Source organism: Anabaena sp. AL09 (assembly GCF_001672255.1).
Classification (GTDB): Bacteria; Cyanobacteriota; Cyanobacteriia; order Cyanobacteriales; family Nostocaceae; genus Dolichospermum; species Dolichospermum lemmermannii.
Map to the genome: position 1 here is coordinate 57672 of NZ_LJOQ01000100.1, position 57554 is coordinate 115225.

At 37.1% G+C, this 57554-nt stretch carries 65 protein-coding genes and 2 pseudogenes (2 of these 67 cut by a window edge); 26 read left to right on the plus strand and 41 right to left on the minus strand.

The genetic code is table 11. The annotated features are described in order from the left end of the window. Both AN490_RS20450 and AN490_RS20455 read left to right on the plus strand, forming a co-directional pair. A protein-coding gene (locus tag AN490_RS20450) for a DUF3696 domain-containing protein (RefSeq protein WP_300006668.1) crosses the window boundary here: on the plus strand, positions 1-896 show its 3' portion. It extends 304 nt beyond the left edge of the window; only the last 896 of its 1200 coding nucleotides appear in the window; the start codon falls outside the window, past its left edge; the stop codon is at positions 894-896. Between the two features lie 4 nt (positions 897-900). Beyond that, positions 901-1854 (plus strand): hypothetical protein, encoded by a 954-nt coding sequence (locus AN490_RS20455; protein WP_300006669.1) that lies wholly within the window; start codon positions 901-903, stop codon positions 1852-1854. A gap of 177 nt (positions 1855-2031) precedes the next feature. Here the strand turns inward: AN490_RS20455 and AN490_RS20460 are convergent, their stop codons facing one another. Then, entirely contained in the window at positions 2032-3117 is a 1086-nt protein-coding gene (locus AN490_RS20460; RefSeq protein ID WP_300006670.1) for a RuBisCO accumulation factor 1, read from the minus strand. Positions 3118-3319: 202 nt separating this feature from the next. On the opposite strand from AN490_RS20460, the gene ubiE reads away from it, so the two are divergent. Both ubiE and AN490_RS20470 read left to right on the plus strand, forming a co-directional pair. Beyond that, complete coding sequence (gene ubiE / locus AN490_RS20465; RefSeq protein WP_148760165.1) at positions 3320-4009, plus strand: bifunctional demethylmenaquinone methyltransferase/2-methoxy-6-polyprenyl-1,4-benzoquinol methylase UbiE; 690 nt, start codon at positions 3320-3322, stop codon at positions 4007-4009. 54 nt (positions 4010-4063) lie between these two features. Then, a complete protein-coding gene (locus AN490_RS20470; protein ID WP_300006709.1) occupies positions 4064-5302 on the plus strand; it encodes a DUF445 family protein in 1239 nt (412 codons plus the stop codon). Here the strand turns inward: AN490_RS20470 and AN490_RS20475 are convergent. From AN490_RS20475 to AN490_RS20485, 3 genes are all read right to left on the minus strand, one after another. Then, positions 5295-5441 carry a hypothetical protein gene (locus AN490_RS20475; RefSeq protein ID WP_300006671.1) on the minus strand — a complete coding sequence of 49 codons (147 nt, stop codon included), beginning with the start codon at positions 5439-5441 and terminating at the stop codon, positions 5295-5297. The genes AN490_RS20470 and AN490_RS20475 overlap by 8 nt on opposite strands. A 112-nt stretch (positions 5442-5553) precedes the next feature. Beyond that, on the minus strand, positions 5554-7266 hold the full coding sequence (locus tag AN490_RS20480) for a diflavin flavoprotein (RefSeq protein WP_300006710.1): 1713 nt from the start codon (positions 7264-7266) through the stop codon (positions 5554-5556). A gap of 266 nt (positions 7267-7532) precedes the next feature. Then, a complete protein-coding gene (locus tag AN490_RS20485; protein ID WP_300006672.1) occupies positions 7533-9251 on the minus strand; it encodes a diflavin flavoprotein in 1719 nt (572 codons plus the stop codon). Positions 9252-9659: 408 nt separating this feature from the next. Here AN490_RS20485 and AN490_RS20490 point away from each other — a divergent pair, with 408 nt between their 5' ends. From AN490_RS20490 to AN490_RS20515, 6 genes are all read left to right on the plus strand, one after another. Beyond that, complete coding sequence (locus tag AN490_RS20490; RefSeq protein ID WP_300006673.1) at positions 9660-10301, plus strand: hypothetical protein; 642 nt, start codon at positions 9660-9662, stop codon at positions 10299-10301. Between the two features lie 11 nt (positions 10302-10312). Then, entirely contained in the window at positions 10313-11095 is a 783-nt protein-coding gene (locus AN490_RS20495) for a pentapeptide repeat-containing protein (RefSeq protein WP_300006674.1), read from the plus strand. A gap of 13 nt (positions 11096-11108) precedes the next feature. Further along, positions 11109-12458: an AAA family ATPase gene (locus AN490_RS20500; RefSeq protein WP_300006675.1), complete on the plus strand. Its 1350-nt coding sequence runs from the start codon at positions 11109-11111 to the stop codon at positions 12456-12458. Then, a complete protein-coding gene (locus AN490_RS20505) occupies positions 12455-13195 on the plus strand; it encodes a retron system putative HNH endonuclease (RefSeq protein ID WP_300006676.1) in 741 nt (246 codons plus the stop codon). Before AN490_RS20500 ends, AN490_RS20505 begins: the two co-directional genes overlap by 4 nt. Positions 13196-13484: 289 nt before the next feature. Continuing rightward, positions 13485-14003, plus strand: coding sequence for a hypothetical protein (locus tag AN490_RS20510; RefSeq protein ID WP_300006677.1), 519 nt, complete (start codon positions 13485-13487; stop codon positions 14001-14003). 129 nt (positions 14004-14132) lie between these two features. After that, a complete protein-coding gene (locus AN490_RS20515) occupies positions 14133-14756 on the plus strand; it encodes a 4Fe-4S single cluster domain-containing protein (protein ID WP_015080167.1) in 624 nt (207 codons plus the stop codon). A 46-nt stretch (positions 14757-14802) separates the two neighbouring features. On the opposite strand, the gene modB is transcribed toward AN490_RS20515, so the two are convergent. The 9 genes from modB to def form a co-directional block, all read right to left on the minus strand. After that, positions 14803-16599, minus strand: coding sequence for a molybdate ABC transporter permease subunit (gene modB / locus AN490_RS20520; RefSeq protein ID WP_300006678.1), 1797 nt, complete (start codon positions 16597-16599; stop codon positions 14803-14805). Between the two features lie 249 nt (positions 16600-16848). After that, positions 16849-17643: a molybdate ABC transporter substrate-binding protein gene (gene modA / locus AN490_RS20525; RefSeq protein ID WP_148766727.1), complete on the minus strand. Its 795-nt coding sequence runs from the start codon at positions 17641-17643 to the stop codon at positions 16849-16851. Positions 17644-17924: 281 nt separating this feature from the next. Next, positions 17925-18758 (minus strand): M56 family metallopeptidase, encoded by an 834-nt coding sequence (locus AN490_RS20530; RefSeq protein WP_300006679.1) that lies wholly within the window; start codon positions 18756-18758, stop codon positions 17925-17927. Positions 18759-18797: 39 nt separating this feature from the next. Continuing rightward, entirely contained in the window at positions 18798-19217 is a 420-nt protein-coding gene (locus tag AN490_RS20535; RefSeq protein ID WP_015080163.1) for a BlaI/MecI/CopY family transcriptional regulator, read from the minus strand. A 51-nt stretch (positions 19218-19268) separates the two neighbouring features. Next, the gene (locus tag AN490_RS20540; RefSeq protein WP_300006680.1) at positions 19269-20075 is read right to left on the minus strand and encodes a PD-(D/E)XK nuclease family protein; all 807 of its coding nucleotides are present in this window, start codon (positions 20073-20075) and stop codon (positions 19269-19271) included. A gap of 9 nt (positions 20076-20084) precedes the next feature. After that, positions 20085-20384 (minus strand): type II toxin-antitoxin system RelE/ParE family toxin, encoded by a 300-nt coding sequence (locus AN490_RS20545; RefSeq protein WP_148759951.1) that lies wholly within the window; start codon positions 20382-20384, stop codon positions 20085-20087. After that, positions 20384-20650 carry a type II toxin-antitoxin system ParD family antitoxin gene (locus AN490_RS20550; protein ID WP_148759954.1) on the minus strand — a complete coding sequence of 89 codons (267 nt, stop codon included), beginning with the start codon at positions 20648-20650 and terminating at the stop codon, positions 20384-20386. Before AN490_RS20550 ends, AN490_RS20545 begins: the two co-directional genes overlap by 1 nt. Positions 20651-20759: 109 nt before the next feature. Further along, entirely contained in the window at positions 20760-20963 is a 204-nt protein-coding gene (locus AN490_RS20555) for a hypothetical protein (RefSeq protein ID WP_015080159.1), read from the minus strand. 12 nt (positions 20964-20975) lie between these two features. Further along, on the minus strand, positions 20976-21539 hold the full coding sequence (def, locus tag AN490_RS20560; protein ID WP_148759956.1) for a peptide deformylase: 564 nt from the start codon (positions 21537-21539) through the stop codon (positions 20976-20978). A 102-nt stretch (positions 21540-21641) separates the two neighbouring features. Here def and AN490_RS20565 point away from each other — a divergent pair, with 102 nt between their 5' ends. Both AN490_RS20565 and AN490_RS20570 read left to right on the plus strand, forming a co-directional pair. Beyond that, complete coding sequence (locus tag AN490_RS20565) at positions 21642-22304, plus strand: methyltransferase type 11 (RefSeq protein WP_148759958.1); 663 nt, start codon at positions 21642-21644, stop codon at positions 22302-22304. 12 nt (positions 22305-22316) lie between these two features. Next, positions 22317-22433, plus strand: a pseudogene (locus AN490_RS20570) (ABC transporter permease); the annotation flags it as partial. Positions 22434-22448: 15 nt separating this feature from the next. On the opposite strand, the gene aat reads toward AN490_RS20570, so the two are convergent. Beyond that, positions 22449-23024, minus strand: a complete 576-nt coding sequence (gene aat, locus AN490_RS20575) for a leucyl/phenylalanyl-tRNA--protein transferase (RefSeq protein WP_015080155.1) — start codon at positions 23022-23024, stop codon at positions 22449-22451. 58 nt (positions 23025-23082) lie between these two features. Between aat and AN490_RS20580 the strand changes: the two genes are divergently transcribed. Beyond that, positions 23083-23412: a hypothetical protein gene (locus AN490_RS20580; protein WP_015080154.1), complete on the plus strand. Its 330-nt coding sequence runs from the start codon at positions 23083-23085 to the stop codon at positions 23410-23412. 134 nt (positions 23413-23546) lie between these two features. On the opposite strand, the gene rpsN is transcribed toward AN490_RS20580, so the two are convergent. From rpsN to serS, 16 genes are all read right to left on the minus strand, one after another. Beyond that, positions 23547-23849, minus strand: coding sequence for a 30S ribosomal protein S14 (gene rpsN, locus AN490_RS20585; RefSeq protein ID WP_015080153.1), 303 nt, complete (start codon positions 23847-23849; stop codon positions 23547-23549). A 103-nt stretch (positions 23850-23952) separates the two neighbouring features. Then, positions 23953-24627 carry an endonuclease III gene (gene nth, locus AN490_RS20590; protein WP_300006681.1) on the minus strand — a complete coding sequence of 225 codons (675 nt, stop codon included), beginning with the start codon at positions 24625-24627 and terminating at the stop codon, positions 23953-23955. A gap of 75 nt (positions 24628-24702) precedes the next feature. Then, complete coding sequence (rseP, locus tag AN490_RS20595) at positions 24703-25797, minus strand: RIP metalloprotease RseP (RefSeq protein ID WP_300006682.1); 1095 nt, start codon at positions 25795-25797, stop codon at positions 24703-24705. A 79-nt stretch (positions 25798-25876) separates the two neighbouring features. Then, positions 25877-26014, minus strand: coding sequence for a hypothetical protein (locus tag AN490_RS20600; protein WP_271820717.1), 138 nt, complete (start codon positions 26012-26014; stop codon positions 25877-25879). Then, positions 26002-26154 (minus strand): hypothetical protein, encoded by a 153-nt coding sequence (locus AN490_RS20605; RefSeq protein ID WP_300006683.1) that lies wholly within the window; start codon positions 26152-26154, stop codon positions 26002-26004. The genes AN490_RS20600 and AN490_RS20605 overlap by 13 nt, the downstream gene beginning before the upstream one ends. Next, the gene (locus tag AN490_RS20610) at positions 26147-26410 is read right to left on the minus strand and encodes a Txe/YoeB family addiction module toxin (RefSeq protein ID WP_271820718.1); all 264 of its coding nucleotides are present in this window, start codon (positions 26408-26410) and stop codon (positions 26147-26149) included. Before AN490_RS20610 ends, AN490_RS20605 begins: the two co-directional genes overlap by 8 nt. Next, entirely contained in the window at positions 26407-26643 is a 237-nt protein-coding gene (locus AN490_RS20615) for a type II toxin-antitoxin system Phd/YefM family antitoxin (protein ID WP_015080148.1), read from the minus strand. Before AN490_RS20615 ends, AN490_RS20610 begins: the two co-directional genes overlap by 4 nt. 287 nt (positions 26644-26930) lie before the next feature. Further along, positions 26931-27098 carry a hypothetical protein gene (locus AN490_RS20620; RefSeq protein ID WP_168466228.1) on the minus strand — a complete coding sequence of 56 codons (168 nt, stop codon included), beginning with the start codon at positions 27096-27098 and terminating at the stop codon, positions 26931-26933. A gap of 3 nt (positions 27099-27101) precedes the next feature. Further along, positions 27102-27575, minus strand: a complete 474-nt coding sequence (locus AN490_RS20625; protein WP_148759972.1) for a type II toxin-antitoxin system VapC family toxin — start codon at positions 27573-27575, stop codon at positions 27102-27104. A gap of 421 nt (positions 27576-27996) precedes the next feature. Next, the gene (locus AN490_RS20630) at positions 27997-28398 is read right to left on the minus strand and encodes a type II toxin-antitoxin system VapC family toxin (RefSeq protein ID WP_300006684.1); all 402 of its coding nucleotides are present in this window, start codon (positions 28396-28398) and stop codon (positions 27997-27999) included. Beyond that, on the minus strand, positions 28399-28626 hold the full coding sequence (vapB, locus tag AN490_RS20635) for an antitoxin (protein ID WP_300006685.1): 228 nt from the start codon (positions 28624-28626) through the stop codon (positions 28399-28401). Positions 28627-28919: 293 nt separating this feature from the next. Further along, positions 28920-29141 carry a type II toxin-antitoxin system HicB family antitoxin gene (locus AN490_RS20640; RefSeq protein ID WP_148759970.1) on the minus strand — a complete coding sequence of 74 codons (222 nt, stop codon included), beginning with the start codon at positions 29139-29141 and terminating at the stop codon, positions 28920-28922. A gap of 2 nt (positions 29142-29143) precedes the next feature. After that, positions 29144-29371, minus strand: coding sequence for a type II toxin-antitoxin system HicA family toxin (locus tag AN490_RS20645; protein WP_148759976.1), 228 nt, complete (start codon positions 29369-29371; stop codon positions 29144-29146). Positions 29372-29711: 340 nt separating this feature from the next. Continuing rightward, positions 29712-30983 (minus strand): cyclic GMP-AMP synthase DncV-like nucleotidyltransferase, encoded by a 1272-nt coding sequence (locus AN490_RS20650; protein WP_300006711.1) that lies wholly within the window; start codon positions 30981-30983, stop codon positions 29712-29714. A gap of 4 nt (positions 30984-30987) precedes the next feature. Then, complete coding sequence (locus tag AN490_RS20655; RefSeq protein WP_300006686.1) at positions 30988-32010, minus strand: CBASS cGAMP-activated phospholipase; 1023 nt, start codon at positions 32008-32010, stop codon at positions 30988-30990. Positions 32011-32222: 212 nt separating this feature from the next. Further along, positions 32223-33503 (minus strand): serine--tRNA ligase, encoded by a 1281-nt coding sequence (serS, locus tag AN490_RS20660; protein ID WP_300006687.1) that lies wholly within the window; start codon positions 33501-33503, stop codon positions 32223-32225. Between the two features lie 219 nt (positions 33504-33722). On the opposite strand from serS, the gene AN490_RS20665 reads away from it, so the two are divergent. Beyond that, on the plus strand, positions 33723-34307 hold the full coding sequence (locus AN490_RS20665) for a Uma2 family endonuclease (protein WP_300006688.1): 585 nt from the start codon (positions 33723-33725) through the stop codon (positions 34305-34307). A 20-nt stretch (positions 34308-34327) separates the two neighbouring features. Here the strand turns inward: AN490_RS20665 and AN490_RS20670 are convergent, their stop codons facing one another. Further along, positions 34328-34900, minus strand: a complete 573-nt coding sequence (locus AN490_RS20670) for a DUF3611 family protein (protein WP_300006689.1) — start codon at positions 34898-34900, stop codon at positions 34328-34330. 122 nt (positions 34901-35022) lie between these two features. Here AN490_RS20670 and AN490_RS20675 point away from each other — a divergent pair, with 122 nt between their 5' ends. Continuing rightward, the gene (locus AN490_RS20675; RefSeq protein WP_300006690.1) at positions 35023-35556 is read left to right on the plus strand and encodes a cofactor assembly of complex C subunit B; all 534 of its coding nucleotides are present in this window, start codon (positions 35023-35025) and stop codon (positions 35554-35556) included. A gap of 460 nt (positions 35557-36016) precedes the next feature. Here the strand turns inward: AN490_RS20675 and AN490_RS20680 are convergent, their stop codons facing one another. Next, on the minus strand, positions 36017-36352 hold the full coding sequence (locus AN490_RS20680) for a DUF3155 domain-containing protein (protein ID WP_300006691.1): 336 nt from the start codon (positions 36350-36352) through the stop codon (positions 36017-36019). A 360-nt stretch (positions 36353-36712) separates the two neighbouring features. On the opposite strand from AN490_RS20680, the gene AN490_RS20685 reads away from it, so the two are divergent. Further along, complete coding sequence (locus AN490_RS20685; protein WP_300006692.1) at positions 36713-38068, plus strand: HAMP domain-containing sensor histidine kinase; 1356 nt, start codon at positions 36713-36715, stop codon at positions 38066-38068. A 292-nt stretch (positions 38069-38360) separates the two neighbouring features. Here the strand turns inward: AN490_RS20685 and AN490_RS20690 are convergent, their stop codons facing one another. From AN490_RS20690 to AN490_RS20700, 3 genes and pseudogenes are all read right to left on the minus strand, one after another. Next, the gene (locus AN490_RS20690) at positions 38361-39044 is read right to left on the minus strand and encodes a conjugal transfer protein TrbI (protein ID WP_300006693.1); all 684 of its coding nucleotides are present in this window, start codon (positions 39042-39044) and stop codon (positions 38361-38363) included. 94 nt (positions 39045-39138) lie between these two features. Next, entirely contained in the window at positions 39139-39303 is a 165-nt protein-coding gene (locus AN490_RS20695; RefSeq protein WP_300006694.1) for a PIN domain-containing protein, read from the minus strand. Position 39304: 1 nt separating this feature from the next. Further along, positions 39305-39534, minus strand: a pseudogene (locus tag AN490_RS20700) (type II toxin-antitoxin system Phd/YefM family antitoxin). A gap of 240 nt (positions 39535-39774) precedes the next feature. On the opposite strand from AN490_RS20700, the gene AN490_RS20705 reads away from it, so the two are divergent. The 6 genes from AN490_RS20705 to AN490_RS20730 all read left to right on the plus strand — a co-directional run bounded on the left by AN490_RS20705 (position 39775) and on the right by AN490_RS20730 (position 49136). Then, a complete protein-coding gene (locus tag AN490_RS20705; protein WP_300006695.1) occupies positions 39775-40917 on the plus strand; it encodes a hypothetical protein in 1143 nt (380 codons plus the stop codon). A 10-nt stretch (positions 40918-40927) separates the two neighbouring features. Then, the gene (locus AN490_RS20710; RefSeq protein WP_300006696.1) at positions 40928-44062 is read left to right on the plus strand and encodes a DUF87 domain-containing protein; all 3135 of its coding nucleotides are present in this window, start codon (positions 40928-40930) and stop codon (positions 44060-44062) included. Positions 44063-44179: 117 nt separating this feature from the next. After that, entirely contained in the window at positions 44180-44557 is a 378-nt protein-coding gene (locus AN490_RS20715) for a hypothetical protein (RefSeq protein WP_300006697.1), read from the plus strand. A 15-nt stretch (positions 44558-44572) separates the two neighbouring features. Then, positions 44573-45127, plus strand: a complete 555-nt coding sequence (locus tag AN490_RS20720; RefSeq protein ID WP_015080131.1) for a hypothetical protein — start codon at positions 44573-44575, stop codon at positions 45125-45127. Between the two features lie 245 nt (positions 45128-45372). Then, complete coding sequence (sbcC, locus tag AN490_RS20725) at positions 45373-48399, plus strand: exonuclease subunit SbcC (RefSeq protein WP_300006698.1); 3027 nt, start codon at positions 45373-45375, stop codon at positions 48397-48399. 56 nt (positions 48400-48455) lie between these two features. Next, positions 48456-49136: an HAD family hydrolase gene (locus tag AN490_RS20730; protein ID WP_300006699.1), complete on the plus strand. Its 681-nt coding sequence runs from the start codon at positions 48456-48458 to the stop codon at positions 49134-49136. 41 nt (positions 49137-49177) lie between these two features. Here the strand turns inward: AN490_RS20730 and AN490_RS20735 are convergent, their stop codons facing one another. Then, positions 49178-49801: a CPP1-like family protein gene (locus AN490_RS20735; protein WP_300006700.1), complete on the minus strand. Its 624-nt coding sequence runs from the start codon at positions 49799-49801 to the stop codon at positions 49178-49180. 438 nt (positions 49802-50239) lie between these two features. Here AN490_RS20735 and AN490_RS20740 point away from each other — a divergent pair, with 438 nt between their 5' ends. Continuing rightward, entirely contained in the window at positions 50240-50938 is a 699-nt protein-coding gene (locus AN490_RS20740; RefSeq protein ID WP_015080127.1) for a response regulator transcription factor, read from the plus strand. A 142-nt stretch (positions 50939-51080) separates the two neighbouring features. Here the strand turns inward: AN490_RS20740 and AN490_RS20745 are convergent, their stop codons facing one another. Continuing rightward, entirely contained in the window at positions 51081-51275 is a 195-nt protein-coding gene (locus tag AN490_RS20745; RefSeq protein WP_300006701.1) for a DUF2811 domain-containing protein, read from the minus strand. A gap of 663 nt (positions 51276-51938) precedes the next feature. On the opposite strand from AN490_RS20745, the gene AN490_RS20750 reads away from it, so the two are divergent. Next, positions 51939-52661 carry a TerC family protein gene (locus tag AN490_RS20750; protein ID WP_148760005.1) on the plus strand — a complete coding sequence of 241 codons (723 nt, stop codon included), beginning with the start codon at positions 51939-51941 and terminating at the stop codon, positions 52659-52661. A 76-nt stretch (positions 52662-52737) separates the two neighbouring features. On the opposite strand, the gene ndk is transcribed toward AN490_RS20750, so the two are convergent. Continuing rightward, positions 52738-53187 (minus strand): nucleoside-diphosphate kinase, encoded by a 450-nt coding sequence (gene ndk / locus AN490_RS20755; protein ID WP_015080124.1) that lies wholly within the window; start codon positions 53185-53187, stop codon positions 52738-52740. 283 nt (positions 53188-53470) lie between these two features. Here ndk and speA point away from each other — a divergent pair, with 283 nt between their 5' ends. Further along, on the plus strand, positions 53471-55483 hold the full coding sequence (gene speA / locus AN490_RS20760) for a biosynthetic arginine decarboxylase (RefSeq protein ID WP_300006712.1): 2013 nt from the start codon (positions 53471-53473) through the stop codon (positions 55481-55483). Between the two features lie 31 nt (positions 55484-55514). Here speA and AN490_RS20765 read toward each other — a convergent pair whose 3' ends face one another. Next, a complete protein-coding gene (locus AN490_RS20765; protein ID WP_300006702.1) occupies positions 55515-55643 on the minus strand; it encodes a hypothetical protein in 129 nt (42 codons plus the stop codon). Positions 55644-55679: 36 nt separating this feature from the next. Next, entirely contained in the window at positions 55680-56849 is a 1170-nt protein-coding gene (locus tag AN490_RS20770) for an NDP-sugar synthase (protein WP_300006703.1), read from the minus strand. 21 nt (positions 56850-56870) lie between these two features. On the opposite strand from AN490_RS20770, the gene AN490_RS20775 reads away from it, so the two are divergent. Beyond that, a complete protein-coding gene (locus tag AN490_RS20775; RefSeq protein ID WP_300006704.1) occupies positions 56871-57005 on the plus strand; it encodes a hypothetical protein in 135 nt (44 codons plus the stop codon). A 40-nt stretch (positions 57006-57045) separates the two neighbouring features. Here the strand turns inward: AN490_RS20775 and AN490_RS20780 are convergent, their stop codons facing one another. Continuing rightward, a protein-coding gene (locus AN490_RS20780) for a ScpA family protein (RefSeq protein WP_300006705.1) crosses the window boundary here: on the minus strand, positions 57046-57554 show its 3' portion. It continues 283 nt past the right edge of the window; 509 of the gene's 792 nt are visible here — the last part of the coding sequence; its start codon lies off the right edge, out of view; the stop codon is at positions 57046-57048.

The window sequence follows — 57554 nt, forward strand, 5'->3', positions numbered from 1 at the left end:
TTAGGTATGACGAACAAGCAGATGTTATACGCACTGATATTGCACCAATAACTCAAGAACTACGTGAATTTAGCCTTTTTGGAGATTGCTTTCACTATCTGCAAGCAGAACGACTGGGACCTCGTAATGTCTTTGAAATGTCAGATTATTTAGTACGTCAACATTTTCAAATTGGTACTAGAGGTGAATATGCAGAACATTTTTTGCACATTTTTGGTAACTGGAGAATAAATACCGTTGGACTTGATCAGAAAGCTTCACATAAAGTGTCTAAAGCCTTTGAACTTCCAAAAAAAGGTGAACACAGCAAATTAAGCCATCCAAAATCAGACTCAGAATTGTTGAAAAATCAAGTTGAAGCATGGATGGGAGAAATTAGCCCTGGTACAAAAATTCATCTCACCCCAATTCCAGGTGTTGATTTAATGAGCTTGCAATACTCATTTGATATGGGAAAAGATGTTAGTAGTAGATATCGTAATACTAATGTAGGATTTGGAATCACCTACACTTTACCAATAATTGTAGCTGTACTTGCATCTCCTCCTGGTACACTAATTTTAGTTGAAAACCCAGAAGCACATCTTCATCCTAGAGGACAAGCAAAAATGGGAGAATTATTAGCATTAGCAGCTAGTTGTGGTGTTCAAGTTGTGATAGAAACTCATAGCGATCATGTTTTAAATGGTATTCGTCTTGCTGTTCATGGAGGTAAAATTAAACCAGACGATGTACAGTTACATTATTTTCAACGTCAGGAAAAACAAGGACAAGGTTTTACAGAAGTAGTTTCGCCGCGTATTAATCGCAGTGGTAGAATTGATAAGTGGCCAGATGGTTTCTTTGATGAATGGGATAAAAGTTTAGAGGTTTTATTAGAGCCAGTAGAAGAGTAAAAATATGGAATTAGAAATCGTTTTTAATGAACTCTGCTTACAAACTTCTTCTACTGATATTAATACAGCAAGACAACTAATGACAGATTTCATAAATACTATACTTGCTATTAAAACTCCAAGTAGTTGTAAAAAGAAACTTCGTACCCAAAGCAATTTTAATAATTTACAGCTTGCACCAAATTATCTATTAGTTCAATGGCGTAATGATCAAGATGTAGATATAGATGCTCGAAGATTAATTAGAAGTTTACAAGATAAAAATGATCCTCCTCTACCAGATATTGCCGATCCAGAAATTCAGGTAACTTATCAAGGACAGAATACGATTGGAATTTATTATGCTTACGTTAACAATTCTCTATCCATAAGTTTACAATCTGAGCCACAGTGGGACACTAGTATTTTGGAGGTAGAGGTAACAAGAATAAATGAAGATGAAGAAGATCCTTTGATTATTACTAATGATATTGTAAAACACGCCAGTTGCATCACTCATGGGAGAGAACATACTGATTGGTTAGAAGAAGGCTTCAAAATAAATATAGAGAACGGTAATGAAATTTGGAATAGAAGAGAAGAATTATTTTCTAATCTAGAATTTTGTGATTGTGTTGAGAAAGATTTAAAAGATATTCGCTCAGGACAAAATGAATTAGCAGGAGTATGTAAAACCTTAAATGAACTTCAAAAATGTTGTCAAAATTGGACAAGTGAATCATTTAGCGTAGAAGGTTATTCTCTTGATGAATCTGGAGAAAGTAAATCAACCCGTAAGAACAATAAATATAGACAAGAAAGAACATTTATGTGTCCTGATGGAGAGGAACGTTTCTTTGAACGTCATATTAAGTTAAGATCCTGTAACTGGCGGATTCATTTCTTTCCATTGCAGCCAGGAAAAGTTATTATTGGCTATGTAGGTCGTCATCTTCCTACAGTAAATTATCGAACATAATTATTTTCTGGTTGCACATCTCCATGAATCAAGTTATTGTCACGTACAACCTTATATACTAAGAATATCTTAACTACTTGATTGTACGGGTAGGGGTTTAGCACTGCTAAACCCTGACATATCTACGCAAAACTGTTAAATTAATTTCTTCTTTCTGACTCGGTGACTTCTATTGCATTACTCGTCAATCTGCCAAGCATCTTTGGTATATTCTTCATCAAGAACTTTCTTAGGACGAACCAAAACAATCATTTTTCCTAACAAGGGAATTGCTGGTGCAGTTTCAAACCATTGAAAGTCAATACTATCGCCGTTTTCAAACACAAAGTAATTGGAAATATCCCATTCTCTTTGAGCGCGATCTATAACGATCATAATTGGTTCAACTTTGTTTTGATGGGGGTTGGGGAAAATATCGCTTTTACCAATGACAACTACAGGATCTTCAGCATTTAGTAGCACTTTCCAGCCGGGTAAGGCTACCCAAGCTTGTTCTCCGGCAAATTTAACAATGCGAAAGGGTTGAATTTCCGTAATAAATGGTACGGCTTTTAATTCCTGTGGAGTTAATGGCAATTCACCTACTACTGGTAAAATCCGGGGTAAGTCTTCATCAATTTCTAGCCGATAAAATGGCAAAATAGGCGGAGCTAGTTTGGGAGCAACGCTAAAATCCATTAACAGTTGTTCTAGTTGTTTTCTAGCTGTTTCGGAGTGAACAAAGCGTAAACCTTTGGCAATTAAGCGCGATCGCTCTGATAAATCAGATTTTTGTCTAGCGTATTTCCAGGATTGATAAGCGATCGCATCTCCTGGATGTTTACTGAAACCTTCTGGTAAACTAGGAAACCAAGAATAGTCTTTCACTGCTTTGGCTATATCCCTGACTAAATCTGCATCAAGCTTGTATTGATAGGTTAAGTCGGCAGTGGTAGCACGGTCTTCTTGAGTTAGTCCACGTAACTCATATAACACATCACTACTTTTGTACTGGTAATATGCTAATGTTTCTGGTGATGAGCCGCATTTTTCCAGAGAATTGTAAACCTGAGAGCCAACAATCACCTGATTTTGTTGAATCTGTTCAAATCCTGTGGCTTCAAAGATGTCTTGGGGATTGTAACCGTTTTTTTGCAGGTAAGCGATCGCTTGTCCCCATTCCACCCAAGTCCCCTGTTTTTGTCTCAGCTTAACTAATAATTCTGTGGCTGTCTGTGCTGTATCCTGTGCAGGATTTTGAAGATTGGGCTGTGTTTCGGTCATAATTAAAAAGTGCGTCTTTAAAGTTAATACTGTCTGATGAGTGCGAAGAAATATAAAGTTGGGAAACTATATTCTTCTATTATGTGTGTTTTAATTATGAAAATAGTCAGAAAAAATAAGTGAGATATATAAACCAAGTTCGCTGTCAACGCCTAACCCCTGAAAGTGCCAAAAAACTTAATGTTCCCTACTCCCTCAACAAATGAGTAACGAAGTCCGCGCTATATTTAATCGTATTGCTCCTGTTTATGACCAACTTAACGATCAATTAAGCTGGGGACAACACCGCCTTTGGAAAGAAATGACAGTCAAATGGAGCGCAGCTAAACCTGGTGATACTGGCTTAGATTTGTGCTGCGGTAGTGGTGATTTAAGTTTTCGGTTAGCACGTCATGTAGGGGTAACAGGCCAAGTTTACGGAGTTGATTTTTCTGCCAACTTACTGAATACTGCTCAAGAGCGCTGCAAAAATTACTATCCCCTACCTCCTATTAATTGGGTAGAAGCAGATGTATTAAATTTACCTTTTGATGATAATTATTTTGATGCAGCCACTATGGGTTATGGATTAAGAAATGTTAAAGATATTCCTAGTAGCCTCCAAGAAATATATCGTGTTCTCAAACCAGGAGCTAAAGCCGCAATTTTAGACTTTCATCGTCCCCACAATCAACAGTTCCGCGCAGTGCAACAATGGTATTTAGATAATCTTGTAGTTCCCATGGCGACTAATCTCGGCTTAAAAGACGAATATGCCTATATTAGCCCCAGTTTAGACCGCTTTCCTACTGGGAAAGAGCAAATAGAATTAGCGCATCAAGTTGGTTTTCTGGATGTCACACACTATCCCATTGCTAACGGTATGATGGGAGTATTAGTAGTAATTAGGTAATTGGTAATTGCCCATTATCTATTACCCACTACCCATTACCTAATCCAAAAGCCTGTGGATTTGTCTCGAATTTTATTGTATATCTCACCCCCAATCCTGGGTGGATTAATTGGCTATTATACCAACGACATAGCCATAAAGATGTTATTTCGTCCCTATAAAGCAGTTTATGTTTTGGGGAAAAAAGTCCCGTTTACGCCAGGTTTAATTCCTAGTAATCAGGAACGGTTAGGACAAAATATTGCTAATGCGATTATGAAATCGCTACTGACTCCAGAGGAAATGCAAAATCTGGCGCGAAGACTCCTGCAACCTGAACGACTACAAGGCGGAATTTTCTGGTTATTACGTCTGGTAGTTGATCAAGTTAAAGGTGATAAAAACCCTCGTAGCACTAAGATTTTGGCGGGAGTTTTACGTGATTTATTGGGTGAATCTTTACCACGTCTTTTGAAGGTTTTAGCGCGACAGGAAACATTTTTAGAGACGCAAATTAACCAAATATTTGATAAGGTATTATTAGAGTTTCAACTTAGTGAAGAACAATCTGTCCGGTTAGCTGATTGGTTATTAGAGATAGTTTTACCTCCCGATAGATTACGACAAGTTATTATTGATTTTTTAACAGATCGGACAATTCAAACCATTGATGAGAGTTTTCGAGAAAAAACCAGTGGTACTTATTGGGTAGTGGCAAATCTGTTTGGGTTGAAGAATACTTTGACTCGGTTACGGACATTTTGTTTAGATGAAAAGGAAGCAACTAATAAAAGATTGCAAGAATTAATTAAAGATTTAAAAATGCGCGATCGCATTAAGGAATTATTACAGAATTTATCTTTGCAAAATCTTCCTGTTGGTACAGTCCGTCAACTGCGAAAAACGATTAGAGATAGTGTGCGTGAATATCTCCAAAATAGTGGTAGTGACTTGCTCAAAGAATTAACAGAATCGGCTGATTGGGAAAGAATTTCTGTTGTCTTGTTAAATCGGTTAAGTAGTTCAGCCGTTGTCAACACTTCTTTAGAAGTTGTGGCACGGGATTTAGCATTAATTTTAGAAAAGTATCTAGAAAAAGATTTAGAAATTATTGTGGCTCAAGCAATTCCTATTTTATCTATAGATCAAGTAATTGTGGAACGAGTAAAAGCCACCTCACCTGCTGAACTGGAAGATGCTATTGAGGGAATTGTCAGAAATGAATTACAAGCAATTGTGACTTTAGGTGGTGTTTTAGGTTTTTTTGTCGGTTTGTTGCAAGTAGGATTTCTATTTTTGAGTCAATCTATGTAATTGAGAATTGGGACTTCCTACTAACAACTGACAACTGTACGGGCGAAGCATTTGGAGAACTATTTTTGGCAATGACCAATAATTTATCTTCCAAATGCTTCGCCCCTACTAACAACTGACAACTGTACGGGCGAAGCATTTGGAGAACTATTTTTGGCAATGACCGATAACAAATTTTAAAATCTCAAAGACTACAAAAAACCGCCTTGGTAATTTTTCCAGGCGGCTCTATAATTTATGGCAATTACTAATTAATAGTATGAGCCTGTTTTCCGGTGGTTAATAGCAGTCATAGCATCAGGCTTGAGTAATTTACCGTTGTCTACGGTTGCGTATATTACCCAATGATCACCGCATTCTAGCCGCTGCTGCACTAAACATTCTAGATATGCACAAGCCTCTGTTAAGATGGTACAGCCATTATCCGCTTCGGCTTTGGGGAAGTTAGCAAATCTATCTTCTCCAGGTTGGAAACTCTTGCGAAAATGCTTCATGTATTCCAGATGAACACCTTCAGGGAGGATATTCAGGACAAATTTACCACCAGGATATAATAGAGATTCAACGGCTCGATCTTTAGCGATCGCTACCGTAATTCCCGGCGGGTTAAAAGTAGCTTGAGATACCCAAGCACCCATCATCCCTGTAGAAAATTCTCCCTGCTTGGCTGCAATGACACAGACAGAACCAATAATCCGGCCTACAGCTTGTTCTGTGGGGGTTGCAGCTTGTTGGGGAACACGAACTTTCTTGGCTTTTCGCAAACTTTGAGCAAAGTCTGTACCGACTTCTTCGCAATATTTGAGAGTAACTTCATCAGGTTTAAACTTGACTTTTAGGGTATCAAAACCAAAACGATAACCAGCGTCTCGGAGTTTGCATTCTACCAAGTCTAAAGCTTCACCACTCCAACCGTAAGAACCAAAGACTCCCGCAGGTTTGGTATTATCACCTGTAGAGAGGACAATCCCTAAAGCGGTATGAATAGGAGTAGGTGCGTGTCCACCTATGGTGGGAGTCCCAATGATAAAACCATCTGCTTGTTCCAATGCAGTGCGGATTTCCTCAGGAGAAGCAAATTCGCAGTTCACAGATTTAACTGCAACGCCACCTTTGGTTAATCCTAAAGCCATTGCTTGTGCTAAGGTGGCAGTGTTACCATAGGCAGAGGCATAGAGAAGTGCTACAGATATTTCTCTATCTTTTTGAGCGCGACTCCACTCACTGTATGATTTTGTTAATTCGATTAAACTGGTGCGTACCAAGGGTCCATGACCGACAGCATACATTCTGACTTGGAAATCGGAAATTTTCTCCAAAGTTGACTCAACATGAGTTGCATGAGGAGCCATGAGGCAATTAAAGTAATAACGTTGGTCTTCTTTGAAAGTTTCCCAATGATCATCAAATACTTCTTCACCGCAGATATGTGCGCCAAATAGCTTATCTGTAAAGAGAATTTGGGTTTGTTGGTCATAAGTACAAAGTGCTTCTGGCCAACGAGGACTAGGAGTAGGTAAGAATTTCAAAACATGACCTTTACCTAAATCTAGGGTTTCTTTCCCCCGCATGACTAAAACTTTGATATCTTGGTCGGTGAAAGCAGCACGTAAATTATTCGCAGCGGGAAGAGAACAAACAAAGGTAATTTGTGGTGCAAATTGTAAAATTGCTTTTAAAGTTGGAATCCGGTTGGGGTTAAAATGTCCCAAAATCACATAATCCAACTTTTGCACATTGATTGTTTTCTGTAATGCTTCCAAATAAATTTCTGTAAAGCCTTCTGCTGGAGGATCTGTGATAGCAGTTTTATCGGATTCTATTAAATAGCTATTAGAAGTAGTTCCCCGTTCTAGAGCATACTCAATTTCAAATCTTAACCGCGATTTACTCCGCGCTCTCATCACCTTTGTGTTAGTAGCAATCGGTAGGATTTGTACGTCTCTTGGTCTGGAATCGCTCATGGATGCTTGTTGGGTCGAAAAAACTTGAGAAACCCAATTTTTAGCGGATTCAACAACGTTAGAGAATGAATCTGGAAGTGTCATAATAATTATGAAAGATGGTTAGTTAATAATTAGGGAATAGGTAATGGGTAATAGGTAATGGGTAATAGGTAATAGGGAACAGGGAACAGGGAACAGGGAACAGGTAGAGAAGGGAGTAATTACCAATCACCAATCACCAATCACCAATCACCAATCACCAATTACCAATTACCAATTACCAATTAATAGTAGTTACCTACTTTGCGATGACGGACTGCGGTAATTCCATCGGGTTTGGAAACTTTTCCATCTTCAACTGTGCAGTATAAAATCCAGTGATCACTACATTCCATACTATTAACAACTTCACATTCCATGTATGCGAGTGCGTCGGTAAGAATGGGTGAACCGTTTTTAGCAGTTTGGGTTTTTACTTCTGCAAATCTATCAGCGCCGGGATTTAAACGTTTGAGAAAATGCTTTTTCAGGTCTTGATAATTGCCTTCTTCAAGAACGTTAAGAACAAAGCGATCGCCTACTTGTAATAAATTATCTAAAGCGCGATCTTTAGCTACAGCAATGGTAAAACCCAAAGGCTGTAAACTGGCTTGTGTTACCCAAGATGCGATCATTGCGCCGCTAATATCGCCTTTTTTGGCAGTGACAATATACAAACCATTACTAATTCTTCCCAACGCTTTTTCCATGTTCACGTCGAGAGATTTGATTTGTTTAATATTGCGTTCCCGCACTAACAATTGTCCTAAACCATTTCCGGCTTCTGCAAATTGTTTATAGGTAGCATCAGTGGGGGTTTCCTTAATGCGAATAGCTGGGAAAGCTTCCTTAATACCTAAATCAATAAATTTGCGTCTGAGAGTATCAATGGGTTCATCATCTCCACCATAGGACTCGAATAAACCCACAACTTGTTTGTTTTTAGCAACTGCTAATAATGAACTAATTGCGGCTTGCGCTTTGATTGCACTGGTAGAAGGCATACCTACAATTAAACCAGATGCTCTCCCAGCTAATTCTTGAATTTCTTGACTTTCTGCGGTGTTTAAATCCAATACTTCGACACCAACACCAGCCTTTTGTAAACCATCACCAATTGCGTGTCCTATGCGATCGCTATGTCCATAACCAGAGACATAAAACAAACCTACAGTAGTTTCTGTTTTCGCTTGTTTTTGACTCCAATTGTAATAATATTCTCTAAGAATATCCAGGTTATGATGTAGTAATGGTCCGTGTCCATTGGCGATAATTTTAATTTCCCCAAGTTCACCCATTCTCTTCATTGCATTTAGCAAAGAACGAGCATTAGGACCCATTAAACAATCGTAATAAAAGCGAAAATCAGCTTCAATTGCTTCTAAATTTTCGTCGAAAGTGCGATCATCACAGTAGTGCATTCCGAAGGCATCACAAGTGTAGAGAACCTGGGTTTTGCGATCAAAGCTAAAAATAGTATCTGGCCAGTGTAAATTTGGCGCGCTGACAAATTCCATTTCATGATCTTTGCCAATTTTTATGCGATCGCCACTTTTGACAATTCGCTTAGAAAAAGGCTCATGTACCAAACCTTCTAAAAATTGCAAAGCTACTTTAGAAGCTAAAACAGTGGCTCTGGGAGCTAACTGTAAAATATCTTCTACCAAACCACTATGATCAGGTTCAGTATGGCTAACAATTATATAATCAATAGTTTTAGGATTAACTAAACCCTTGAGAGTCTGTAAATAAAGATCACGAAACTTCTGGTGAGAAGTATCAATTAAAACGGTTTGTTCACCTCTAATCAAATATGAATTATAGGTTGTACCATTTTGTAAACCAAATTCAATATCAAAACGATCCCGATCCCAGTCAAGAGAACGAATCGCAGTGGTATTAGGGGCAATTTCTACAGTTTGTATAGTTAATCGGTTCTGAATGTTCTCTGAGATGGCTACCATTATTTCACAAGAGCAAATAAACAATCATTTCTTCTGCCCCCATTCTCGCTATTATCTTTTTTTAAAGCTGTAATGAAAAGTATATTTCGGAAAATTAAAGTTGTAAGCATAGATACAGTTTTTAGGCATATTTCCTAACTCATAAAATACACCGAACAATTAAAAATTAAGAATTAAAAAAGCTTAGGACTTAGACTTTTGATTCACCTTGGATTATAGCTTTATTTCTTTTAGGATGTTCTAGAAAGAGCAATAGACAAAAGTTATACCCATCACCCATTACCAATTACCAATTAGCAAATCAGTCCACTTTAACGGTAAACTCATATATTGCAGATCCCCGACTTCTTTGAGAAGTCGGGGGTCTAAATCTAAAATGTTTACCCTCATAACTGGAGAATTAAGACTTTGGGTATAGAATTACGCAGCTTCGTATTTCTAGACAATCTGCAACCTCAACACGCCGCATACATGGGAACAGTAGCCCAGGGTTTCTTACCATTACCGGGGGATACATCCCTATGGATTGAAATTTCCCCTGGTATCGAAATCAACAAGATTACGGACGTAGCCCTAAAATCCGCTTCTGTTCGTCCTGGAGTGCAAGTAGTAGAACGTTTATATGGACTTTTAGAAGTGCATTCTGGTTCTCAAGGGGAAACGCGAGCCGCTGGAGAGGCGATTTTGGCGTTTCTGGGCGTGAAAAAAGAGGAATGTCTCAAACCTCGTGTAGTTTCTAGTCAGATTATCCGTAATATTGACGCTTATCAAACCCAACTAATTAACCGTACCCGTCGGGGACAACTGCTACTAGCAGGACAAACTCTCTATGTGTTGGAAGTTGAACCAGCAGCTTATGCTGCACTAGCGGCTAATGAAGCAGAAAAAGCCGCGCAAATTAATATTCTGGAAGTTCAAGCTGTTGGTAGTTTTGGCAGACTTTATTTAGGTGGCTCAGAACAGGATATTTTAGCAGGAGCAGCGGGCGCTTTATCAGCAATTGAAAATTCACCTGGAAGAGAAAATCCTCAAGGTAAGCGGAACGAGTAAAGGAGCAAAAAATGGCAAATCAACAACATCTTAATTTATTACGATCAGGTGCAGTTACTTGGATAGAATGGAGAAATAAAAATTCCCAAATTGAAATTGATCTTAGCTCTGCAAATCTATTAGGAGAAAACCTCCGAGGGGCAAATCTCCAAGGAGTAAATTTGAATAAAGTCAATTTAGCTCACGCTTTATTAGTGCGAACTAATTTTAGTTATGCTAATCTCAGTAATGCTATTTTTTATCAAGCCAAATTAATTGCAGCTAATTTGAGTAAAGCTAACTTGAGTATTGCTAATTTAAGTGGAGCAATCTTAACTCATGCTGATTTAAGTTATGGAAATTTTATTGGTGCTGATTTGAGTGGCGCAAATCTAGAAAATGCTATGATTAATGATGCAAATTTAATTGGTACAGATTTGCAAAATGCTAATTTAAAAAATGCCGATTTATCCGCATCTCAACTTATTCGCAGTAATCTAAGTTTTGCAACTTTAATTGCAGCTAATTTAATTACCGCTAATTTGAGTGAAGCGAATTTATATGAAGCAGAATTAATGACTGCTCAACTTTATCAAGCCAATTTACATAAAGCGAATTTAAGTAAAGCTCATTTAGGAAACGCATTTTTATCTAAAGCTAATTTGACAGAAGCAAATTTAACGGAAGCTGATTTAAGTTTTGCAAATTTAAAAGGTGCAAATTTAGCCGGGGCAAATTTACAAGGTGCGAATCTTAGGGGGGCAAATCTTCAGGGAGCAAATTTGAAAGGGACGATTTTAGAAAAGATTAATTAGGGAAAATAAACCAATGCACATTCAAAAAGTCATTATCAAAAACTTCCGCTGCTTCGAGCATTTGGAAGTTAATTTAGATCCCGATATCAATATTTTTGTTGGCAATAATGGATCAGGAAAGAGTGCATTATTGGATGCTATTGCTGCGGCAATGTACCCGTATGTGGCTGAAATTCAAAAAATTGTAAATAAAGAACAAGAAGTATCTCCAGTTTTACAACGAGATTTACCCGTAAAGCAAAATAGCAGTGAACAAAGGAATCATCCAGAATTTACTTTATCAACTACGAGTTTACCAGAGTGGACAATTATTTACAAAGATCCGCCAATTGAGAATGATGTAGATGATAAAAAAAGGAGAAAATCGTCAATGTTACTTGTCTCACACACCTCAAGAGCTTTACAAGAAGGGACTAAAAAGCTTTATTCTGAATTACTATATAACTGTGATACTTTACGGTATGACAAAACATCTGAATTTTCTGTCATAGCTTACTATCAAAGTAATCGTAACTTAACTAATATTGCTGATATTGAAAATATTTCTAATCAGTCTTTTGATAGATTTGATACTTTGAAGAAAGCCTTTAATGCAACAGCTAACTTCACAGATTTAGTTAACTGGTTTTTTGTGCGGGAGTACGAAGAATTAAGAGAGGGAAGAAATCGCAAAGATATTAATTTTGAACTTTCTGTTTTGAAGCAAGTGCGAAATGCTATTTCTACAATTATTGCTCCCAATGCTCGCGTTTATTTTTCAGGTGCAACATCTGCAAAATTAATGGTTGAGTGGACAATGGAAACAGGAGAAAAAAGAGAACTTTTATTAAGTCAATTAAGTGCAGGTTATCGCAATATGTTAGCGTTGGTGATGGATTTTGCGCGGCGTTTAGCACAAGCAAATCCATACATGGAAAACCCCTTAGCAGCAGAAGCTATTTTGATGATTGATGAGTTAGATTTGCATTTACATCCAACTTGGCAACAAAAAATTATTCCTGATTTAAAAAAGGTATTTCCCAACACTCAAATTATCGCCACTACTCACAGTCCCGAAGTTGTGACAACAGTTAAACAAAATCAGGTGAAGATATTAGAAGATTATCAAATAAAGGAATGTCCATCACCTACCAGGGGGATGAAAAGTTCAGATATTGTCAGATATGTTTTAGGGTTAAGTGATTTAAGACCAGATACGGAAGAATCAAGAACACTGACACAGCTTTTTGAAGCAATTGATAATGGTCAATTAGAAGAAGCAAAACGCCTTAGAAAAGAATTACAAGATTGGGAATCTTATGATCCAGATATGACTAGGGTAGATATGCAAATCCGCAAATTGGAACGGAGGAATGCGGTGTGAAAAAAGTGCTGAAATCCCCAGAACCAGAGGAACTTAAAAACTATAAAAAGCGATATTCTTCTCAGTTTAAACGATATACGGATTTAAAAAAAAATAGAGCGTTTGAGAAAGTTCGTGATACTTTAGCATCTGATCAAAAAGGACTGTGTGCTTATTGCGAAATGTCTCTTCATGAAAACAATCGCTCTGTTGAACATTTTATTCCTTGTAACCAATCAACAAAAGAAAATAATTATGATCTAGATTGGCAAAATATGCTGGCTATCTGTCTTCCTCCCGGTGGAATGAAAGATGATGATTTGAAAAATCCACAATTACTGAAAGATTTACCATGTTGTGGCAAAAAAAAGGGTGGTTTTATTCCTGATATTAGGTTATTAAATCCTCTCAATTTACCAACATTACGTCTATTTAAATTCAGTAGTAAAGATGGTGAAATTAGACCTGATGAAATCGCTTGTTTAACGTCTGGTATTCCTATAGAAAATGTTCAATTTACTATTGATACCCTGGAACTTAATGTTCAAAGATTGAAAGATCAACGATTAGCTGTAATTGACGAAATAGAAAAAGAACTTGATGATGAGACAATTGATATAAATGATTTAGAAGAGAAAGTTGCAGCAGAATATTTTGGTAACGGTACAGGTAATTGGCCTCGGTTTTTTACAACTATTCGCTGGGTTTTAGGTGCAGGTGCGGAACGACATCTTATGAATATTTATTATTCAGGTTAACAATAAATAAGATCCCCGACTTCTTTAAGAAGTCGGGGATCTGACTGACTTGAGCAACATTTGATTAAACAAAATAAAATCTGCCCTTTCATCTATCTAGAGAAATAGATTTTAGTTTGTAATTAATCTAAAATTAACCTATTTATAAAAAGGCTCTTTTTTTTTGAACAAAGCTGCAATTTTTGGAAAAAGTCTGGTAGATTATCGGTATTGAGTTTTGCATTCTCACTCTGATCTAAGAGAATTTTATCAACTCAATTTCCTGTTATTAATTTAGTTGGTGCATATTATGGATATCTTATTTGTTCACGGTGAAGAAAGTAAAAACATCATCGGATGTTATGGAAATATTGAAGGAATTGCGGCTGTGGTTGTCACAGTATTTCCAGACAATAGTAAATATGAAATTATTGATTCTGTGTTCCGTCGTCGTCTGGGATTGAAGCCAACTGCTGATGATTTGCTAGAATTGGCTAACACCCATAAAGTTAAATATATTATCAGCAATAAACTCATGGAAAATGTTTACCATGGGGGAACATTAGAAAAAAATTATGAGTTTCCTGTCGAGATTCAATGGGAAACCAATGAAATTAATATTGAGAAATTGCTATTTTTAACTGAATGTTATCTCAATGAAGGGAGGTTAAATTTAGCTGCTGATGTCGAAAACGTCATAGAAAAAGAATTACGGTCTTTCGATCTGCAAAAATGCCAGGATTATGGTCAAGCCAGCCACAGGCTATTTGCATTCTTTCATGCTATCTCTGCTGCGCGTTCATCAACTCCCTCCTGGGCAAAATCTTAAGATAACTTAAAGGTTGATTACACAAAATAATCAATCTTTAAAAAAGCTTATAATTTCTTTCTCCACACTTTTTCAGAGTCTCGCTATATTAGCAAGTAATAGGAAAAGTTGAAAAGGAGTTGACAAAAGATGGAAACCAAGCCCATGAACCCATCTCTAGGACTCGCGGACATTCCCCCCGGTTATCTTAACATTATGGGTTATGTTGACCAATCAGAAGTTAATGGCCCTGGTTGTCGGGCTGTGGTCTGGGTACAAGGCTGTAACCGTGAGTGTTCTGGTTGCTTTAATCCCGACTCCTGGGCATTTGAGATTAATGATTTAGTGGCTATTGATACCCTAGCTGAAAGTATTCTCAAAAATCCCCAGAATACAGGTGTAACTTTTTCCGGTGGTGAGCCATTTTGGCAAGCACCTGCATTAACAATTCTAGCGAAAAAGTTAAAAGCAGCGGGTTTAAATGTCATGTCTTTTACTGGTTTCACTCTTCAACAATTACAATCTAATTCTGCCCCTCCAGGTGCAAAAGAATTGTTAGCAGAATTAGATATTTTAATTGATGGTCCCTTTGTCAAATCTCTAGCAGTTAATTCTCCTGATTCTCCCGTTTCTTCTAGTAATCAAAATGTAAATATCTTTAACCCAGAATTTGCAGATAAAATTACTTGGGCTAGTGATCAAATTGAAGTTCACATTCTCAAAGATGGAAATCGTATTGTCACAGGTTATCAAGGTTTATTGGAATTAAGTTAATTTTAGAGAGGCTGGAAAATCAAGATACATTTTTCAGCCTCTCAAATTACTGCATTAATATTAACCTCAAAGGTTCTAACTGCACATACCAAGGAAAAGGTTGATCTTGAATATTTACCCATTTTTCTTTATAAATTTCCCCTTGTAGATGATAATCATGGGGATGATTACCAACAGAATGCAATTTAAGAAATACTGTCATTCTGTGAGGTGTTTCACTGGTACGAACTAAATAACAAGGAAATGTATTTACCTGTTGAGGATCTTTTGTAAAAATCAAATGGTGAGCGCGAATACCAACATGAGATAATTTTGCAGGAATTTTTTCTCTCACTTCCAGAGTACAACCCCAATCAATTGCTTCTATTTTTTGAGGTGATAAAATATTAGCACGGGAAAAGTTTTTACAACCAGTAAGTTGAGCCACATTTACACTGGCAGGATGTTGAAATATCTCATATTTAGAACCATGATGAGCTTGTTTTCCCTGTTCTAATACTAACAAATTGGGACATAGGCGATAAGCCTCTTCCATATTATGAGTCACAAACAAAGTTACTCCAGAATAATCATCCAGAATTTCTGCAACTTGTTGTTCTAATTGACTGCGTAAATGTGTATCCAGGGCAGAAAATGGTTCATCTAAAAGCAATGCTTCTGGTTTGCTGGCTAAAGCCCTAGCTAATGCTACCCGTTGTTGTTGTCCCCCGGAAAGTTGGTGCGGATAGCGATCGCCAAATCCTTGTAATTGCATAGCTATTAATTGCTTTTCTACCTCTTCTTTAGCATTTAGATATTTCGGTAAACCAAAAGTGATATTTTGCGCCACAGTCATGTGTGGAAATAAGGCATAGTTTTGGAATAAAAAACCAATCTGTCGTTGATGAATAGGAATATTAATGTTCTTTTCTGAGTCAAATAATACTCTACCATTTAAAATTATTCGTCCTTTATTCGGTGTTTCTATCCCCGCTAGACAACGCAAAATCATACTTTTTCCTGCCCCGGAACTTCCCAATAATCCTAATGGTTGATTGTCAGTATTAAAGGCAACTTGTAGATAAAAGTTGTCTAGTCTTTTTTCAATATCTAAAACTAAACTAGATGTATAGGAATCAATTAATAAAGAATCAGATTTACTTGCTAATTTTATTTGCTTTATTGGTACTTTTGTGAGTTTGCGTTTATCTGGAAATTCTTGCCATAAATTAGCTATAATAATTCCTGAAAGAGAAACAATCATAATTACAATTGACCAAAACCAAGCTTCATTCATTGCCCCCGCTTCCACAGCAAAATATATTGCCATTGGCATTGTTTGAGTTTGTCCAGGGATATTACCTGCTAACATCAAAGTTGCCCCAAATTCACCCAAAGCCCGCGCAAATGCTAAGGTAGTGGCAGCTAAAATCCCAGGAAATGCTAGGGGTAAACTAATCCGCCAAAAAATTGTGAATTCTTTCGCACCCAACGTTCTCGCTACTCGTAGCAGATTGGCATCAATTTGGCTAAAAGCTCCCAGTGCAGTTTTATACATCAATGGGAAGGAAACTATTGTAGCAGCGATCGCTGCACCATACCAAGTAAACACAATTGTGGTATCAAACGGTTCTAGCAGTTTACCAACCGGACCATTTTTACCAAAAAATAGCAGCAGTAAAAATCCCACCACAGTAGGTGGTAGAATCAACGGTGCAACAAATATCCCCTCAATTAAAGATTTGGCTTTACCGCGATATCCCAACATCCAATAAGCGGCAGATATGCCCAAAAAGAAAGTAATAAACGTTGCTAGTAAAGCTGTTTTGAGAGATATCCAAAGCGGTGATAAATCCTGTGGCATAGTTAGTGCGTGTAATACTCTTAAAGGTATTGTAAAACAAATTGCCGTTGGTTCTGTGAATACAGAAGTAACACCGAGAAGTAGGTTCTGGTAGTCGTTTACAAGGATGGTTTAATTAGTTAATAAATTTTAATTTTTATTTAAAACCCATCATTAAATCGTGAGTAAGATCCCCGACTTCTTTATTTAATCCTCTGAATAAATGATGATTTCTTGCCAGAAGTCGGGAATCTGAAATTTCACCCATGATTAAGGCAAAATAAACCCATATTTTTTAAATACAGTCTTAGCTTGATTGCTAGATAAAAATTGAGAGAATTCTTTAGCAGCATCAACATTTTTGCTACGTTTAACAACTGCTAATGGATAAATAATGGGAGAGTGGTATTTTTCATCTGCCGTAACTACAACTTTGACCTTATCAGAGATTTTGGCATCAGTTATATAAACTAAACCTGCATCAGCATTGCCACTTTCTACAGATGCTAAAACTTGACGCACGTTATTAGCAAAAACCAGTTTTGATTTAATTTCTGACCAAATTTTCAACTTTTCTAATACTTGTTGTGCGTATTGTCCTGCGGGTACACTTCTCGGTTCACCAATAGCGATTTTTTTAACTTTCGCATCTTTGAGACTGTAGAAACTGGTGATACCAACAACATTTTTAGGTACTACCAAAACTAACCGATTTTTAGCAATTATATTCCGAGTCCCTGGAACTAAAAGTCCTTTTTGTTCTAAAGCATCTACTTGTTTTTTAGCCGCAGATATAAAAATATCCGCCGGCGCACCTTGTTCGATTTGTTGCTGTAATGCACCGGAACTACCAAAGTTATAATTAATGTTGACGTTTGGTTTACTTTGTTGGTAAAGAGGTTTAATTTCTTCCAGTGCCTCTTTTAAACTAGCAGCGGCGGATATGAGTAAGTTGTTATTAGATTGTGCTGATACAGGAGAAGAAGTCAGGATTGGTAAGCCCATAACCAGTAGTAAAGTAGCTAATGCTGTCGCTATTAAAACTAGTAGCTTTCTTCTTTTGATTGGCAAACTGGACTGAGAGAAATTTTTATTCATGAAATTGACACTCAGTATACTTTTACCAAGATTACCATAATATTTACCAGTTATATTGGTAAATATTTCCTAAAAAAATCAATTTGTGAAGGATACTTACCAATTTGACTAAACACTAGGAAAATTTATGAGTCCGTTTTAACGGACTTGAGCTATGAGACAGGGAATTTATTCCCTGGTGGGTCTTAAATTGACACCAATGAGCAGTGCTAAACCCCTTGTATCGTCATCAGGAGAGAGGAAATCATTTAAGTATGAAATACGACTGTAATCAAGGGTAGAAACGCCAATAAAAAAATATGCCAAGATTGTAATTGCGTTTCTGGTACTGGTTCAGATGGTGTTAATAAAGCCTCTATTCTTTGTTCCAAGCGATCGCCTGCACCCAAAGCAGCACAACAAATATCTGATGTAATTAGATTATTCCTCACGACTAACAGCAAGGATTCTGCTAATACTAAAGGATCTACTTGAGATGCAGCATAACTATCAGCCCGTAATTCTCGTAAAATTAACAATTCTTGCCATAAAGACTCTGTATTCGGCAACCAGGCGGTACAAGAACGCACCCAGCCCAGCCAAAAGAACCAAAACGTATCCCTATATTGATAATGCCCTTGTTCGTGGGCTAAAACACTTTCCAGATGGGCTGGAGAGAGAATTTGTAGTAGTCCTTGACTAACAACTAATTCAGGTTGCCAAAAACCCATTTGTCCAGCAAATAAAGCTTCTGTTTGTAGAAGTCGGGCTGATTTACCATCTAGAGTAATTTGGGGACATTCACGGGCAGATTTAATGGCTTTCCAGCCCTGAAAAGCGAGGTTGATACCTACGGTATTCAAAAATCCTAGAAAAATTAATGCGAGGAGATAGCTAAAAGAGTCGGTATACATTCCGCCCATTTTTCCCTGTGTACCCATACAGACTATAGAAGTGACTGTCATGAATATGAGTAAGGGGGGAAAAAGGAATAAAAACAGGGTTTTTTGCCATCGTAAATGCCAATTTCTTGGCTGGATACTGCCAGAGGATCGTAACCAGCAAGCAATGGTTACAGCGGTGACAATCATGAGTAGGTGCATAAATTTTTCTCCCAGTTGCTTGGTGAGTGAAGCATAATTCTATTTTTCTCCTCTGGCTTCCCGTGCGGCTTGGATGCGTTTAGCGATCGCTTCGATTTGGTCACTAGCAGCTTGATCTAAACTATCAGCAAATGCCGCAATTACATCAGGATTTCCTACTGCTAAAAATCGCTGTAATTGATCATGGGCTTTAATAATATCTGCTTGTTGCTTAGTGAGCAATGGCCGCCAATAAAAGGCTTTGCTGTGCTTATCACAAGCTAACCAACCTTTTTCCGTGAGACGACGCAAAACGGTGGTAACAGAAGTATAAGCCAATTCGCGGTTAGGATCAGCCAAAATCCGATCATGTACATCTTTGACTGTTACTGAACTCAATTCCCAAATAATACTGAGGATTTCTGCTTCTAGGGGACCCAGGGACATTTGTTTGGGACGATAATCGGGTAATGGAGCCATGTTGATAATTTTGGATATTATTTCTATTTCTATTTTAACATTTTTAAAAGTTCAAAGTGATACTTCTGCAATATTTTCCAAACTAGGAAACTGTTGATTAATATCTATATTCACTTGTTTGATTTTTTGACGTTGACACCTCACTGCATATTGGCAAGATTCACAGATTTTCTGAGATTCCTTAATTTGCGGTAAGGATATATTATATTCATAATCTTTTATCCATTTTGTAAGATTGTTTAATAGTTGATGTAATTCCTCTGCTGTTTTTTGATGTTCTTTTTCATTATATAAAAATTTGATTTTTTTAGTTTGCCCTTTTGATTGCACAAACCAGTAAGTCATCGAAATATTTTCTAATAAATAGTTGCTAGTTTCTGCCATGACATACATATACAGTCTTGTTTGCCAATTTTGAGCTAATGTTTCTGATTTTGGTGGTTGGGGATAGGTTTTCCAGTCGAGAATTTGGGCTTGATTTTGATCAGCAATTAATAAATCATAAATAACTGTGAGGAGGTAATCTTCAATTTGCAAGGTTCGATAATGTTCACTTTCTCGAAAAGTTTGATTATCAATATTAGTTATAAATATTTCTGGAGCAATTTTACTAAAATCAGTCATCCAATTTTGCAATTGAGGATCTGCTTGTAGTAAGTTATTAATAGGTAAACCCATTTCTCGCTGCTGCATAAGTAAGTGAAACCGACTCCCTAAAATTTGATATTCTTCGTGTTTAGGATCTAGAGGAGTATTCAGTTGTTCTAAATAGCTATGCTGGAATTTGCGCGGACAAGCTGCGAGTAAATTGAGATGTCCTTGGGAAAGTCGGAGTATTTGGGTAGAAGTTGGTAGCATAATTTTATTTTATTGATCTAAATCCAAAAACAAAGATTCTATATCTCTATACCCACTAACCACTCGAATAATGACAATACTATTTTCTAATAACTGATAAAAAATTATATAACCATCAATGGGAATACCTCTTAATGGAGAATCTATATGGCTATAACTACGCCCAATTTTAGGAAATTTTACTATATTCAAACACTTGTTATTAAAATCCTTAACAAACTTTTCCCCTGCATCAATATTGCGCTGAAGAAAATAATCTAAAATATTTTCTATGTCCTGACTTGCCTCTACAGATAGAATATATTCCATTATTTTTTATTCTCACGAGCAATCCTAATTTTTTCCTGTAATCTAGCCATAACAACATCACTACTAACTACCTCTCCTCGTTCAATTTGGGTAAGTCCTACAGCGACTTTCTTGCGTGTTTCTTGTTCCCATTCCTGATACCCTTTTTCCCACTCCGATAATACTTTAAGTGCTTTAATTATCACATCATCTGCATTGGTATAATGACCTGTGGCAATATATGCCCGTATCAGTTCCTCAGTTTCTGGTTGAAGTTGAATTTTCATGATTTATAATCTTCCTCTCAATTACCAATTACTTAGTAAAAAATAAAAGGTAAAAGGGTGAAGTGTGCATTCCTCGTTCATCCTCTTACCTTTTTCATATACCTGATGCTTATTTCATATTAGCTCGTGCATCCTTCACTGCGGCAATAAAAAAGAATACGGTGAGAGGAATGCTCAAAGCTAGGATAATGGCAGTGGTTTGGAAACCAAAATTTGGTTCTCCATAACTCAATTCAAACACCGAACCAACAGCCGCAATCGCTGTAAAACAAGCACCACCTAAAAATAAACCGCTTTTTGGAGTTAAATACACTACTAGACCACCCTATGCTACTGGTTTCACTGCTTGATACGAGAAGCCATTCTTCGATAACTCCTCGGTTAAAGTCAAGGAATTTTCTACACGATCTACAAATACCACGCCATTAAGGTGATCAAGTTCGTGGAGAATACAGCGACCCAGTAAATCATCGGCTGTTAAAGTTTGGGGGCGGCCATACTCGTCTTTATAGGCGATTGTTACCACTTCTGGACGTTTTACATCTAGATAGACGTTGGGAATACTTAAACACCCTTCCTGAGCCACAGAGAGCTTACTGCTAACCTGTTTAATCGTGGGGTTAATTAATACTAATGGCGGATGATCTGGGTTATCTGGTTCGCAGTCAATGACGATCAGCTGTTTATTGATACCAACTTGAGGTGCAGCCAAACCAATGCCATCTGAGCTATACATAGTTTGCAGCATTTCGCGCACTATTTGGCGGAGTTCGTCATCTATTTTGGTAACACGCTTTGCAGGTTGTCGCAACACGCGATCGCCTAAGTAGTGCATTTGCAAAGGTGGATTTTTTAACTTTTTCTTCTCGACAGCAATATCAGAGGGCATGGTTCTTGATGGCTTTATAGTGAATAATCTTACTAATCTAATTCTATCGTTAGTAGTCTAGTTCTCAGTTGATATAGTCCAATGACGGTGCATTAAATTATTATGTTCAAAGAAGAAGCTAGGTGGTTGGCAAATATTATCTATTCTCTCAGCCCAAACACTGTATTCCCTATACTCAATATTGGTAGTTCAAACCAAAAATTTAGAGAACATGAACAACCTTGGATTGATGAACTATTATTCAAACCAGCTAGAACAAAAGGCTACTCAGTAATTCATGCGGACATGAAAAACGATACAGGTGTTGATCTAGTGGGGGATTTATGCGACCTTGATTTTTTACAGAAACTTTCAGAAATGAATATTCAATCTGTATTGTGTTCTAATCTATTGGAACATATAACGAACAGAGAAGAAATATGTCAAATAATTAGCTCTATTATCCCTAAATCTGGCTATATTTTCGTTACAGTTCCTTATAAATATCCCTACCACCGCGATCCTATAGATACCATGTTCCGACCTGATATCCAGGAATTGAGTAGCCTATTTCCCGATTTCAAAATTGTCAATGGAGAAATTCTCGCAGGAGGTTATTTAGTGCAATCAACTACCATTACACCTGTATTATATACACTTGCAATGGTCATTCGACTTATGTTACCCATTTACCAACCTCTGAGGTGGTTCGATTCTCTAAAATACGCATTATGGTTGTTCAAAGATATTTCTGTTAGCTGTGTTGTGTTGGAAAAAGTTAATTAGGAAACAGGCAAGAGTTTTATTTCTCTCACTCAACAATTTCTTAACCGCTTACTAATTAATCAACCCGATTTTATCCAATTTCTCCGTCACGGTTTACAACTCACTACTTCCCAAACCCTGCCTTTACCAATTACCAATTACCAATCAAATTAATTTACAAGGACTTGGTAATGCTTGTTTTAGTAAAATTTCATATTCTTCACTACTAACATGATAAGCACCAAATCTGGCTAAATGAGGATTCATCATTTGCGCGTCAAATAGTAGAAATTTCCTTTCTCGTAATCTTTCTACCAATTTCACCATTGCCACTTTAGAACCTTCAGAAATATTGAAAAACATGGATTCACCAATAAAAATACCACCAATGACAATCCCTAAAATTCCCCCAGCTAATTCATCACCTTGCCAGGTTTCAAAACTATAAGCATAACCAGTTTGGTAAAGTAACCAATAAATCTTTTCTAATTCTGGAGAAATCCAAGTTGTATCGCGGTTAGCACAACCAGCAACCACACCCAAAAAGTCCCGGTTAACAGCTACTGTGAATCGTTCCTGATTAAGAACACGCTGTAATGATTTAGGATAGCGAAAGCGTTCATCTAAAGGAATTAGAGTCCGTTCGTTACTTCCATACCATCCCAAGTTATTACTCTCATCAGACATGAGAAAATAACCTTGAGCATAACCCCGAATAATAGCAGCAACATCGTATTCCATTGTCTTCTTCTGAGATTACCCACAGCAAACAAATTCTATATAAAATATACAAACAAAAATGACTCAAGCAATTCCACCCATTACCTTACCACCTTCGGAAAATCCCCAAGAAGAAGGAGAATGGTTACAACAAAACTTGTTGCATTGGCTTGATCAAGAGTTTATTCCTGAAGCAATAAATCAAAATATAGCCCAGCGGGCATCACAGATTTTTGTGAGACAACGCATGGAAGGAGAAAATGATTTAGGTTCTCTGGTAATTGCTATTGTTACAGAGATGCAATCATTTGATTTTTCTAAAAGCTTTTTTGGGGAGTTTGCGATCGCCAACGCCGTTAGCGATCTACTCTTAGATAGTCTGGGAATTGATCATTGTTGTGGTCAATAATATCTTAGTTATTGGTCATTGGTCATTGGTCATTGGTCATTGGTCATTGGTCGTTGGTTCACAGCCAATAGCCACTGACAACTAACAACTGACCACTGACAACTAACCAGTGACAACTAACCACTGACAACTAACTACCAGCTAGACTTAACAACACCGGGTAACAAACCTTCATGGGCCCATTCCCGGAGGACGTTCCGAGATAGTCCGAAATCACGGTAAAAGCCTCTAGGACGACCAGTTAACCAGCAACGGTTGTGCTTACGAGTAGGCGCACTGTTGCGGGGTAATTGTTGAATTTTGCGGTGAACTTCTAGCTTTAGCAACGGAGATGCTGCTGTTCTGAACTCTTCTAGTAGTGCTTCCCGCTTGTCAGCATACTTAGCTACCATTTTGGCGCGTTTCTTCTCGCGCTCAATCATACTCTTTTTCGCCATGAATTCCCTAATGTAATGAAAGACAGCATTCTCTATTCTACACCCTTACTCACAATTATAGGGACATGAGAAATAAATTTTCCCAACCCAATACTCCCCAATATTACTCTCTGAGACTCTGCGACTCTGCGAGAGACAAATTCATATCACACAAATCAGCCAATTCACAAAGATTACAACCAGGAGAACGAGCTTTACACACAGCCCGACCATGATAAATTAATCTAATTGACCAATTCTCCCAATGTGGTTGGGGTAATAACTTCATTAAATCTTTTTCAATTCCTACAGGTTCGGTATTTTTCGTCAACCCCAAACGCTGACTTAACCGCTTGACGTGAGTATCTACTGTCACTCCAGCATTGATACCATAAGCATGGGCTAAAACTACATTTGCAGTTTTCCGTGCTACTCCTGGCAGCTTTAATAACTCTTCCATTTTGTTGGGAACAACAGCATTGAAATCATTGACAATCATTCGACAAGAACCTTGAATATTCTTAGCTTTATTGCGATAAAAACCCGTCGAACGTACCAATTCTTCTAACTCTGTTAAATCTGCATTTGCTAAACTTTCTACATCAGGAAATCGCCCAAATAATCCAGGTGTCACTTTATTCACTCTTTCATCTGTACATTGAGCGGAAAGAATAGTTGCTACTAATAATTGTACAGGAGTTGCATAATCTAAAGAGCAAGTTGCATCAGGATAAAGATACTGAATACGGGCAAGAATTTCTAAAGCCAGTTGTTTTTTAGTTAATGATTTACGAGTCACGTCAGAGATTTTAAATTTAAGATTATTATTTGGTGTAGGGGTTTAACACTGCTAAACCCCCTACAATTACTGGATTTACAATTTCTGAAATAATTGTTGGATAAATTCCAATTGAGTTGTTTCTTTCACAATTAAGAAAATACCTAATCCTAAAAGTAACACCAAACCAGTTTGCATCACACCTTCTTGAACTTTGTTAGGTAAAGGCTTACCAAATAATCCTTCAATTAATAAAAAGGCTAATTGTCCACCATCTAAAGCGGGAAGAGGCAAAATATTAATAATTGCCAAGTTAATACTAATAATGGCCGCAAAAGAGAATAAATTGGTGCTATCACTAGCGGCTAATTGTGCGCCAATTTGGACAATTTTCACAGGTCCAGAAACTTGTCCCACAGTTTGCCCAAAATTAGTAATTAACTGCCCAAAACCTTGGAATGTCCCCACAACTAACTGTTGAAAACGATTAGCTGCAACTTTGAGAATCTCCAAAATATCTTGGGGACGGCGATAAATTGCTTTACCATTGGGACCTAATTCAATTCCCACTAGACCTTTACCATCAGCACCCTGTTTAGGAGTTAGTTTTAGGTTAGTTTGTTGGGTTTCGTGTTGAATTTTTAAGTCAATTTCCTGATTAGGATGGGTTTGAATTTCCTTTGTCAATAATGTAGTTGCGTCTTTACCTAGAGGAATTTCTTGGCCATTTACAGCCAGAATAATATCTCCTTCCCGAATTCCCGCTTGGTAAGCAACAGACTGTTCATTGACAGGTTTGACAAGGACACCGGGTTGATACTGAAATTCTTGGGGTATACCAACGATTCCCAATTGCAAAGCCAACATCAAATACGCAAAGATTAAATTTGCAATTACACCGGCACTAATGACAATAGCACGGTCTAAAACTGGGCGGTTACGCAGCAAATTGGGGTCATTGGGGGGAATTTCGCTATCTGGATCATCATCGGGAAAGCCGACAAAGCCACCCAAGGGGAAAGCGCGGATAGTGTATTCCGTTTCTGATCCTTGGTACTTTAAAAGAATCGGACCAAAACCCAAGGAGAAACGGTTAGCGTAAATACCTTGAGAACGGGCGGCTATGAAATGTCCAGACTCATGTACTAAGATCAAAATAGCCAAAACTGCGATCGCTGCTAAAACTGACATAGAGCAAATTAATCAAAATATTCGGAAATATATTCTTATTGTAGTTTGGGAATGGGCGCAGGGACTCAATCGGCTGATGTCAATTTTTCATCTGTTGTCTAATCCAATCCCGAAAGCAGCGAATCATGGCAATTTCGCCAATTTCCAGACTTTGAGTTAAAAAATGGGGAATTTCTGTAGTTAGGGGCAAATTTGCAAGGACTATTATTTGAGACATTCCCACTCTTCTGCGTTAACAATAGGACTAACAATATCACCCAATGTTTTACCTTTACCAAGGATACAATTAGGAGGAGTACGGCGTTTTTTTGCTGGTAATTGATGTTTGAGAATCAGATAAAAAAACATACTATTCATAATGAGTCCACATTCGTAAAATTTTGACCGTATTTTCAGATTCAATTACTTCATAGACTAAACGATGTTGAATATTAATCCGTCGTGAATATGCACCTTCTAAATCTCCGACTAATTTCTCATAAGGTGGGGGATTTTGAAACGGATTGATTTGAATAATATCAAGTAAGCTTTGTGCTTTATCTTTTAAATTACTTGCAGCCAATTTTTTAGCATCTTTCTGAGCTTGTTTAGTATAAACTAAATTCCAATTCACCACTCTAATTCCCCATCACATTCTGCAATCGGTGTTGCTAATCCTTCTTTAATTGATTCCCGTATTCCTGGAATAGAAAGAAGATAAAGAGTTTCTTGGATAGATTTCCAGTCTGCTTCAGATAATAAGACTGCGTTGCTATTGTCTCCGGCAATGACAATAGGTTGATGAGACTGATTGACTGAATCAATTAAATCCTGTAATTGTTGTTTTGCTTGATTAATTGAAATCATAATCTTTTTTTGAGATTACATTATAATAAATAATAGCATGAAATTTAATTTTTTGTCTGAATCAGGATGTCCAGGATTTGAGGATGTACAGAATGTTTTATTAATATTCATCTACATTTTCAGAAATTGTGCTAATTCAAATATTCCACAATATCAATATCAAATATAATCCTGTTAATCCTTTAATCGATGGATATCCTGATATGGCTTGCGCCACGCTACGCTATCAGACAGTTAAATATTAATAGAAAAAGGTGCATCATCTTGTATTAATGCACCATACAAAATTAGCGTGAGAGAACTACTTTCTTCAATGGAAGAGAAATAATCTTTCTTCCACTTGTTGCTTGTTGTTTTCTTAAATCAGCACAAATAGCAGCCAAATCATAATTAAATGACTTAGCTTGTTCATCTCTTATTTTGCGAATTTCTGCCAAAACTTCATCATTCCACATAAATTATTCTCCTAACATTTCATAAGGTGTACATATTGTTGGCAATTCATACCCTAAACTATCAGCAATCTGTGAGAGTTTTTTCTGAATATAGGGGTTAGCAATGTGCTTACAATTCCATGTTAACAGATAATCCAATCCATAGACGGTAGCTGTAGCAATGTGAACAGTATCATAAGCAGCACTGGGTGGTAAATTACTTTGTTTTTGGAATTCCTGTGCTAAATTTTGTACTGATTCTGTGATATCAAGTAAAGGAAAGTTATTTAAAACTTCTAGTCTTTTATTCACCATTTCTGCATCACCTTTTGCTACTTCTTGCAATACCAGTGGAGAAATGTAAATAGTAAAGGAGTTTCGCTGATTGTCCCACCAGTCTCTTGTTAATTCTGCATTAGCAGCAACTATCAAATTTTTACTAGGTCTTGCTGTTAAATAACCAATAATACTTGTTTCTATGTATATTGTTTTGGTCATATTATTCCAATGCGATTACTTTGGTAAATTTACTATACTGTATTCTGTTAATCCTTTTTGTCTGAATCAGGATGCTCAGGATTTGAGGATGTACAGGATGTTTTATTAACATTAATCTATATCTTCAGAAATTATGTTAATTCAAATATCCCACAATATCAAACTCAAATACAATCCTGTTAATCCTTTAATCCTGGATATCCTGATTCAGACAGTTAATTTTCTTGTCAGAATCAGGATGCTCAGGATTTGAGGATGTACAGGATGTTTTTTAATATTCATCTATATTTTCAGAAATTGCGCTAATTCAAATATTCCAGAATATCAATATCAAATATAATCCTGTTAATCCTGTAATCCTGGTTATCCTGATTCTGACAATTAAATATCAATAAAAAACGGCGCATTACATTTCATTAACTTACTCTGCCCAATTTTCTAATGAGAGTTTAGGAATGCGAGAAAATTCGCGGATATTGTTAGTAACGAGAGTAACACCTAAGCTCATTGCATGAGCAGCAATTAACATATCCATTGGTCCAATTACAAGCCCTTTTCTTTCTAAATCACTTCTAATACATCCATAAATCACTGCTGCATTTTGACTAAATTCAATAATTTCTAAAGGAAGTAAAAACTGCATTAAGGCATTTTTATTTTTCTCTTGTTGCTGACTTTTATAAACACCATATTCTAATTCAGCAACGGTAATGGAAGAAATGCCAATATCAGAAATTGACAAGGTTTGAAATCGTGCTATAACTTTTTCTAGCTTTTGCTTAATCAGATAAATACAGATGTTGGTATCGAGAAGATATTGCATTTAAAACTCCTCTCTTTTATCAATAGGAAGTTGATCTCTAGTGGTCATAAAATCATCGGAAAATTGATCTAAACTATCAATTAGAGTTTGCCAAGGATTATCTTTACTAATAAGAATAATGGCATTACCAATTTTTTTAACATAGACTTCAGTACCTGTCATTTTAAAATCTGTTGGTAATATCACCATTTGATGAGTACCGTCACTGCTAAGTTTAGCTGTATTCATGATTATTTCCTCTAATTCATGTTAGTTGCTTATGCTTTAATTGTAGCTAAAAATTGTCTGAATCAGGATGTCTAGGATTTGAGGATGTACAGGATGTTTTTTTAATATTCATCTACATTTTCTGAAATTGCATTTTGTCTGAATCAGGATGTCCAGGATTTGAGGATGTACAGGATGTTTTATTAAAATTCATATACATCTTCAGAAATCGCGCTAATTCAAATATTCCACAATATCAAACTCAAATACAATCCTGTTAATCCTTTAATCGGTGGAAATCCTGATTCTAAAATTTATACGCTACTTAGAGCTTTCACTTTTGCAATAGCACCTTCAATATCTGGCAATTTTTGACCATGTTTTTCGGCTGTTTCTAACCATAAATTTCGCACAATTATCAATTCCTGTAAGGTTTCTTCTAAAGTTTCACCCTGTGCTAAACATCCTTTTAATGCGGGAATTTCTGCTACAAAACCGCCTTCTTCACAAGGATAAACAACTATGGGATAATTCATGATTACGCTCCTTCTATTAATTCTAATACTCGTTTAACATAAACTGATTTTACCCGATTATTATGAACTGGAATTACTAAAATTGTTTCATCTTTGATAAATATGTGATGACTACCTGTAATTCTATCTAAGAAAAATTCCTCTAACTCTAAAAGTTTACGAATATCACTAAACTTTACATTGTTGGGGCTATTTTTTAATTTTTCAATTAGTTTATCTTTTTTGACCATTTTCTGCTAGTAAAAATTTTAACATGATTTGTCAGAATCAGGTGGTTATCGAGCGAAGTCGAGATAATGCTCAGGATTTGAGGATGTACAGGATGTTTTTTAATATTCATCTACATTTTCAGAAATTTCTCTAATTCAAATATCCCAGAATATCAATATCAAATATTATCCTGTTAATCCTTTAATCCTGGGTATCCTGATTCAGACAGCTAAATATTAATAAAAAACGGTGCATTACATTTCATTAACACACCCTAAAAAATGAGCGATCGCACTAACCGTTTTGTTTAGGTAGGCATTTTCGTATTTCACCAACGGTATCTATATTTCGGCAGACACCCTACCTTGAAAGTTTAATCGGCACATTAATTCTATCCCGTGCTACACAAATATTATTTTTAATAATATAACATTCCACAAAATGCGCTCCGTGAAAATCGCTTGATTCAATTTTTTCATGATTTCCACCATCATTCAGAATTTGTCCTCGAATTTGATTTCTTTTTATTGCTTCTTCTCCAACATTACGAACCTTCCATTTGACTTGAAATGGCTTTGGTACATTACAGTTAACAATATGAAATTTTAGGCTTTTACCTCGAATCAAGGGTAATCTACTTACAATCATTTCAGTTAATGAATGAGGTCTAAAACCTTTTTGTAAAACTAGGCAATCTATTTTCAAATTATATCTAATATCGATCTGAAAATAATTCTCGATAAATTCTTCAGACTCAAAGGGAAATCGAACATTGCCAAAGTGACGCTGCCAAGCTTTACAAGCATCAGCTTGGCTTGTATCCTTATGCAAGGATTTTTCCGCAGATTGAGTGAAACTAGCAAGCTGCCCTAAAAAGTAATCCTTGTTAGTTTTGCTATACTCCTCTAGTAAATTTTCATAAGCTGGAGTTGTCGGACGATAGCAAACAAAATTTCCCTCTAAACTACTCTTTATGTTTTTTAGAGTTTCATAAAGGGCTACATCATCTCGTTCATGAAAAACAATATTATTAGCCGCTAAAATTGAGAAAATCAATCCACTTGGTAATTTACTTCCTCTGGATTTTCTGTAATCACTCCAAGCTTTTAGATAACGCACAATTCGCTTCAATTGACCCTTATCGTCAGCTTGATCATTAAACCATTTGATGAATTCTCTAGGATCGCTTTTAATCCATCCTTTACTCCCATGAGCTAGATATGGAGTTTGACCTTCAATGATGTAGTAAATAGGTAGGTCAAGATGATAGTCTTCAGCATAGACAAGTCTTACACAGGTTTGCTTATCAATAGAATCTTGTTTCGTATGACCATCAATTGCTTCGTTAATCCATCGGTGAAATGTGCTAACGGACTGACTGGGTTCTGCTTCTACTTTGAAATAGATACCATCATCAATATCAAACTCTCCATCAAGTGGTTCAATAATAGTATTCATCATGAATGAACCCTGCCCATGAAACCTTGGGTGAAAGCCATTCTGTTTATATCGAAAGTACCGCCTAATCCTCTCACGAACAGCGTCACGGGATGTACGTAATGTTTTTTTTCGCTTAGATTTCAAAGCAATTAAATTGTTGAACTCCAAAAAAAATTTATGACAGTTTGCCATGTAACTACCTAATAAGATATTGTTTACGCTCTTTAAAAAATTCAGCAATTTCTGGTTTCCTACCCCAAAATAATGCCTGATCTGTCCCCATCTGTGACATCAACTGCAATGCTTCTTTGGAAGTATTATCAAGGTTAATAATTTTTGCTTGATCTGGAGATAAAGGCGCACCAGGGATACGAACATAATCAAATGGAGAATCGCAGTAATTTGCTAAACTGTCCACAAAATAACTTGTAACGTAAGCCTGACCCTCAAAAAATGTAGTGATAAGATCCTTATTCCAGTCAAGAACTGAACGATGATATTTAGAAACAAACCGTCTTCCAGGATTCGGTTCTAGAGAACCAATAGACATCACCATTAGTTTTTGAAATCTTTTACCATTGCCAACAAAGTACCGGAGAGCCTCCACTACACCAACTAAAGTTGGATTATTGGCATAAACTCCTCCATCAATAAACTGTTTTTGATCGTAAGTATCAATAGTAACTATAGGTAGGTAAGCGGGTGCTGCACTTGTGGCAAGAGCTATGTCAACATACTTTGTTTTGCTATCCCTACGTAAATTTCCTTCATTATGGTCATACTTAAAAATGAATGGTCTACCATCAGTTAAAGAAAATGCAGGTATACACAACAAACAGCGAGCATCTGCAAGTGTTCTATCTCCAAACATTTCTTGCAATGCTTTCCTCAATTCGTTGTTATCATACTTGCTTCTCAGAAAAACCTGTTTTAACAAACTTAGAAAACTATTTTGCTGCGGAAAAATTTGTTTGCCACGCCTGTAGTATAAGTTGCTAATCAGACTTACAGGTATATTTAGGGATAAACCCAGTGCAATCAACCCTCCTGTTGATGTGCCACAAATCAAGTCAAAATAATCAGCGATGTTACAATTAAATCTATCCTCAAAATGTTCTAGGATTCTGGCTGAATATAGCCCTTTAATCCCTCCTCCATCTATTGATAGGACTTTAAATGTTTTTGAATCAGAAGCAGAATCTGAGGGAGAGTTAACCATATGTTGACTGCCAGTTTTTGAGATGAAATGCAGAAACTAGCCTAAAATTTTCTAAACTTAGGCTAAATCTTGTGTTATCTCAAATTTTACCTATTGCCTCAGTATACTTATCCTAATTTCTAGGTAGGGATAACCGTACAGGCTTTACATAAGCAATGAGCTATACCAAACCTATTAGGTTTATTCTGCTTGTTATTCCTAATTTATTTAAGTTACAAAACCTCCCTACCCAAATAAACCTGCAAAACCTCCGGTACTTTAATCGTCCCGTCAGCTTGCTGATAATTCTCCAAAATCGCCGCCATAGTCCTACCTACAGCCAAACCAGAACCATTTAAAGTATGCACAAACTGCGTCCCCTTCTTACCAGCATCCTTAAATCGAATATCCGCCCTTCTCGCTTGAAAATCAACACAATTAGAACAACTAGAAATCTCTCGATACTTCCCAGCAGAAGGCAACCACACCTCTAAATCATAGGTCTTTGTTGCAGAAAAACCTAAATCAGCAGTACATAAATTAATCACCCGATAAGGCAATTTTAAAGCCTGTAAAATACTCTCTGCACTGACTAGCAAAGTCTCCAATTCATTAAAAGAACTTTCCGGTTTTACTAACTTCACCAACTCAACTTTATTGAATTGATGTAACCGAATTAAACCCCGCATATCCCTTCCATAACTTCCCGCTTCCCGCCGAAAACATGGCGTATATGCAGTATGATAAATTGGTAATTCTTCCCCGTTGATAATGTCGCCACGATACAAATTAGTTACCGGAACTTCCGCAGTAGGAATTAACCATAAATCATCTTCTGCACATTTAAAACTATCCTCTGCAAACTTGGGTAATTGTCCAGTTCCCGTTAAAGAATCAGTATTTACTAACAACGGGGGACTAACTTCAATATAGCCATTTTCAATATGTTTAGAAAGCATAAACTGAATTAATGCTCTTTCTAAACCTGCACCCGCACCTATCAAACTTACAAACCGAGTTTGGGCAATTTTTACCGCTCTTTCAAAGTTCAAAATTCCCAACTTTTCGCCGATTTCCCAATGTGGTACAATATTCGGATTTTCGGGTTTATATTCATCTCCCCATATTTTCACTTCTTGGTTATCATCTTCACTTTTACCAATGGGGGTAGAATCACTGGGAAGGTTAGGAAGTGCTAACAGTAATTGGTGAATTTGGGCTTTTAACTCCTTTTCCTGGGGTTCTAATGAGCTTAATGTGATTTTGAGGCTGTTTCCTTCATCCTTTAAAGCCAGAATTTCTGCATCTTGAGGATTAACACCAGATTTTACCTTGTGTCCCACCAGTTTACCAATTTCATTACTCCGGGCTTGGAGTTCATTGCGTTTTACTTCCAATTCCCGTTGTTGTTGACTCAAATCTAAGATAGGCTGAATCTCGTATTTACCACTACGAGTATTCAACTTTTCTTGTACTAATTGGGGATTTTCTCTAATTTGTTTAATATCCAGCATTGGTGAATTTCGTTAAGTTTTGTCAATTATACTTGATTGAGATGATTAATCGTAGGGGTTTAACAATGCTAAACCCCATATACTAATATCACATTTCTTATCTGCGTTCATCTGCGTTCATCTGCGTTTGATTATGATCAGTGGTAAAATTACCAAATATGGTTGATAATTAGTTCAGATACTCTTCTTTATTACCTAACCGTTAAGGAGTTTTCAGGAATGATGACAACTCAATCAGTTATTTTAAATATCAAAAATGTAGAGTTAAGTGATGATCAATTTTATCAATTATGTCAAATTAATGAATATTATAAATTTGAACAAACTGCTAAAGATGAATTAATTATTCTCCCTCCTTCTAATCTAATTACTGGTAATAGAGAAGCAGAATTAAATGGAAATTTGATGATTTGGAATCGTCAAACTAAGCTAGGAAAAGTATTTAGTTCTTCTACTGTTTTTACTCTACCTAATGGTGGTAAACGTTCTCCTGATGTGGCTTGGATAGCTAATGAACGTTGGGATTCTTTAACCATTCAAGAAAAAGAAAAATTTGCTAAAATTTGTCCTGATTTTGTCATAGAACTGCGTTCTCGTACTGATTCTTTAAGTCAATTACAAGAGAAAATGCAGGAATATCTGAATAGTGGTTTACGTTTAGGTTGGTTAATTGATCCTCAAAATCAACAAGTAGAAATTTACCGTCAAAATCAATCTGTAGAAATAGTATCATTACCGACAAGTTTATCGGGAGAAAATGTTTTACCAGGATTTATTTTAGAATTACCTGTTTTCAAAGATTAGGATACTACAACCACTGTCAATTATGGTTTATTAATCCGATTCATTAACCACAAAGATGCTAATAAACCTGCAAAATGCGCTGATACAGTATTTGTATTTGCCTGGACTATGAGCATATCCAAACCGCTAATAATCCGAGTTGGGTCAAATAATTGAGTAGTTGCGGCTTGAGGAGATATTGACCTAGCTACCAATGTACCAACAATCGCCTGCGCTCCCAACAGGGTGACTAATATGCCGCCTAAATTTATCCATAGTCCCAAACGTAATACTTGCAAGGTTTCCGCCTTGCGGGGACGATTACTAGCATTAGGGGATTCTAGTTTCTTGCCAATTCTGGTGTAGCGATAAGCCAAGTAAATACCAACGCCCAACAGAATTATGCCACAAATTGCTAAAAATACACCAAAGCCTGTGCCTGGATTATTATTGGGGCTGTTGGCTTTTTGACTAAAAATGCCAAATAATAAGACAATTATTCCAGAGATGACACCTAATACCAACTGAATCCAGAAACTAATCCAACCTGCTAGGCGAAATTGTTGGGCGATAGCCCGGATGTTAGATGATGGTGTTTCGGAGTTTTGTGACATATAAAAATTAAAAATTAAAAGTTAAAAACAACTTCCGTTTGTTGTCTGTTAGCTGTTACCTGTTTCCAGAATAATTGATAATGGTTTAAGTCTACTGAAAATTTCCGGCTTAAAAATTAGTTATGGATTTTACCGTTTTGCAATCTACTTTCCTGTTAACTTTCCTCTTATCAGTTGGTTTATTTTTCTTTATACGTGCTTCAACTAAAGACCGTACAGAAATGATGCGCTTGACTTCGGATCAGGACGAAAATACATTCATGACTTCATTAAAGGAGTATTTTCGCTCTCGTGCTTATCGAGTTTTAGCGGTAGACTCTGCCAAAAATCAAGTCACCTTTGAGGGATTTGTCAGCCCTAGCTGGTTTTTAACGGTATTTTTGACTGTATTAGCTGCTGTGGGTTTAGGTTGTTTGGCGTTGGTTTTATCAATGCTTTTTCCCGATTTTGGGCAGTTTTTTCTGGGAATAATCCTATTTTCGCCTTTAAGTGGGTTATTGTATTGGAAAAAATCTGGAAGAGTTGAGAAGGTGTCACTCAAGATGGAAAATATCCTGAGTGGACAAGACTTCTCAAGTATAATTACTGTGACTGCCCATAGAGATGAACTTGCTGAGTTACAAAGGGCATTACAGCTAAAGACGCTGGACACTTGATTGATTTTTGGGGATAAAAACCAGCATTCTCTACATTAATGTAGGCTTCTGACTAAAATTTTGAGTAAATCAGCAGTAGGAAGGAAGGAAAAATTCTGCTTGTGCTGTTAGTCTTCCTGATACCTGAGATTTCATAAGGAAAAATTTAAATTAGTGGACAGAGCTTGATAGTAGTCCAAATTAATGAGATCATAAATAATTCATGCTTCATTTTTTGGATGACCTTGGCTCTGTCGCTATTCTCTTGGTGTATAAGCTGATAATAAACTGATTCATCTAACCAAATTTAGTTGATGAGAAATTAATTATGCCATGACTTGAGAGAATTCATTTAAACCCTACTGGCAAATTCAACAACAAAATTAAAAAAAGGAATTTTTGAATAACCTGGTCAAAATTACCAGTTAATTATTCACAGAGTCAGAAGTAACACTTACAAGATATGATGGTCATTTGTTGTTTAGTTACTGGCAACAGCAACAGCAACAGCAACAGCAACAGGTTCTTGTGCTGTTGGTGATTCTAAAGTCCTAAGACTAGGGAACAAGAAATGATTCTCTTCTACGTATTGAGCGCCAAACAGACCTTTTTCCGCCCAGAAATAACGGTCTGTTGTATGTTCATTACGTTTTACTAGTAGCAGCGCGGGTGGCAAAATACCTTCAGCTCGAATAAATTTTCTTGCTGCTGTCACAGGTTTATCTTCGCCACTTTCAATGCTGTACTGAGGAATATGCTCAAGTATGCGCCGTCCTTCCTGCCTCCGACGACTCTTCCGCTTGCGTCTCCGTGCCAACCTATTGTCCTCCTGTTTCAAGCTATAGACTGTAGTTATGGCTACAAAATACGTCGTCATTATATAAGTTCTATCTCAAAAAATCAATAATTTTTAATGTTTTGATACAACTGAGGAAAAAACAATTAAAAATCAAGAATTAAAAATTAAAAAATCGCTGCCTTTTCAGCCATTACTTGTTACCTCTTGCCCCATTACCAGATTAAACTAGATAGCTATAAGCCTTGATTGGGGACTGGGGACTGGGGACTGGGTAATTTTCTTCTTCCTTGCTCGGTGACTCCTGACTCGGTGACTCCTGACTGAGCGCAAGCCCTGAGACCCTACGTCCTTCTTTCTTCCTCCTAGATTCCTGAACTCATGCTAATGTCTGCCAGTTCTGATTTCCTTGCTCTATGTCGAGAACAAATAGCCCTGCTAACCCAAGGAATGGGAGCATCTTTTACGGTGGTTTATTTAACACAGGAACTGGTAGAAAAGCCTATAGGTGAGGCACGACTAATTCCGGTAATGGTGTATCCAGAGACTATAGCATTAAATTCTAGTAATGAATATGGTGAACCAGAGGATAGCTATTCTGTAAGGCTTGCTCATGTTTTAGCATTCCCAAATCAGCAACCGATGTTGTTAAAACCGACTTCTGTATCTTCTCATCCGGCGGTGGAATCGGAAACAACAGAAAAACAAAATTTACACGATGAACAGGATGAATACTTACTCAGTCATAACCAAATTGTTTTACCCCTGATTTATGAGGGTGTAATGATGGGCTTATTGGTGACTGCGAGGGACGATAGGGAATGGAATCAACGGGAAGAGGGGGAAATTGAACGCATTGCCAAAACTTTAGCGATCGCTTGCATTATAGACCAGCGGAGGGCTTGGTTACAACACCAACTCCAGCAAGAACAAATTTTGCAAGAGAGACAACGGGATTTATTAGATAATCTTTTGCATCAGCTTCGTAACCCCTTAACTGCTATTCGCACCTTTGGTAAGTTACTATTTAAGCGAATGCGACCGGTTGATCCTAATCGGGAAGTAGCAACCAGTATAGTCAGGGAGAGCGATCGCTTGCAAGAACTATTGCAACAATTTGATCAGGTTATTGATTTAAATACAGCAGATTTAGCACCTCTACCTCTACCAGAATCAAAGGTTGTTATTAATGAAAATGTGCAAAAGCCAGTTAAACCTGCATTATTATTGCCCGGAACAGGAGAACAATTAACTGATTGTTGTCTAGCAGATTTATTAGCACCTTTATTAATATCGGCTCAAGCTATTTCCCAAGAAAGAAATTTACAATTAATTACGGAAATTTCCCACTATTTACCTTTAGTAAAAGTGAATGAAAAAGCATTAACAGAAGTGTTGAGTAATATTATAGATAATGCTTTGAAATATACTCCCCCCGGTGGAAAAATCTTAGTCCAATGTGGGCAACAAAAAGGAAATTTACAAGGTATTGCTATTAGTGATACAGGTCCTGGTATTCCTCCAGAAGATCTAGAACATCTTGGAGAAAGACATTATCGAGGTGTACAGGCAAAAACAGAAATACCCGGAACTGGTTTAGGAATTAGTATTGCTAAACAGTTAATAGCAGAAATGCAGGGAAGTATAGAGGTTTTCAGTCCGGCCATTCACTCAATTATCACATTACCGCATATCCCAGGAACTACATTTATAATTTGGCTACAGTCTGTTGATTAAGTAATAGAAGTTTTATATTTAATTGGATATATGCTTAGAGGGTGTTTGAAAAGTTATGGTTGATGTATCAAATATTTTTTACCCCACCCTAACCCTCCCCTTGTAAAGGGGAGGGAACTGGATTCAATGTGATGAAAATTACGGAATACCACTTTTCAAACATCCTCTTAGAGAATAAAAATAGTTTTTACATAAAAATAAAAATAAAAATAAAGCGACATTGCCCCATAATTTAGGAAACAATCGCTTTATTTATATGATTAAATTCACAACTTAACTAATGCTATTAACTCTATTGACGAGTGATCACCAAATTTGAAGTCAGGGTAATAGCTAAATCTTGTTCTGGTCTGAGGACAAAAACATCAGCTTTTTGTTTCCGCAATAGTACACTAGCTAAAGCACCCGCTGCTGCACCACCCACAGGTTCTAAAACTTCAATTTTCTTGTTACCTGTCACCAATGAAATCAGACTAGCTGCACCGGCACCAATAGCAGCATCAGTTAATATTTGTCCAGTGCTTGATCCCTTGGTAATTGTTTCTGTTTTGGTTATAGTTCGGGAATTAGCAAAAATCTGTTGTCGTTGTCTAGAAGGAAATACTAATTCTCTGGCTACAAATCGGACACCTTGCTGATTATTCCCGGAAGATCGAGTATTTAATCTTACTGGTTGTAATTCACCAATCACTTCAGTATTGGCAGGAATTAAAATATTTCTGTTGCTATCAGTAACATTGTCAGCTATTTTCAGAGTTAGGGCTAATGTTTCACCCGGTTTGACAATAACTTTTTCCTTGTCGTAGGTAACAGGTAAAGTTACATTAGCGGGAATACTAATTGTCCGCGATTGATTAAGATTGTATCCTTGTGCTAGAACAGGACTCAAGGACAGTAAGGGGATAGCTGCACCTGTGGTAATGGCTATGGCCATGAGTGCAGCGGTGCTAGATTGCCAACGGATAGAACGACCCATGATAAGATTGCCAATAATATGTGATATGTGTGATGACGTGGATTAACTAAGATAGTTTCTGGACAATTGTTAATTAAGCATAAGCGCTGCTTACTTACGTTTTCTTTTTTTCTGCCCCCAATCGTAATTCACAAGCAACAATAATACTGGTACAAATGTTTTCTTCTCCAACTTCTTGAATTTTAGAAAAGATTTTACCCGTTGGATGTTTAATAAAGTCAGATAGTGTATTGGTATCGAGTAAGTAAGAGTAAAACATTTTAAAGCTCAATTTCATCTAGTGGTAATAGTCCTTCGTCAACATTGGGAAATTCTTCATCAATATCCTCAAGGTTAGCAAAGACTTCGAGAAGGGATTTTTTCTTAATAGGAGAAATAATCGCCAGAGGAATACCATTTTCTGTAATTGTCAGGGGTTCACCTGTTTTTTTAGCTTCGTTAATTAGAGTCTGAAGGGTTTGGGGAGTTCGGAAATGGTGATTTGTGTCATAGTGGGTTGTGGGGATGAAAATTGGGCGTATATATTTCATTCTATTCTGAATATTAGATAACAGTTAATCCTGTAAATCCTTAAATCCTGGACATCCTGATTCAGACAGTGAAATTAGATCCCCGACTTCTTGGAGAAGTCGGGGATCTGGACAATTGTTAATTAAGTATAAGCACTGTATACTCACGTTTATTCCTGTGCTATTCTAAATGCTAGTTACTCATCACATCTACCACCAGTATGGATTACTCAAGTCTCAGAACTGCTGCTGAAATCATTACCGCTTTTCATAAATGTCAAAATGCAGGTGAACAAATTGATTTATTTGAAGCATTAGCGACAAGTGATGATCCACCTGTTGAGGCTTTTGAAAGAATATTAAGAGAGGTTATATTAGAACCGTTAATAGTTTTAACTATTCAGGCTTTTGGTAAGATTAAAGATGCAGATATTAGAGAAATATTAAAGCAAAGTGATCATTTGTTGACGATTTTAAGTGAGCAAGCGCAGTCAGGAGAAACGGATTCAATTCGCTTATCTGCTGCTAAGACTGTTGTAAATCTGGGGTTTGATTTTATTGCTATATCTCGATATTTCAGAGAAGATCCTAAAAAGATTGCTGACAGAATAACACGAGATAAATTAAAAGAAAAAGGTTTATTCTATGCTAAATACAATGAAGTACGAGATTTAAAATCTAAACTTGATAGACAATTAGAGCAAATTAAATCTATTAATTATGATGTATATGACAGCGTAATTGTAAATAGTAAATTTAAGTATATTCCCTCTGGAAATATAGTGGATAATGACGAATATGATTTGATTATAAATGATTATGTACAGTCTCAAAATATTTTAAATGATGATGTACAGTTTTTACGTGATGAATTATCTCGATTACAAGGTGAGGTAACTAAGTTTTATAAAGATTATAAAGAAAATCAATTAGCTGCTATAGATAAAAAAGTTGCAAGAGGAAAAGCAAATCTTAAAAAAGCTAACTTAGCAAAAAGAATATATTGCTATTTTTCAGTTATCCTTAGTTATTTAATAATACTACTGTTGCTTTTCAAAATAGAAGAGAGTGTTAGAGGTTTATTTGTTTTAGTCTATTCACTATTTATTTTGAGTCTGGTAACGCTGAATATTATAGATATTAAAAAACATCGCAAAAAATATAGTACAAAAAACTTTTTATTTGATATACTTCTACTTTATCTTTGCAGTGGTAGTATACTTCCACACATAGCTATTAAAGTAGCTGACAGAAAAATAGAATCTGTTCAGAAAAATATTGAGGAAGCAGAAAATCAAAAAGCAGATGAACTCTATAGACTGAATGATGAAGAACAAAAGATATTAAGTCTATTATCAATTTAATTATTCCACCATGTTCCCTCTCATATTCCAAATACCCCAACTCCCTGATTTAAAATCCCAAAAATACACCTCCCAATACGGACAAGGAGTACGTCAAAAAGTCCTCAGCAGTCAAAAAGACTTCTTACTCCTCCTCAGCGATATTGGTAGAGTTTATAACCTTACCTTTTCCATTCGCTATCGCTACACACCTGGTTTACCCTTCGATAAACGACTGGGTATTTATTTAGTCGTCAGTCAATCACAACCTATTTCACCTGATACCGAAACTCAAATTACTGAAGACATTAAAAAAATTATCTCAGATGGATTTCTCAACCAATTTTATAAAATTGAATTACAAACAGAAGTTCCCCAAATTCAAAATCTCAGTTGGGTAAATTGTATTGGAGAAGCAATAAAACACGAAGAAATTATCAGCACTCGTCCCAAAGATTCCTTAACGTCTTTAAAAACAAAAGGACTACCAAATTATTATGTACCATTACAATTAGAAGCAGATGAAGCTAACGATATGTTAGTAGTTTGTCAAGTAATTTCTCGTTTCAATAGTCCCCTGATGTTGGAAATAACTATTCAACCAGATACCACCACATTACAAGAAAAATCTAATTGGATAAACGCCTTAGATCAAATGTTATCTCAACTCAGACAAGCTAGTAGTGGTTCTAGTTTGAGTTCCGCTAAAGAAGGAGACAGAAACGCACAATTAGTTTCTCGTATTTACGAAAAATATCAATCTTCATACCAGACAGAAAGCCTATTTCGTTATAGTTTCAAAGTTTTAGGAAAAAATGAGTTAGCAGTTCGCAGCGTTTTAGGAACATTATTATTAAGTGGAACTAAAAAAAGCCGCTACCGAACTATAATTCTCACTCCCAATCATCCCACATTTACAGACAGTCTCGCAGCTACTCAATCGGGAAAACTTTCCACCGCTACCCACTGGGAAGAATGGGATAAAGGATTAGGAGAAGCAGAATTTGGAGGTGATTCTATCACAGGTAAAGGTAGTGTGCGCGTCTTAGATTTAAAACCTTTACACCGCTACGCAACATTAAATGAAATTAGTGGTTTATTTCGCATAGTTGTACCCAGTGATGCACCTGTAGCAGGAATTAGTCAAGAAAATGATATTACCAGTTTAGATAAAGATAAACAATGGATTGATTTTGGTGGTTATGAAATTAACCGAGGTGAAGAAAACAAAATTCAAATAGAATTAAAACAACTGAATAAACACACTTTTATTTGTGGTGTTCCGGGAAGTGGAAAAACCACCACAGCTTTTAATTTACTCACTCAGTTGTGGAGTCATGGAATCCCATTTTTAGTATTTGAACCTGCGAAAACTGAATATCGTTCACTTTTAGCTATTAATCCTAATCTGAGTAAATTTACTCGCGCTGATATAGAATTTCTCAAATCTTTAAAAATCCTCACCCAACAATTACGAGTTTACACATTAGGAAATGATTTAATTTCTCCTTTTCGATTTAATCCCTTTGAAGTTTTCCAAGGAGTTCCTTTTTATGAACATATTTCTAATTTAGAAGCATCATTTCGGGGTGCGTTACCTCTTTCTGGTCCATTACCCGCTTTGCTTTCCGAAGCATTGGAAGAAATATATTATGACCGAGAATGGACAGGAAACGAAGAAGGAACACCCGAAAATTTACAAATTCCCACCATGCGGGATTTATATAAAAAAATCACCGCTTTATTTGAAACCAAAGATTACGCAGGTGAGGTAAAATCTAACCTAAAAACAGCTTTAGAAGTGAGAATTGGGAGTTTATTAAAACGTGGTGTAGGTGCGATGTTAAATACTCAACGCAGTACTCCCACAATCGCTCATTTATTAAAATATCCCACAATTTTAGAATTAGATTATTTGAACCAAGACCAAGCAAATTTGATGACCTTCTTGTTATTAACAAAAGTTCGGGAATATATCAAACGTCAACGTACAGAAAAAGCCGGGAATCCTGAACATATTTTATTATTAGAAGAAGCACATAATTTAGTCGGGAGAAATTTAGGAACTTCCTCTGGTGAAGATGCAAATACAAAACAAGAAGCCGCAAATTATGTTACTAGAATGTTAGCAGAAATGCGGGCTTTAAGAGAAGCAATTATTATTGCTGACCAATTACCCACAGGAGTAGCAGCAGAGGTTGTCAAAAATACAAATGTGAAAATTGCCCATCGTTTGGTATCAGCAGATGATAGAAAAGATATCGGTCAAGCGATGCTTTTAGACCAATCACAAATGGAAGAAATTGCGCGTTTACAACCTGGTGAATCTTTCTTATATATGGAAGGTTGGTATCGTCCCCACCCGGTAAAAATTCCTTATGAAAATAGTGCTAAGGAAAAGTTAGGGGTAGAAAGTTCGATTACAAATGATAAAATTAAACATATCATTAAATCCCGTCCTTGGTATATTCAAGGTCAGCAAACTTTACTATCCACTGCTTTACAAGAATATCAACGTTTGTATAAACAACACAATCAAAGTTTAACTAATATTCGGGAGGAGTTAAATCAAGTTTCTCAAAATTGTACAGAATTACAAGTTTTGTTATCAAATATAAAACAGGAAATCTTTCATCGTTTAGCTGGAGAGTTACGTTTTGATTTAAACCCTGTTCCTGATGAATTATCACTACAAATAGATAGACGCATTGATGCTAATAATATCCGCAGTTTGAAGTATTTACAACTTGCTGCTAATTTAACTTTAACGGATTTGGTAGAGTTACAATCTTTGGTAAATGTTAAGTTGGGAATATTTGATCAATTCTATCAAAAGGTGTTGGATAAAAATAATCAGATTCGTCGTAGTCATTATCAACAACTTTGGCAAAAATTATCTCGTCAGATTAAAAATACGCAACAACAGATAATCAATTTAGCGCGAGTTTTAAATAGAGAATCACAGGTTGCGGATATTCAAAAATTAGCAGATAATCTTGCTTATGAACAAAGACGTATTACTGATGTTGAGGAATCATCTTTAAAAGACACTTTAAAACGTCTGCAAAATGAGAAACAAGAATTACAGGATAAGTTAACGGAGGTGTTGAGTTTAGCTATTCAGCAAGCGAAAATTAATAAAGTTAAACATGATTTACAAATATGAGTACAATAACTGTAGGTTGGGTTGACGCAAGGAAACCCAACATTGTGTATACGTTACATTCGTAAATGTTGGGTTTCGTTCCTCAACCCAAGCTCCAATAAATAGGAGAAAATTATTTTGGATATAGCAGTTAAAAATCTGGTTTTATCTTACGAAACTTTAGCAAATCAAGCTATAAAGTTCAATCATGCTTATTTGCAATTACTGAAAATATATGAAGAACTAATTTTAGCACCTGACTGGTTTGCTGAATTAGAAAAATCTGGAAGTTCACCATTCAAAACTATTGCTTCAATGCAGCAAGAACAAAAGATAATTGTATCTAAATTTCAGGATTTATCAAAATTCATTGCTAAAGCACAGTTACATTTTATCATCAATCCTGAAGCGGAACAATTGAAAAATATTGCCCATGATTGCCAAATTATGATAGATTTTGTAAATAGCATAGATTTGGCAGATTTACAAGATATGTTTGTCAAAATTAAGAAATAAAAGAGGTTAAGAATCATGTCACAAGAATATAATGATCGCCAGGATTTAGAAAGAGAAGTGAAAGACTATGGTAAACAAATTGAAACTCTAGGAGAATCACAAAAAGAGTATCAGGAAGACATAGAAAGTCTACAGGAAAGACTGAAGATGTTAAAAAGTACAAAAGGAGTCTACGCAAATTCGGATCATAAAATGATTGCTACTGTAGAAAGAGCAGTTCAAACTCGTGAAACTAATGTAGAGGAGTGTCAACAAAACATTGGTGAAATTAAAACACAAATGGATGGTAAGTTAGAGAATCTCAAAAAAGGTATGAATGCACAAGAACAACGTATTGAAGAAATGGAGAATGCAGTTGATTCTCTTAAGCATAAAAATGATCATATACCTAATACTATTCAATTTGAAATTCAAATTGGAAAAGATGATTTAGATGATGCAAAAGATAAGTCTGTAAGTTTTCTAAAAATCATCGAAGTAGCAGGTACTTTAGCTGCTGGTGTTGGATTAGCTGCACAAGGCATTTCTCAGTTACTTAGCACTTTGCAATCAATAGGGATATTGAAATAAATCATAACATCAAATATAAAACCAATAAGTCAGCACTTGTGCAACGCTTCTAAATAAATGTAACAAAAATTACATCTTCAGAATCAGAAAATCACATTACATTTAAAAAATCATCTTCCTATTGTAAATTTTTGTAAAGTTGATGTCTTTAGAACTAGAAACTTGCTAATTAGATAGCTAAACTAAAAACTAAGTGCATCTGTACTGTTAACTTTCAAAATTGTAAATGTGGCGCTATAGCCTGAATGATTCCAGTCCAACTTATCATCAAAAACTTTCTTAGTTACCGTGACGCAGCTTTAGATTTTAGCGGCTTGCATACGGCGTGTATTTGTGGTTCTAATGGTGCGGGGAAATCTTCCCTTTTAGAAGCTATCACTTGGGCAATTTGGGGTGAAAGCCGTGCTACTATTGAGGATGATGTGATTCATTCTGGCGCACAAGAAGTCCGAATTGATTTCACTTTCCAAAGTGGTCTGCAAACTTATCGGGTAATTCGCAACCGGGTAAGAGGTGGAACTAGTATTTTGGAATTTCAAATTGAAACTCCTGCTGGGTTTCGTCCTTTGACGGGTAAGGGATTAAAAGCCACTCAGGATGTCATTCTCGAACATATTAAGCTAGATTATGAGACTTTTATTAATTCGGCTTATTTGCGTCAGGGAAAAGCCGATGAATTTATGCTCAAACGTCCTGCTGAACGCAAGGAAATTTTGGCGGAGTTATTAAAACTAAATCAGTATGATGAGTTAGAAGAACGCGCTAAGGATAAATCTAAACTTTATAGAATCCGAGGAGAAGATTTAGAAAATTCTTTAGCGAATATTAAAATTCAACTTCAACAACGGGAAACAACGGAAACTCAACGCGCTGAGTTAGAAGCGCAATTGAATAATTTACAACAAGTACAAGCTTTTGAAAATATTCAATTACAAAGTTTACAAGTTATCCAACATCAAAGACAAAGTTGGGAACAACAATTAAATTTTGTGCGGCAACGATATGATAATCTGAACCAAGATAGCGATCGCTTACAACAAGAACAAATATCCGTAAAATCCCAATTAACAGATTTAGAAAAGATTATCAATCAACAAGTTGATATTCAAGCTGGTTATGCTCAATATCAAAGTCTGCAATCTCAAGAAGAAATTTTTGCAGCTAAATTTGAACAACATACCCGCGCTACCAATTTAAAACAACAAAAACAACAACAGTTATATAAACAAACTCAAGATCTAGAACGTCAATTACAACAAGCGGAAGCTCAATTAGCAGCTTTAGAACAACAAGAACAAGAAATTTCCCAAACCTTGAGTAAATCTGGGGATATCGAAACAGCTATATTACAATTAAATACCGCTCGTCAGCATTTGACTAACTTAGATCAATTGCAAATGCAGGTAACACCATTATTACAACAAAGAGCCAGTTTGCAAAGTCAATTAGATCGCACTCATGCTAGTCTAGTAGCGCGATTGGAGCAAATGCAAGCCACAGAAAAACAATTACAAAATCAACACCATCGTCAACCCCAATTACAACAAGCAGTAATAGAGATAGGAACGCAAATTGAAGAATTAGATAAAAAGCGAGTTTATCTGCAAAGAGTAAAGGAAAAAGGACAGGAAAGACGACATTTTCTGGAGCGTTTACAAGCTCATCAAGGAGATTATGAAAGGTTATTGGGGGAACTAGAACAAAAATTGCAAATGTTACAAAATCCCGATGCTAGTTGTCCTTTATGTGAACGTCCTCTAGACGAACATCATTGGAGTAAAGTTATCGAAAAAACTCAATTAGAATATGAAGATACCCAAGGACAATTTTGGGTAGTGCGGGAACAAATGGCAGTTTCAGATCGGGAAATTCAGGTACTCAGACAAGAATATCGAGAAATATCCCAAAAGTTATCAGGTTATGATTCATTGCGAGAAAAACGGGGACAATTAGCAGCACAGTTAGAAGCTACAAGTGATGTCCAACAACAGTTACTGCAAATTATTTCTGAAAAACAACATTTAGAAAATTCCTTAGAAACCGGTGATTATGCACCAGAAAAACAAATAGAAATTCAGCAATTAGATCAATATCTCCAGCAACTTAATTATAGTGAACAAGACCACGTTCTTGCCCGTAGTGATGTAGATAAATCACGTTGGGCAGAAATTAAACAAGGACAAATTAAGGATGCCTTAAAACGCCAAGCACAACTAATAGCTAGAAAACCAGAATTAGCCGCGAATATTGCTCAATTACAATTGCAACTGCAACAAGGACAAACTGATTCTGATTGTGCGAAAGAAATCGCTAATTTAGAACAGCAAATTGCCGAAATTGGCTATAGTTCAGAACAGCATAATTATCTGCGTCAAGGTGTGCGACAAGGGCAAGGTTGGCAATTACGTCATCAACAATTATTATCAGCACAAGCACAATATCCTCAATTAAGTAATAAAAGTCAAGATTTAGAAGATTCATTGCAAAGAATATTCAAAGAACGAGAAACATTAACTCAACAAATTGATAATATGGTTAAACAATTAACCGACAGTGCGAACCCAACAGCCCAAATTAATGCTTTAGAACAACAATTAGCAAACCGGAGACGGGAACTAGATAATAAAATATCTCAGTTGGGACAATTAAAACAAATGTCTTTGCAATTAGAAACTTTGCAAAATCAATATGAACAAGATATCCAACAGGTGCAAATTTGTAAACAACAACAGCGTGTTTATCAAGAATTAGCTCAAGCTTTTGGCAAAAATGGGATTCAAGCTTTAATGATTGAAAATATTTTACCCCAATTGGAAGCAGAAGCTAATCAATTACTTTCTCGATTGAGTGCGAATCAATTTCACGTCCAATTTATCACCCAAAAAGCGGGACGCAGTGGCAAATCAAGTAAGAAAAATGCTAAATTAATAGATACATTAGATATTTTAATTGCTGATTCCAGAGGAACGAGATCCTATGAAACTTATTCAGGAGGAGAAGCTTTTAGAATTAACTTTGCCATTCGTTTAGCTTTAGCAAAATTATTGGCACAAAGAGCAGGAGCATCATTACAATTATTAGTAATAGATGAAGGTTTTGGGACTCAAGATGGGGAAGGATGCGATCGCTTAATTGCCGCAATTAACGCCATATCCTCTGATTTTGCCTGTATCCTCACTGTAACCCATATGCCCCACCTCAAAGAAGCCTTCCAAGCCAGAATTGAAGTGAGTAAAAATCAGCAAGGTTCACAGTTACAATTATTGATGTAATACCCAGATCCCCGACTTCTTTGAGAAGTCGGGGATCTATATCCAATTATCTACTCATGCTGAGATTAATTACTGACTTTGACGGTCCAATCATGGATGTTTCGGAACGCTATTACCGTGTTTATCAATTGTGTCTAGAGAAAACCCGATATCCTCAACAAACAATTATAGAACTTTCTAAAGCCGAATTTTGGCAACTCAAGCGATCGCACACTCCCGAACTCCAAATTGCTCTACAATCAGGTTTAGATGCCCAACAAGGGCAAGAATTTTCCCAAATCCGTAAACAAATAGTCCACACCCTCCCCTATTTCCAGTATGATATCCTTGTTCCCACTGCATTAGAAACACTCACCAAAGTTCAAGCAGCCGGTATTGATTTAGCCGTGATGACAATGCGACGGGTACGAGAATTAGATTATGCTTTTAATCAATATAATTTGAGCCAGTTTTTCCCAGAAAACCGTCGTTATTGCCTAAGTAACGACTATGTAAAAACTCGTGATGTCGAAGATAAACCATTATTAATGGCTAGAGCCTTAGCTGAACTCCCCCCTGCGGCTGATACTTGGATGGTGGGAGACACAGAAGCCGACATTACTGCTGCCAAAAAACACGATATCAAAATTATTGCAGTTGAGTCGGGTATCCGAGATCGCAGTCAACTAGCATCTTATCAACCTGATATGATTGTGACCGATTTAAAAACGGCTGTAGATTTTATCCTCAAACAATAAAAAAATTATGGGTAATCGGTCATTAACCAATTACCCATTACCTAACGTAAAAAGCTACTTACTAACCACATCAATATAAAAGTCAACAGCGTCGAAAACTGATTCGCTGTCAAAGTTATCAATGGTAATGGTAATATTAAGCCAGCAAGTAGACCGCCAGCGATTAAGCCAGCAATTAAACTAACTAACGTGAATAAAACCGCTCTACCAAATTTTCCTTCCTTGCGATTGAGGAAATAAACACCAATAGCTACCCCAACTACCAAGGACAGTTGTAAAACCTGTCCGCTACCACCGGGATATAACACACTAGTTGCACTTAAACCCAGATACCAAGCTCCTGGTAGCAGTACATCAGTTAACTTAGGCTGATCTATACTCCGCTTTAGCCATGCAGGAGACTGCTGACCAAGGGTTTGACTTGTTTGGGGAGAAGATGGAAATCGCTTTTCTGGAAACCGGATGCGTTCAGGCACTTTAATTTTACCTTCTTGGCGCATCCGTAGGCGCTCCATTAGAATCGCATCATAAGCAGCTTCAATAACTTCTCGGACATTGCCATCACCACCATGTTGTTCTAACAGGCGATTCCGAACATCCTGAATTTCATCGAAGCTTGCGTCTTCTGATACCCCAAGTTTTTCGTAGGGACTTTGATCACTCATGGGAGGTTATTACTTTAGCCTTAATCAGCGGCACTTTTTATTTTACAGAAAAACAACTTTAGATTTTATAGAAATAAAGACAACAATTAGACAAGTAGCTACCTGCATTAGAGAAAGTAGGCAATTTTATCTATCTACCACAATAATAGCATGAGTCGGGGCAACCGCACATAAGAAAATTGTGGTTTTAAGATTGTTGAAAATTTGAATACTCAGGACTGTGGACTGAAGTCGGGAAACTACTCTCATCCTCCCCTAACTCCTGCTATACCAGCATATTTACCTCTTCAATATTCACAATAAAAATTACAGTTTATAGAAATAATCAGGATAATCATCCCTATCCCCCGTAAATTTTGAATTACTGCCAAAGTAAAACCTGCGTTTTTACGCAATCATCTTTGTTAATTCTATGTACTTCTGTAAAAAATAATAGCCATGGCTGCTGCCAAGATTCTTGTAATTGACGACGATCCTGCGGTTCGGAATTTAATCCAACGCTTTTTACTCAAACAAAATTATCAAGTTGAGTCTGCCGAAGATGGTAAGACTGGTCTAAGTATGTTTGAGCAATTTAACCCTGATTTAGTAATTCTAGATGTTAATTTGCCAGATGTGATTGGTTTTAACCTCTGTCAAGAAATGCAGAGTCGTAGTGGTGTATTTGTGCTACTACTGACTAGCAGGACAGACGAAGCGGATAAAATTCGCGGTTTTTCTAAAGGTGCTGATGACTATCTCACTAAGCCATTTGGTTTAGGAGAGTTAGAAGTTAGAGTAGCAGCAATTTTAAGGCGGCAGCGGGTTGTAACTAATGCAGAACAGCAACGTCTTATCTTTGACAAACTAACTATTGATTCCATAGGACGGGAAGTAATGCTTAATAGCGAACCCATTCTCTTAACTGCTCTGGAATTTGACTTATTATATTTTTTAGCTAGTCATCCAGCTAGAGTTTGGCGACGATCTGAACTGATCCAAAAAGTTTGGGACTATGAATATGTTGGGGATCAACGGGTTGTAGATGTCCATATTGGTCAAATTCGTAAGAAAATTGAAATCGATCCGACTCAATCAACATTAATTCACACTATCCGTGGTGTAGGGTACAAATTTGAATGCGCTACTTCTAACTAAAACTTGACTACTATCTGTAAACTTCCGCCGCTCCCAAGCCTTCAAGGCGTGGGAGCAGGGCTGCAAAATTCATGCTATCAACGGAAAATGTTGTGAACGGAAACAGAGTTGGTTTATTAATTTAATTCAGTATTTCTCTGGATTATTGATGAAATAAAGTTTCTAAATAAACACGAGCCGCTCGGCGATCGCTTTCGCCATTTTGCAGCAAAAATAGCGATAAAGCCGCTGTTAATACGCGGGTTTGATCCCAATCAGGATGGTTTTGCAGATAGTTGTTCATGGATTCCTGTAATGTTTCGGGAATTTCGGTAAAGAGAGGAACTGTTGAGTTCATAAAATTTTCCTGTAGATTAATCAAGAGAAGTTACTTGTGTTCAGTTTGACTGAGGGCTGATTCATCCCCTGTGGGGAAAGTAGGGAAGAAAATTAAAATAAACCAAAATACAAAATGCAGATGCCTAGGGGAATCAAACTAAGACTCATCATTTTGCGCTCACAACGGGTGGATTTGTCAATGCTGCGAAATGTTAACAATTAGCAGTCAAAAATAAATCTTGACGAATTAATCAGGCTTATAACTATATTTTTGTTACATAACTTCATGAAAACTCGGTTATCAAGCCTGTTAGTAGTGAAAAATTCACAATCCCCAATAAGTCAGGAATAGCTGATTAACTCGTCAAACATCTGTGGAAAACTGCAAAATTACCTGTGGAAATCCTGTGGAATGAATGAGGAAAATAATAGTTCATAATAAGAATTACCAAAATGTCAGGAAGATATGACATATCAGGTAAATAAGATGATAAAGTCAATTTATGAATATAAGTATGCTAACTTTTAGTTATCTAGTTTAAAGTGGTGACGGAAATTACTCATTGAGACTAGGCTAAATGCAAGTTAAAATAGATGAGAGTAGTAATTTGTTGTGCTTTCTACAAGAAAAACTTTTAAGCTCTAATTCTGTAAATTATTGATTTTTGCCTGAGAAATTGGAATGTTAGACCAAATATTTAATTACCTAGATTTTCATTTCAGCGTCGAAGCTTCTATAGTTCTCTTAATCTTAGTGTTTTTAGAGGCAGTGCTATCGGCTGATAATGCGATCGCCCTCGCTGCGATCGCCCAAGGACTAGAAGACAAAAAACTAGAAGGTCAAGCCCTAAACATTGGTTTAGTATTTGCTTATGTCCTCCGAATCACCCTATTGTTAACAGCTACTTGGGTACAAAAATTTTGGCAATTTGAACTATTGGGCGCTGGTTATCTCTTATGGCTAGTATTCCAACACTTTAGCTCTCAAGAAGACGAATCCAATCACCATCACGGACCACGTTTTAAATCTCTGTGGCAAGCTATACCCGTGATTGCCTTTACCGATTTAGCCTTTTCCTTGGATAGTGTGACCACAGCGATCGCCGTTTCTCAAGAAACATGGTTGGTAATCACTGGTACAACCATCGGTATTGTCACCCTCCGATTCATGGCTGGATTATTTATCCGCTGGTTAGATGAATATGCAAACTTAGAAGACGCAGGTTACATCACTGTAGCGTTTGTAGGTTTACGTCTGTTATTAAAAGTCATCAACGATGATTTAGTCCCACCACAATGGCTCATGGTGACAGCTATTGGTATCATCTTAGCCTGGGGCTTCTCTAAACGCACCGTTGTGGAATTAGTTCCAGAAGAAAAGGAAAAAGCCCAAGTCTTGAAGTAATTAGGTAGGGAACAGGTAACAGGTAAGAGTTTTATTACCCATTACCCATTACCCATTACCCATTACCCATCCCTAATTACTCATTTAACCAAGGTGTGGAATGAGGTTGCCAAGCAACTAATTCCTCTTCCTTAAACCACAGCGCAATTTCTGTTTGGGCGGTTTCTTGAGCATCAGAACCATGAATGAGGTTGCGACCGACATTAACGCCAAAATCGCCGCGAATTGTGCCTGGTTCTGCTGTTAAAGGGTTGGTTGCGCCAATAATTTTTCTGGCTGCTACCACAACGCCCTCGCCTTCCCAAACCATGGCTACCACTGGACTAGAAATGATAAATTCCACTAAACCAGGGAAAAAAGGTCTTTCACGGTGAACATCATAATGTTTTTCCGCTAATTCTTTACTAACCTTCATAAACTTTAAGCCCACTAGGGTAAAGCCCTTAGTTTCAAATCGGCGGATAATTTCACCCACCAAGCCGCGTTGTACACCGTCAGGTTTAATTGCTAAAAATGTGCGTTCCAAATCTGTCTCCAAAAACATAATCAAATTTTGATGGGTTAATTGTCAGTTGTATTGATGTCTTTTGTCTAGTAGTTTTGTCAATATTCCCTAAAAATTGCAGAGATAAGGGAACGAGAAAAAAATTGTCTTCTTTTCTGGCTAGTAAAGACGCAGCAAGGCTTACTTACCCCTCTACGGGTAGCGCAGCATGGTAATGACGATATTTATTTCTAGTTGTATATCCCTTACCAGACTATTTTGTTAAATTATTATTTTCGTGGGCAAACACAGAGGTCAGGAAGAAATGGGTGTCGAGTCAACCGCTGATGAAATTGTGAAAATGCCGTCTAATGGGCATAAAGCTGAATTGAAACGCCAAAAACAGAAGCAACTACTAGTCCCTAGTCCAATTACGGGAGATTTACCTCTACCTTGGAAAATTGAGAATAGTGAAGACCTGTACCGGATTGAAGGTTGGGGAAAGCCTTATTTTTCGATTAATGCGGCTGGTCATGTGACTGTCTCCCCCAAGGGTGAACGTGGTGGGTCATTAGACTTGTTCGAGTTGGTAAATGCTTTAAAGCAGCGTAATTTGGGGCTACCCATGTTAATCCGGTTTTCCGATATTTTGGAAGACCGAATTGAGCGATTAAATGCTTGTTTTGCCAAAGCGATCGCTCGCTATAACTATCCTGGGGTATATCGGGGAGTATTTCCCGTTAAGTGCAATCAACAACGCCACCTGATCGAAGATTTAGTGAGATTTGGTAAACCCCATCAATTTGGTTTAGAAGCAGGTTCTAAGCCAGAATTAATGATTGCTCTAGCCTTGTTGGATACACCAGGCGCATTGTTAATTTGCAACGGCTACAAAGACCAGGAATACATCGAAACAGCCATGTTAGCCCAAAAGCTAGGACAAACACCAGTGATCGTCCTAGAGCAAATTGAAGAGGTAGATTTGGCCATTGCGGTCAGCCGTCAATTAGGCATTAAACCCATCTTGGGAGTAAGAGCGAAATTAAGTACCCAGGGAATGGGGCGTTGGGGAACTTCCACAGGCGATCGCGCTAAGTTTGGCTTGACAATTCCCGAAATTATGGAAGCTGTGGAAAAATTAGGTGCAGCCGACTTACTCGGTTCTTTGCAGTTATTACACTTTCACATTGGTTCTCAAATCTCTGCTATCAATGTCATTAAAGATGCTATCCAAGAAGCCAGCCGCATTTATGTGGAGTTGGCCATGCTGGGGGCAGATATGAAATATTTAGACGTTGGTGGTGGCTTGGGTGTAGATTACGACGGCTCTCAAACCAACTTCTACACCTCGAAAAACTACAATATGCAAAACTATGCTAACGACATCGTGGCAGAGTTAAAAGATACCTGTGATGAAAAGCATATTTCCGTACCAACATTAGTGAGTGAAAGTGGCCGGGCGATTTCTTCCCACCAATCGGTTTTAATCTTTGATGTTCTCAGCACCAGCGATGTCCCCCTTAATCCCCCTTCTCCTCACCAAGAGGGAGAATCCCCAATCATTAAATATCTCTGGGAAACCTACCAATCCATTAATAAGGAAAATTACCAAGAGTTCTATCACGATGCGGCTCAATTCAAAGAGGAAGCCATCAGTCGTTTCAACTTAGGAATTTTGCGCCTCAAGGAACGCGCTAAAGCCGAACGTCTTTACTGGGCTTGTTGTCAAAAGGTTTTAAATCTCATCCGTCAGGAAGAATACGTACCTGATGAGTTGGAAGACCTAGAAAAAATCATGGCTTCCATTTACTATATCAATCTTTCCGTGTTTCAATCAGCACCGGACTGTTGGGCGATAGATCAACTATTTCCCATTATGCCTATACATCGTCTGGATGAAGAACCAACCCGGAGAGGAATTTTAGCGGATCTAACCTGTGATAGTGATGGAAAAATAGACCGCTTCATAGATTTGCGAGATGTCAAATCAGTGTTAGAACTGCACGAATTTGAGCCGGGGAAACCTTATTATCTGGGAATGTTCCTGAATGGAGCGTACCAGGAAATTATGGGGAATTTACATAATCTCTTTGGTGACACTAACGCTGTTCACATTAATTTAACACCCAAAGGTTATCAAATTGAACACGTTGTCAAGGGCGATACCATGAGTGAAGTTCTGAGCTACGTCCAGTATGATGCTGAGGACATGATAGAAAACATTCGCCAACGGTGTGAGCGAGCTTTAGAAGAACAGCACATTACTATAACAGAATCTCAGCGACTACTACAAACTTACGAGCAAAGTTTACAACGGTATACTTACTTGAATAGTTAATAGTTAATAGTCAGTTGTCAGTTGTCAGTGGTCAGTGGTCAGTGGTAAAGAAAAACAACGGATAACGGACAACGGACAACTGACAAAGGACAACTGACAACTGTACGGGCGAAGCATTTGGAGAACTATTTTTGGCAATGACCGATAATTTATCTTCCAAATGCTTCGCCCCTACTGACGAACAACTGACAACTAACTAATTAACATTTGCTCCTAATAATTCAGCGATCGCTTGGTGTTCTAAAGGTATTTCTGAGGGTCGAGTTTGCCGAGCATCAGTAATTAGCCAATCTAAAGCCGCAGCTTGCACATCAATGGATGCTCCCGTCTTATCTACACAGTAACGCCCAAACACCAGCTTATCTACTAAGCGGACTCCTGGAGCTAAACGCGACCATTCAAAAATTACACTGTTGTCTACAGTAGCCCCACTACAAATCCAGCAATTTGGACCAATCATTGCTGGTCCAATAATTTTTGCCCCATCTTCGATTTTGGTCATTCCCCCAATATAAACAGGTCCAGTGATATCAACTTTATCCCAATTTACAGATACATTTAAACCAGTAAAAATACCGGGAGCAACTTCATGTCCAGGGATTTGGACATTTTTAATTTCTCCTGATAAAACACCACGAATTGCTCGCCAATAATCGGGAACTTTACCAATATCTACCCATTCAAAATCCATGGGAATAGCATAAAAAGAGGCGTTATCTGCTACAAGTTGGGGGAATAACTGGCTACCAATGTCATATTCCACTCCAGAGGGTATATATTCAAACACTTCTGGCTCGAAAATATAAATACCTGTATTGATATTAGTGCTAAGGGCTTCTTCTGTTGAAGGTTTTTCTTGGAAAGCTTTAACGCGATTATTTTCGTCAGTAACCACCACACCGTAGCTAGAAACCTCTTCTTTGGGAACTGATTTGGTGATGATGGTAGCGATCGCCCCTTTGGATTTATGCCACTTTACCGCCGCAGTTAAATCTAAATCAATTAAAGCATCACCACATAACACTACAAATGTGTCATCAAAAAATGGTGAGAAGTCTTGAATCCGCCGCATACCCCCGGCTGAACCGATAGCTTCGCCGACGAGTTTACCATCATCATCAATTTTACCTTCAAAAGAATAGGCAATCTGCACTCCAAACCGCTGACCATCACGGAAATAACTTTCTATTTCTTCCGCCAAATGGCTGACATTGACCATAATTTCGTCAAATCCATGTTGACGTAATAACTCCAGTAAAAATTCCATAACCGGCTTTTGCAGAATAGGAATCATGGGTTTGGGAATTGTATATGTGATGGGACGGATACGAGTACCCTTTCCCGCTGCAAGAATCATCGCTTTCATAAAATTTTATTCCTTAGTCAGTTGTTAGTAGGGGCGAAGCATTTGGAAGATAAATTATCGGTCATTGCCAAAAATAGTTCTCCAAATGCTTCGCCCGTACAGTTGTTATCATTGCCAAAAATAGTTCTCCAAATGCTTCGCCCGTACAGTTGTTAGTTGGAATAGATAGAAATTTATTCTCCCCCTGCCCCTGCTTTTAGCTAGGTAAGCGGATTTGAATTTCCTGGTAAAATTCTTTTTGAAATAGTTCTACCTTAGATTGAGCCGATAGCAGTAGTAAAGCCCAAAAAACGCTAACTAAGTTACCGTGTTCTGATTCATGATGCTCCCCATTTTTCTCTGGTTGTTTTGTCTGTATCCATAAATCTATCAGTTCTTCTAGATTCCAATATTGTTCCTCTGAATTTTGCTCTTTAGCAGCACCATATAACACCTGCTCTATTTCTAACGCGACTTGGGTTAAATTTTCTTGGTGCGCTAACTCTAGAGCTTCTCGCATGGTCTGCACACTAGGCCGACCTTTAAACCGCCTAGGTTTATCAACTTTTTTTACTAGTTTTAGCTGGCTGGCCATAATTTGCAACTGGTCTATTAACTCTTGCAAAGTCACCCGACGTTTTGGCGGTGGCATAGCGGCCGGACGACGACGCAAGTGTTGCTCTAGGTGCAAACGATGGGCCGGATATAACAAGCCGTCTTCAATTC

Bases quoted from the DNA above. Each gene is read 5' to 3' on its own strand.
- AN490_RS20455 (WP_300006669.1), top strand. From the start codon at position 901: ATGGAATTAGAAATCGTTTTTAATGAACTCTGCTTACAAACTTCTTCT.
- AN490_RS20460 (WP_300006670.1), bottom strand. From the start codon at position 3,117: ATGACCGAAACACAGCCCAATCTTCAAAATCCTGCACAGGATACAGCA.
- ubiE (WP_148760165.1), top strand. From the start codon at position 3,320: ATGAGTAACGAAGTCCGCGCTATATTTAATCGTATTGCTCCTGTTTAT.
- AN490_RS20475 (WP_300006671.1), bottom strand. From the start codon at position 5,441: ATGCTTCGCCCGTACAGTTGTCAGTTGTTAGTAGGGGCGAAGCATTTG.
- AN490_RS20480 (WP_300006710.1), bottom strand. From the start codon at position 7,266: ATGAGCGATTCCAGACCAAGAGACGTACAAATCCTACCGATTGCTACT.
- AN490_RS20485 (WP_300006672.1), bottom strand. From the start codon at position 9,251: ATGGTAGCCATCTCAGAGAACATTCAGAACCGATTAACTATACAAACT.
- AN490_RS20495 (WP_300006674.1), top strand. From the start codon at position 10,313: ATGGCAAATCAACAACATCTTAATTTATTACGATCAGGTGCAGTTACT.
- AN490_RS20500 (WP_300006675.1), top strand. From the start codon at position 11,109: ATGCACATTCAAAAAGTCATTATCAAAAACTTCCGCTGCTTCGAGCAT.
- AN490_RS20510 (WP_300006677.1), top strand. From the start codon at position 13,485: ATGGATATCTTATTTGTTCACGGTGAAGAAAGTAAAAACATCATCGGA.
- AN490_RS20515 (WP_015080167.1), top strand. From the start codon at position 14,133: ATGGAAACCAAGCCCATGAACCCATCTCTAGGACTCGCGGACATTCCC.
- modB (WP_300006678.1), bottom strand. From the start codon at position 16,599: ATGCCACAGGATTTATCACCGCTTTGGATATCTCTCAAAACAGCTTTA.
- AN490_RS20530 (WP_300006679.1), bottom strand. From the start codon at position 18,758: ATGCACCTACTCATGATTGTCACCGCTGTAACCATTGCTTGCTGGTTA.
- AN490_RS20535 (WP_015080163.1), bottom strand. From the start codon at position 19,217: ATGGCTCCATTACCCGATTATCGTCCCAAACAAATGTCCCTGGGTCCC.
- AN490_RS20540 (WP_300006680.1), bottom strand. From the start codon at position 20,075: ATGCTACCAACTTCTACCCAAATACTCCGACTTTCCCAAGGACATCTC.
- AN490_RS20545 (WP_148759951.1), bottom strand. From the start codon at position 20,384: ATGGAATATATTCTATCTGTAGAGGCAAGTCAGGACATAGAAAATATT.
- AN490_RS20550 (WP_148759954.1), bottom strand. From the start codon at position 20,650: ATGAAAATTCAACTTCAACCAGAAACTGAGGAACTGATACGGGCATAT.
- def (WP_148759956.1), bottom strand. From the start codon at position 21,539: ATGCCCTCTGATATTGCTGTCGAGAAGAAAAAGTTAAAAAATCCACCT.
- AN490_RS20565 (WP_148759958.1), top strand. From the start codon at position 21,642: ATGTTCAAAGAAGAAGCTAGGTGGTTGGCAAATATTATCTATTCTCTC.
- aat (WP_015080155.1), bottom strand. From the start codon at position 23,024: ATGGAATACGATGTTGCTGCTATTATTCGGGGTTATGCTCAAGGTTAT.
- AN490_RS20580 (WP_015080154.1), top strand. From the start codon at position 23,083: ATGACTCAAGCAATTCCACCCATTACCTTACCACCTTCGGAAAATCCC.
- rpsN (WP_015080153.1), bottom strand. From the start codon at position 23,849: ATGGCGAAAAAGAGTATGATTGAGCGCGAGAAGAAACGCGCCAAAATG.
- rseP (WP_300006682.1), bottom strand. From the start codon at position 25,797: ATGTCAGTTTTAGCAGCGATCGCAGTTTTGGCTATTTTGATCTTAGTA.
- AN490_RS20600 (WP_271820717.1), bottom strand. From the start codon at position 26,014: ATGTCTCAAATAATAGTCCTTGCAAATTTGCCCCTAACTACAGAAATT.
- AN490_RS20605 (WP_300006683.1), bottom strand. From the start codon at position 26,154: ATGAATAGTATGTTTTTTTATCTGATTCTCAAACATCAATTACCAGCA.
- AN490_RS20615 (WP_015080148.1), bottom strand. From the start codon at position 26,643: ATGATTTCAATTAATCAAGCAAAACAACAATTACAGGATTTAATTGAT.
- AN490_RS20620 (WP_168466228.1), bottom strand. From the start codon at position 27,098: ATGTGGAATGATGAAGTTTTGGCAGAAATTCGCAAAATAAGAGATGAA.
- AN490_RS20625 (WP_148759972.1), bottom strand. From the start codon at position 27,575: ATGACCAAAACAATATACATAGAAACAAGTATTATTGGTTATTTAACA.
- AN490_RS20630 (WP_300006684.1), bottom strand. From the start codon at position 28,398: ATGCAATATCTTCTCGATACCAACATCTGTATTTATCTGATTAAGCAA.
- vapB (WP_300006685.1), bottom strand. From the start codon at position 28,626: ATGAATACAGCTAAACTTAGCAGTGACGGTACTCATCAAATGGTGATA.
- AN490_RS20640 (WP_148759970.1), bottom strand. From the start codon at position 29,141: ATGAATTATCCCATAGTTGTTTATCCTTGTGAAGAAGGCGGTTTTGTA.
- AN490_RS20645 (WP_148759976.1), bottom strand. From the start codon at position 29,371: ATGGTCAAAAAAGATAAACTAATTGAAAAATTAAAAAATAGCCCCAAC.
- AN490_RS20650 (WP_300006711.1), bottom strand. From the start codon at position 30,983: ATGGCAAACTGTCATAAATTTTTTTTGGAGTTCAACAATTTAATTGCT.
- AN490_RS20655 (WP_300006686.1), bottom strand. From the start codon at position 32,010: ATGGTTAACTCTCCCTCAGATTCTGCTTCTGATTCAAAAACATTTAAA.
- serS (WP_300006687.1), bottom strand. From the start codon at position 33,503: ATGCTGGATATTAAACAAATTAGAGAAAATCCCCAATTAGTACAAGAA.
- AN490_RS20665 (WP_300006688.1), top strand. From the start codon at position 33,723: ATGATGACAACTCAATCAGTTATTTTAAATATCAAAAATGTAGAGTTA.
- AN490_RS20670 (WP_300006689.1), bottom strand. From the start codon at position 34,900: ATGTCACAAAACTCCGAAACACCATCATCTAACATCCGGGCTATCGCC.
- AN490_RS20675 (WP_300006690.1), top strand. From the start codon at position 35,023: ATGGATTTTACCGTTTTGCAATCTACTTTCCTGTTAACTTTCCTCTTA.
- AN490_RS20685 (WP_300006692.1), top strand. From the start codon at position 36,713: ATGCTAATGTCTGCCAGTTCTGATTTCCTTGCTCTATGTCGAGAACAA.
- AN490_RS20690 (WP_300006693.1), bottom strand. From the start codon at position 39,044: ATGGGTCGTTCTATCCGTTGGCAATCTAGCACCGCTGCACTCATGGCC.
- AN490_RS20695 (WP_300006694.1), bottom strand. From the start codon at position 39,303: ATGTTTTACTCTTACTTACTCGATACCAATACACTATCTGACTTTATT.
- AN490_RS20705 (WP_300006695.1), top strand. From the start codon at position 39,775: ATGGATTACTCAAGTCTCAGAACTGCTGCTGAAATCATTACCGCTTTT.
- AN490_RS20710 (WP_300006696.1), top strand. From the start codon at position 40,928: ATGTTCCCTCTCATATTCCAAATACCCCAACTCCCTGATTTAAAATCC.
- AN490_RS20720 (WP_015080131.1), top strand. From the start codon at position 44,573: ATGTCACAAGAATATAATGATCGCCAGGATTTAGAAAGAGAAGTGAAA.
- sbcC (WP_300006698.1), top strand. From the start codon at position 45,373: ATGATTCCAGTCCAACTTATCATCAAAAACTTTCTTAGTTACCGTGAC.
- AN490_RS20730 (WP_300006699.1), top strand. From the start codon at position 48,456: ATGCTGAGATTAATTACTGACTTTGACGGTCCAATCATGGATGTTTCG.
- AN490_RS20735 (WP_300006700.1), bottom strand. From the start codon at position 49,801: ATGAGTGATCAAAGTCCCTACGAAAAACTTGGGGTATCAGAAGACGCA.
- AN490_RS20740 (WP_015080127.1), top strand. From the start codon at position 50,240: ATGGCTGCTGCCAAGATTCTTGTAATTGACGACGATCCTGCGGTTCGG.
- AN490_RS20745 (WP_300006701.1), bottom strand. From the start codon at position 51,275: ATGAACTCAACAGTTCCTCTCTTTACCGAAATTCCCGAAACATTACAG.
- AN490_RS20750 (WP_148760005.1), top strand. From the start codon at position 51,939: ATGTTAGACCAAATATTTAATTACCTAGATTTTCATTTCAGCGTCGAA.
- speA (WP_300006712.1), top strand. From the start codon at position 53,471: ATGGGTGTCGAGTCAACCGCTGATGAAATTGTGAAAATGCCGTCTAAT.
- AN490_RS20770 (WP_300006703.1), bottom strand. From the start codon at position 56,849: ATGAAAGCGATGATTCTTGCAGCGGGAAAGGGTACTCGTATCCGTCCC.